Annotated in this window: 55 protein-coding genes and 4 pseudogenes (2 of these 59 running past the window's edge); 35 read left to right on the top strand and 24 right to left on the bottom strand. The window is 69.3% G+C overall.

The features are described from left to right. Nucleotides 1–134 carry the final stretch of a response regulator transcription factor gene (locus tag AB0L53_RS30255; protein WP_357959441.1) on the top strand. Its footprint begins 514 nt before the window's first position, so 134 of the gene's 648 nt are visible here — the last part of the coding sequence; the start codon falls outside the window, past its left edge; its stop codon occupies nucleotides 132–134. A gap of 172 nt (nucleotides 135–306) precedes the next feature. Here AB0L53_RS30255 and mihF read toward each other — a convergent pair whose 3' ends face one another. The 3 genes from mihF to AB0L53_RS30270 all read right to left on the bottom strand — a co-directional run bounded on the left by mihF (nucleotide 307) and on the right by AB0L53_RS30270 (nucleotide 2477). Then, nucleotides 307–612, bottom strand: a complete 306-nt coding sequence (gene mihF, locus AB0L53_RS30260; RefSeq protein WP_225301079.1) for an integration host factor, actinobacterial type — start codon at nucleotides 610–612, stop codon at nucleotides 307–309. A gap of 103 nt (nucleotides 613–715) precedes the next feature. After that, complete coding sequence (locus AB0L53_RS30265; RefSeq protein ID WP_364000805.1) at nucleotides 716–973, bottom strand: hypothetical protein; 258 nt, start codon at nucleotides 971–973, stop codon at nucleotides 716–718. 265 nt (nucleotides 974–1238) lie between these two features. Beyond that, a complete protein-coding gene (locus tag AB0L53_RS30270) occupies nucleotides 1239–2477 on the bottom strand; it encodes an ROK family protein (RefSeq protein WP_364000808.1) in 1239 nt (412 codons plus the stop codon). 41 nt (nucleotides 2478–2518) lie between these two features. On the opposite strand from AB0L53_RS30270, the gene AB0L53_RS30275 reads away from it, so the two are divergent. The 10 genes from AB0L53_RS30275 to rbsK all read left to right on the top strand — a co-directional run bounded on the left by AB0L53_RS30275 (nucleotide 2519) and on the right by rbsK (nucleotide 13345). Further along, on the top strand, nucleotides 2519–3724 hold the full coding sequence (locus AB0L53_RS30275; protein WP_364000811.1) for an MFS transporter: 1206 nt from the start codon (nucleotides 2519–2521) through the stop codon (nucleotides 3722–3724). A 223-nt stretch (nucleotides 3725–3947) separates the two neighbouring features. After that, entirely contained in the window at nucleotides 3948–4976 is a 1029-nt protein-coding gene (locus AB0L53_RS30280) for a LacI family DNA-binding transcriptional regulator (RefSeq protein ID WP_364000814.1), read from the top strand. Next, complete coding sequence (locus tag AB0L53_RS30285; protein WP_358435084.1) at nucleotides 4973–5881, top strand: sugar ABC transporter permease; 909 nt, start codon at nucleotides 4973–4975, stop codon at nucleotides 5879–5881. The genes AB0L53_RS30280 and AB0L53_RS30285 overlap by 4 nt, the downstream gene beginning before the upstream one ends. Continuing rightward, nucleotides 5878–6696, top strand: coding sequence for a carbohydrate ABC transporter permease (locus tag AB0L53_RS30290; protein ID WP_357656572.1), 819 nt, complete (start codon nucleotides 5878–5880; stop codon nucleotides 6694–6696). The genes AB0L53_RS30285 and AB0L53_RS30290 overlap by 4 nt, the downstream gene beginning before the upstream one ends. 9 nt (nucleotides 6697–6705) lie before the next feature. Then, complete coding sequence (locus AB0L53_RS30295; RefSeq protein WP_364000818.1) at nucleotides 6706–8019, top strand: sugar ABC transporter substrate-binding protein; 1314 nt, start codon at nucleotides 6706–6708, stop codon at nucleotides 8017–8019. Beyond that, complete coding sequence (locus AB0L53_RS30300) at nucleotides 8016–8978, top strand: ADP-ribosylglycohydrolase family protein (protein WP_364000821.1); 963 nt, start codon at nucleotides 8016–8018, stop codon at nucleotides 8976–8978. The genes AB0L53_RS30295 and AB0L53_RS30300 overlap by 4 nt, the downstream gene beginning before the upstream one ends. Nucleotides 8979–8984: 6 nt before the next feature. Continuing rightward, entirely contained in the window at nucleotides 8985–9953 is a 969-nt protein-coding gene (locus tag AB0L53_RS30305; RefSeq protein ID WP_364000824.1) for an ADP-ribosylglycohydrolase family protein, read from the top strand. Next, entirely contained in the window at nucleotides 9950–11089 is a 1140-nt protein-coding gene (locus AB0L53_RS30310; protein ID WP_364000827.1) for an ADP-ribosylglycohydrolase family protein, read from the top strand. Before AB0L53_RS30305 ends, AB0L53_RS30310 begins: the two co-directional genes overlap by 4 nt. 40 nt (nucleotides 11090–11129) lie before the next feature. After that, nucleotides 11130–12464, top strand: coding sequence for an ADP-ribosylglycohydrolase family protein (locus tag AB0L53_RS30315; protein WP_364000830.1), 1335 nt, complete (start codon nucleotides 11130–11132; stop codon nucleotides 12462–12464). Then, a complete protein-coding gene (gene rbsK / locus AB0L53_RS30320; RefSeq protein WP_364000833.1) occupies nucleotides 12461–13345 on the top strand; it encodes a ribokinase in 885 nt (294 codons plus the stop codon). The genes AB0L53_RS30315 and rbsK overlap by 4 nt, the downstream gene beginning before the upstream one ends. Nucleotides 13346–13401: 56 nt before the next feature. Here the strand turns inward: rbsK and AB0L53_RS30325 are convergent, their stop codons facing one another. The 3 genes from AB0L53_RS30325 to AB0L53_RS30335 all read right to left on the bottom strand — a co-directional run bounded on the left by AB0L53_RS30325 (nucleotide 13402) and on the right by AB0L53_RS30335 (nucleotide 14678). Then, a complete protein-coding gene (locus AB0L53_RS30325) occupies nucleotides 13402–13785 on the bottom strand; it encodes a hypothetical protein (RefSeq protein ID WP_364000836.1) in 384 nt (127 codons plus the stop codon). Between the two features lie 108 nt (nucleotides 13786–13893). Next, nucleotides 13894–14292: a helix-turn-helix transcriptional regulator gene (locus AB0L53_RS30330; protein ID WP_364000839.1), complete on the bottom strand. Its 399-nt coding sequence runs from the start codon at nucleotides 14290–14292 to the stop codon at nucleotides 13894–13896. A gap of 26 nt (nucleotides 14293–14318) precedes the next feature. Beyond that, a complete protein-coding gene (locus AB0L53_RS30335; protein ID WP_364000842.1) occupies nucleotides 14319–14678 on the bottom strand; it encodes a hypothetical protein in 360 nt (119 codons plus the stop codon). Between the two features lie 191 nt (nucleotides 14679–14869). Between AB0L53_RS30335 and AB0L53_RS30340 the strand changes: the two genes are divergently transcribed. Then, nucleotides 14870–15157: a hypothetical protein gene (locus tag AB0L53_RS30340; protein WP_364000845.1), complete on the top strand. Its 288-nt coding sequence runs from the start codon at nucleotides 14870–14872 to the stop codon at nucleotides 15155–15157. Between the two features lie 54 nt (nucleotides 15158–15211). Here the strand turns inward: AB0L53_RS30340 and AB0L53_RS30345 are convergent, their stop codons facing one another. Next, complete coding sequence (locus AB0L53_RS30345) at nucleotides 15212–15622, bottom strand: hypothetical protein (RefSeq protein ID WP_364000848.1); 411 nt, start codon at nucleotides 15620–15622, stop codon at nucleotides 15212–15214. A gap of 238 nt (nucleotides 15623–15860) precedes the next feature. On the opposite strand from AB0L53_RS30345, the gene AB0L53_RS30350 reads away from it, so the two are divergent. Next, nucleotides 15861–16682 carry a helix-turn-helix transcriptional regulator gene (locus AB0L53_RS30350; RefSeq protein WP_364000851.1) on the top strand — a complete coding sequence of 274 codons (822 nt, stop codon included), beginning with the start codon at nucleotides 15861–15863 and terminating at the stop codon, nucleotides 16680–16682. Continuing rightward, nucleotides 16669–16893 carry a DUF397 domain-containing protein gene (locus AB0L53_RS30355; RefSeq protein ID WP_357959485.1) on the top strand — a complete coding sequence of 75 codons (225 nt, stop codon included), beginning with the start codon at nucleotides 16669–16671 and terminating at the stop codon, nucleotides 16891–16893. Before AB0L53_RS30350 ends, AB0L53_RS30355 begins: the two co-directional genes overlap by 14 nt. 45 nt (nucleotides 16894–16938) lie before the next feature. Here AB0L53_RS30355 and AB0L53_RS30360 read toward each other — a convergent pair whose 3' ends face one another. Beyond that, the gene (locus tag AB0L53_RS30360; protein WP_364000855.1) at nucleotides 16939–18210 is read right to left on the bottom strand and encodes an esterase-like activity of phytase family protein; all 1272 of its coding nucleotides are present in this window, start codon (nucleotides 18208–18210) and stop codon (nucleotides 16939–16941) included. Nucleotides 18211–18379: 169 nt separating this feature from the next. Continuing rightward, nucleotides 18380–19075: an FCD domain-containing protein gene (locus AB0L53_RS30365; RefSeq protein WP_364000858.1), complete on the bottom strand. Its 696-nt coding sequence runs from the start codon at nucleotides 19073–19075 to the stop codon at nucleotides 18380–18382. 206 nt (nucleotides 19076–19281) lie between these two features. Between AB0L53_RS30365 and leuA the strand changes: the two are divergent. Beyond that, a pseudogene (gene leuA, locus AB0L53_RS30370) lies at nucleotides 19282–20940 on the top strand (2-isopropylmalate synthase); the annotation flags it as partial. Nucleotides 20941–20975: 35 nt separating this feature from the next. Here the strand turns inward: leuA and AB0L53_RS30375 are convergent. Continuing rightward, a pseudogene (locus AB0L53_RS30375) lies at nucleotides 20976–21026 on the bottom strand (hypothetical protein); the annotation flags it as partial. A 272-nt stretch (nucleotides 21027–21298) separates the two neighbouring features. Beyond that, nucleotides 21299–22105: an orotidine-5'-phosphate decarboxylase gene (pyrF, locus tag AB0L53_RS30380; protein WP_358546367.1), complete on the bottom strand. Its 807-nt coding sequence runs from the start codon at nucleotides 22103–22105 to the stop codon at nucleotides 21299–21301. A 136-nt stretch (nucleotides 22106–22241) separates the two neighbouring features. Between pyrF and AB0L53_RS30385 the strand changes: the two genes are divergently transcribed. Then, entirely contained in the window at nucleotides 22242–22718 is a 477-nt protein-coding gene (locus tag AB0L53_RS30385; RefSeq protein WP_364000860.1) for a DUF2283 domain-containing protein, read from the top strand. A 13-nt stretch (nucleotides 22719–22731) separates the two neighbouring features. Here AB0L53_RS30385 and AB0L53_RS30390 read toward each other — a convergent pair whose 3' ends face one another. After that, the gene (locus AB0L53_RS30390) at nucleotides 22732–23745 is read right to left on the bottom strand and encodes a substrate-binding domain-containing protein (RefSeq protein ID WP_364000862.1); all 1014 of its coding nucleotides are present in this window, start codon (nucleotides 23743–23745) and stop codon (nucleotides 22732–22734) included. 66 nt (nucleotides 23746–23811) lie between these two features. Between AB0L53_RS30390 and AB0L53_RS30395 the strand changes: the two genes are divergently transcribed. From AB0L53_RS30395 to AB0L53_RS30405, 3 genes are all read left to right on the top strand, one after another. Further along, nucleotides 23812–24609, top strand: a complete 798-nt coding sequence (locus AB0L53_RS30395; RefSeq protein ID WP_364000865.1) for an HAD-IIB family hydrolase — start codon at nucleotides 23812–23814, stop codon at nucleotides 24607–24609. A 92-nt stretch (nucleotides 24610–24701) separates the two neighbouring features. Beyond that, a complete protein-coding gene (locus AB0L53_RS30400; protein ID WP_364000868.1) occupies nucleotides 24702–25280 on the top strand; it encodes a hypothetical protein in 579 nt (192 codons plus the stop codon). Nucleotides 25281–25352: 72 nt separating this feature from the next. Continuing rightward, entirely contained in the window at nucleotides 25353–25724 is a 372-nt protein-coding gene (locus AB0L53_RS30405) for a hypothetical protein (protein WP_364000871.1), read from the top strand. 22 nt (nucleotides 25725–25746) lie between these two features. Here AB0L53_RS30405 and AB0L53_RS30410 read toward each other — a convergent pair whose 3' ends face one another. Both AB0L53_RS30410 and map read right to left on the bottom strand, forming a co-directional pair. Then, nucleotides 25747–26445, bottom strand: a complete 699-nt coding sequence (locus tag AB0L53_RS30410) for an endonuclease V (RefSeq protein ID WP_364000874.1) — start codon at nucleotides 26443–26445, stop codon at nucleotides 25747–25749. A 211-nt stretch (nucleotides 26446–26656) separates the two neighbouring features. Next, on the bottom strand, nucleotides 26657–27436 hold the full coding sequence (map, locus tag AB0L53_RS30415; protein ID WP_364000877.1) for a type I methionyl aminopeptidase: 780 nt from the start codon (nucleotides 27434–27436) through the stop codon (nucleotides 26657–26659). Between the two features lie 89 nt (nucleotides 27437–27525). Here map and AB0L53_RS30420 point away from each other — a divergent pair, with 89 nt between their 5' ends. Further along, a complete protein-coding gene (locus AB0L53_RS30420) occupies nucleotides 27526–27795 on the top strand; it encodes a helix-turn-helix transcriptional regulator (protein ID WP_364000880.1) in 270 nt (89 codons plus the stop codon). Between the two features lie 192 nt (nucleotides 27796–27987). After that, entirely contained in the window at nucleotides 27988–29073 is a 1086-nt protein-coding gene (locus tag AB0L53_RS30425) for an alpha/beta hydrolase (protein WP_364000883.1), read from the top strand. A gap of 8 nt (nucleotides 29074–29081) precedes the next feature. On the opposite strand, the gene AB0L53_RS30430 is transcribed toward AB0L53_RS30425, so the two are convergent. Beyond that, nucleotides 29082–30116, bottom strand: a complete 1035-nt coding sequence (locus tag AB0L53_RS30430; protein WP_364000886.1) for a hypothetical protein — start codon at nucleotides 30114–30116, stop codon at nucleotides 29082–29084. A gap of 241 nt (nucleotides 30117–30357) precedes the next feature. Here AB0L53_RS30430 and AB0L53_RS30435 point away from each other — a divergent pair, with 241 nt between their 5' ends. The 8 genes from AB0L53_RS30435 (at nucleotide 30358) to AB0L53_RS30470 (ending at nucleotide 45638) form a co-directional block, all read left to right on the top strand. After that, entirely contained in the window at nucleotides 30358–30768 is a 411-nt protein-coding gene (locus tag AB0L53_RS30435) for a hypothetical protein (protein ID WP_364000889.1), read from the top strand. Nucleotides 30769–30820: 52 nt separating this feature from the next. Then, entirely contained in the window at nucleotides 30821–31195 is a 375-nt protein-coding gene (locus tag AB0L53_RS30440; protein ID WP_364000892.1) for a hypothetical protein, read from the top strand. 119 nt (nucleotides 31196–31314) lie between these two features. After that, nucleotides 31315–32922: an AMP-binding protein gene (locus AB0L53_RS30445; RefSeq protein WP_364001052.1), complete on the top strand. Its 1608-nt coding sequence runs from the start codon at nucleotides 31315–31317 to the stop codon at nucleotides 32920–32922. A 57-nt stretch (nucleotides 32923–32979) separates the two neighbouring features. Continuing rightward, nucleotides 32980–33720: a sulfite exporter TauE/SafE family protein gene (locus tag AB0L53_RS30450; RefSeq protein ID WP_364000895.1), complete on the top strand. Its 741-nt coding sequence runs from the start codon at nucleotides 32980–32982 to the stop codon at nucleotides 33718–33720. Between the two features lie 642 nt (nucleotides 33721–34362). Further along, nucleotides 34363–38355: a LamG-like jellyroll fold domain-containing protein gene (locus tag AB0L53_RS30455; RefSeq protein WP_364000898.1), complete on the top strand. Its 3993-nt coding sequence runs from the start codon at nucleotides 34363–34365 to the stop codon at nucleotides 38353–38355. Between the two features lie 83 nt (nucleotides 38356–38438). Next, nucleotides 38439–44486 (top strand): RHS repeat-associated core domain-containing protein, encoded by a 6048-nt coding sequence (locus tag AB0L53_RS30460; RefSeq protein ID WP_364000901.1) that lies wholly within the window; start codon nucleotides 38439–38441, stop codon nucleotides 44484–44486. Further along, nucleotides 44479–44868, top strand: a complete 390-nt coding sequence (locus AB0L53_RS30465; RefSeq protein WP_364000904.1) for a hypothetical protein — start codon at nucleotides 44479–44481, stop codon at nucleotides 44866–44868. The genes AB0L53_RS30460 and AB0L53_RS30465 overlap by 8 nt, the downstream gene beginning before the upstream one ends. Nucleotides 44869–45488: 620 nt before the next feature. Continuing rightward, entirely contained in the window at nucleotides 45489–45638 is a 150-nt protein-coding gene (locus tag AB0L53_RS30470; protein ID WP_364000907.1) for a hypothetical protein, read from the top strand. Nucleotides 45639–45787: 149 nt separating this feature from the next. On the opposite strand, the gene AB0L53_RS30475 is transcribed toward AB0L53_RS30470, so the two are convergent. Then, on the bottom strand, nucleotides 45788–46084 hold the full coding sequence (locus AB0L53_RS30475) for a hypothetical protein (RefSeq protein ID WP_364000910.1): 297 nt from the start codon (nucleotides 46082–46084) through the stop codon (nucleotides 45788–45790). Nucleotides 46085–46311: 227 nt separating this feature from the next. Between AB0L53_RS30475 and AB0L53_RS30480 the strand changes: the two genes are divergently transcribed. Both AB0L53_RS30480 and AB0L53_RS30485 read left to right on the top strand, forming a co-directional pair. Next, nucleotides 46312–47289 carry a hypothetical protein gene (locus tag AB0L53_RS30480; RefSeq protein ID WP_364000913.1) on the top strand — a complete coding sequence of 326 codons (978 nt, stop codon included), beginning with the start codon at nucleotides 46312–46314 and terminating at the stop codon, nucleotides 47287–47289. A 113-nt stretch (nucleotides 47290–47402) separates the two neighbouring features. Further along, nucleotides 47403–47711, top strand: a complete 309-nt coding sequence (locus AB0L53_RS30485; protein WP_364000916.1) for a hypothetical protein — start codon at nucleotides 47403–47405, stop codon at nucleotides 47709–47711. 229 nt (nucleotides 47712–47940) lie between these two features. On the opposite strand, the gene AB0L53_RS30490 is transcribed toward AB0L53_RS30485, so the two are convergent. Further along, nucleotides 47941–49203: a hypothetical protein gene (locus tag AB0L53_RS30490; protein WP_364000919.1), complete on the bottom strand. Its 1263-nt coding sequence runs from the start codon at nucleotides 49201–49203 to the stop codon at nucleotides 47941–47943. A gap of 47 nt (nucleotides 49204–49250) precedes the next feature. On the opposite strand from AB0L53_RS30490, the gene AB0L53_RS30495 reads away from it, so the two are divergent. Further along, the gene (locus AB0L53_RS30495) at nucleotides 49251–49652 is read left to right on the top strand and encodes an ATP-binding protein (protein ID WP_364000922.1); all 402 of its coding nucleotides are present in this window, start codon (nucleotides 49251–49253) and stop codon (nucleotides 49650–49652) included. Between the two features lie 297 nt (nucleotides 49653–49949). On the opposite strand, the pseudogene AB0L53_RS30500 reads toward AB0L53_RS30495, so the two are convergent. The 7 genes and pseudogenes from AB0L53_RS30500 to AB0L53_RS30530 all read right to left on the bottom strand — a co-directional run. Next, a pseudogene (locus tag AB0L53_RS30500) lies at nucleotides 49950–50063 on the bottom strand (hypothetical protein); the annotation flags it as partial. A gap of 61 nt (nucleotides 50064–50124) precedes the next feature. Beyond that, complete coding sequence (locus tag AB0L53_RS30505; protein WP_364000925.1) at nucleotides 50125–50298, bottom strand: hypothetical protein; 174 nt, start codon at nucleotides 50296–50298, stop codon at nucleotides 50125–50127. Further along, the gene (locus AB0L53_RS30510) at nucleotides 50295–51026 is read right to left on the bottom strand and encodes a MerR family transcriptional regulator (RefSeq protein WP_364000927.1); all 732 of its coding nucleotides are present in this window, start codon (nucleotides 51024–51026) and stop codon (nucleotides 50295–50297) included. The genes AB0L53_RS30505 and AB0L53_RS30510 overlap by 4 nt, the downstream gene beginning before the upstream one ends. Before the next feature lie 31 nt (nucleotides 51027–51057). After that, nucleotides 51058–52017, bottom strand: coding sequence for a CPBP family intramembrane glutamic endopeptidase (locus AB0L53_RS30515; protein WP_364000930.1), 960 nt, complete (start codon nucleotides 52015–52017; stop codon nucleotides 51058–51060). A 146-nt stretch (nucleotides 52018–52163) separates the two neighbouring features. After that, nucleotides 52164–52376 (bottom strand): integrase core domain-containing protein, encoded by a 213-nt coding sequence (locus AB0L53_RS30520; protein WP_364000933.1) that lies wholly within the window; start codon nucleotides 52374–52376, stop codon nucleotides 52164–52166. 360 nt (nucleotides 52377–52736) lie between these two features. Continuing rightward, nucleotides 52737–53339, bottom strand: coding sequence for a response regulator transcription factor (locus tag AB0L53_RS30525; RefSeq protein ID WP_364000936.1), 603 nt, complete (start codon nucleotides 53337–53339; stop codon nucleotides 52737–52739). Between the two features lie 43 nt (nucleotides 53340–53382). After that, nucleotides 53383–53511, bottom strand: a pseudogene (locus AB0L53_RS30530) (sensor histidine kinase); the annotation flags it as partial. Between the two features lie 343 nt (nucleotides 53512–53854). On the opposite strand from AB0L53_RS30530, the gene AB0L53_RS30535 reads away from it, so the two are divergent. From AB0L53_RS30535 to AB0L53_RS30545, 3 genes are all read left to right on the top strand, one after another. After that, nucleotides 53855–54751 carry an ABC transporter ATP-binding protein gene (locus AB0L53_RS30535; RefSeq protein WP_364001054.1) on the top strand — a complete coding sequence of 299 codons (897 nt, stop codon included), beginning with the start codon at nucleotides 53855–53857 and terminating at the stop codon, nucleotides 54749–54751. 24 nt (nucleotides 54752–54775) lie between these two features. Beyond that, on the top strand, nucleotides 54776–55495 hold the full coding sequence (locus AB0L53_RS30540) for an ABC transporter permease (RefSeq protein ID WP_364000938.1): 720 nt from the start codon (nucleotides 54776–54778) through the stop codon (nucleotides 55493–55495). A gap of 135 nt (nucleotides 55496–55630) precedes the next feature. After that, nucleotides 55631–55873 carry the 5' end (the start) of an alpha/beta hydrolase gene (locus AB0L53_RS30545; protein ID WP_364001057.1) on the top strand. The gene runs 462 nt beyond the window's last position, so the window shows 243 of its 705 coding nt (coding positions 1–243); its start codon is at nucleotides 55631–55633; the stop codon falls past the right edge of the window.

The following is a 55873-nucleotide window of genomic DNA, read 5'->3' on the forward strand; positions in this document are numbered from 1 at the left end:
GCAGGCAGCTGGTCATCAGCGACGGGGCCGTGGAGAAGCACATCAGGAGCATCTTCAGCAAGCTCGGGCTTTACGCCGACGACAGCGATCAGCATCGGCGCGTGCTGGCCGTCCTCGCCTATCTGCGGTCCTGACACACGCTGTACGTCCAGGCGAGCCCTGACACACGCTGTACGTCCAGGCGAGCCCTGACACACGCTGTACGTCCAGGCGAGCCCTGACACACCCTGTACTTCTAGACGCCGGGTACCTCCAGGGCGCTGGCCGGTCCGCGCGGCGTTCCGCGCGGACCTGGCCGCCCGGTGGTCAGCCGAGCGCGTCGACCAGCTTCTTGCGCTGCTGGGCGCCCAGGCCGCCGAGGCGGCGCTTCTCGTCGACGCCGGCCTCCTCCATGAGCGCGGTGGCCTTGGCCGGGCCGACGCCCTTGACGGCGCGCAGGGCCTGCGACACCTTGATCTTCTTGGCGATGTCGTCGTCGCGCTCCAGCAGCTGCGCGAAGGTCAGCTCACCGGCCTTGACCTTGCCCAGCAGGGCGGTGCGGGCCGCGCGTGCCTCCGCGGCCTTCTCCAGAGCCGCCTTGCGCTGCTCGGGGGTGAGAGTCGGAAGTGCCATCTCGGTTCTCCTAGGGGAGTTTGGGGTCGGGGATTCCTGTAACCCGTAGTGCAGTGGCTAATCATGGCGGATACCAGCGGTTCGTGTTGCGAAAAGCGCCCGCTCAGCGTGTGCGCCACGCCGAAACGGCCGTCTCGGCGCCCGCCACCTCCCGCGCGAGCATGCCTCCGCTGACGCCCATGCCGCCGACCACGAGGTTCTCCTCACCGTAGCCCGCCCACTGGGCGGCATCGCCTTCGCGGCCCGCGAAATGGTCTCTGACCAGGTCATAGAGCTCTCCGGCGGGATTTCGCCGGGTCGGCGGAGCCGCAGGTCGGCGTGCGGTGTCGCCTCTCTCGGGATGCCTTCTCGGCAAGATCACGGCTCGGGTGGGTGGTTTCCGCCCTTGCGCGTGGTATCCGTCACATTCGGCGTTCGGGCGTGTCGCGAGGGCCTCGATCGGTCCGGCAACGCTCCGGTGGAGCCGGGTTGTTGCAGGTCAGGGGGCATGCACGCGTACCATGTCGGCATGGGGGTGCTCTTCGGGGGAAGGAGCAGGATGCTGGATCAAGGCTTCCCCGCGCTTCGCGGGGCCGTGCTTTGTTCGCCGGCGCTCTGCTCGCCGGCGCTCGATCAGCCGGTCTCTATCACGTGCTGCCGCGCCAGGATTCGACGCCGGAGACGGTGAGGAACATGTCGAACACCGACTCCATGGCGCCGACCAGCGGACCCTGCCAGCCCAGGGCCGAGGGGGCGATCACGGGCGGCCGTTCGTGGCGGATCGTCATCAGGCCGCGGCCGAATGACTCCATGAGGGTGGGCAGGGCTCGGTCGTACAGGTCGACGCCCAGACCGGACAGGGTCACGACCGCCGGGTCGTGCGCGTTCACCAGTGCCGCCAGTCCCCGGCCCAGCGCCTGCGCGTTCGTCCTGACCGCGCGCAGCGCCGCCCCGCCGCCCGTGTGGTCGTGCGGGCTCGGAACCTGGCCGCCGCCCGTACCGCCGCCTGCGTCGGCGGTGGCGAGGATGCGGCGGGCGTCGTCGCGGCCCTGGCCGCCGCCGTACGCCAGGCCCATGTGGCGCAGGAGCGCGTTCGCGCCCACCTCCAGCCCCCAGCAGCCGTGCGCGCCGCACATGCAAGGCGCGTCGCCGCCCGTGAGCGGCATGTGCCCGAACTCCGCGCCCATCCCGCCGGCCCCTTCCAGCGGGCGCCCATCCACCACGAGCACGCCGCCGAGGTCGAAGTCCACGTGGACGTGCAGCCCCACCCCGATCCCGCGCAAGCGTCCCCGCCGCGCCTCCGCCAAGGCCGCGAAGGCCGTGTCGTTGCCCACCCGCGGCCCACCGCCCGGCACCGCGGCGCCGAGGCCGAGCAGGGCGGGCACGTCCACCGAGCGCCAGCGCAGGTGGGCCACGTCCACCAGGCCGCCGTCACGCACCGGCCCCGCCACCGCGACGCCCACCCCGACCACCCGGGACCCGAGGCGTCCGAGCTGCCCGCGCAGCACCTCACCTAGCGGCCCCAGGGCTCCTTCTGGTGTGCCGTCGTGGCGCCGTACGTCCAGGACGGAGACGCGTCCGCCCAGCTCGCAGGCGGCGACCTCCCACGAGTCCTCCCGGAGGTCCACGGCCAGCGCCAGCGGTCCCTCGGGATGCGGGCCAGGCACCTGCGTGGGGCGTCCCCTGGCATGCTCCGCGGACGGCTCCTCGTGCAGCAGCCGGTCGTCGGCCAGGCCGCTGACCAGCACCGAGGCGGTGCCTCGGGCCAGCGCCAGGTCCTGGGTCAGACGGGAGCGCGTACGGGTCGCGCCGCAGTCGTGCACGGCCCGTAGCAGCCGCACCCGGTTGTACGCGCGCAGACCGGCACTTGTCGTTGCCCCATTCATCACCATTGTCGAAGCCTCATCCGGGTTATTATGCTCTAGCCGTGAACAAAAGTGACGCCAAGCGCGCCCGTATCGCAGTCTTCTCCTTCTTCTTTCTCAGTGGGTTCGTGATGGGCCTGTGGGCGGCGGGGTTGCCGTCGCTCAACGACCGCCTGGATCTCGGACCGGCCCGGCTCGGCAGCGTCCTGCTGCTGGTCTCGGGCGGCGCGCTGGTGTCGATGCTGGTGGCGGGGCCGCTGGTGGACAAGTGGTCGAGCAGGGTCGTCTGCTGGGTCGGCGGCCCGCTGTCGGCGGCCGTCCTGCTCGGCCCCGCCTTGGCCCCCTCCTACCCGGCGCTGGCCGTTCTCGCCGTGCTGCTCGGGATCGGCCTGGGGGTGGCCGAGGTGGCCATGAACTCTCACTCGGTCGAGGTCGAACGGGTCTACGGCCGGCCGATCATCTCGGCCTTCCACGGCACGTGGAGCCTGGGTGGCGCCGTCGGTGGCGCGCTGACCGCCGGGGCGCTGAAGGTCGGCGTGGACCCGCAGGCGCTGCTGGTCGGGGCGGCGATCGTGGTGCCGTTCCTGTACGTTCCGGCGGCGCGGATGCTGCTGCCGGACCCGCCCCAGCACGTCACCCGGGAGGAGAGCGCGACCGGGAGCAGCTCGCTGCGCTGGGGCCTGGTGGCCCTGCTGGGCCTGGCCGCGTTCGCCGGGCACCTGAGCGAGGGCGCCGCCATCGACTGGGCCGCCCTGCACGCCCGCTGGGTGCTGCACACCGACCCGGCCGCCGCGCCGATCGCGTACACGATCTTCGCGGTGGCCATGACGACGGTACGGCTGCTGGGCGACCCGATCCGGGCCCGTCTGGGCTCGGTGCGCACGATCCAGCTCGCCGGCGTGCTCGCCACCTGCGGCTACGTGCTCGTCCTCGTCGCTCCGCTCACCGCCGACGCGCTCCAGGTGGTGTGCGCGTGGTCCGGGTGGGCGCTCGTGGGCGTCGGGCTGGCCACCGTCGTACCGGTGATCTTCAGCGCGGTGGGCGCGGCGGGCAGCCGGGTCGGCCGCGCGCTGGCGCTGGTGACGGCGTTCGGCTACAGCGGGCTGCTGGTGGGGCCCGCGCTGCTCGGCTATCTCGCGGAGTCCTGGACATTGCGGTTCGCACTGATCGTCCCGGCCCTGCTGGCCGCCGCGGTCGCCCTCGCGGGCGCCCCGGCCATCCGTGCCCTGAGCCGCGTCCCCGTACCGGTCCCGGCCGACTCGCGCTGACCTGATCGGGTACGGGCTTCCGCGGCTGGAGTCCCGCCTCCGTCCCGGCCTCACCTCGCTACGAGCGCCGCCTGGCTCCGTCTGGAGCCAGGCGGCGCTCGTTGACCTCGCGTTATGTGATCGTGACTTGACCCCGTGCGTAACGTGCATGTTTCATGTCCCACACGCCGTAAACGTTTACAGCGATTTTACGGATTCGTTCGACGCGCATGGAGGGACAGCCTTGGCCGACGGACCCACGATCACCACGATCGCCGAGCGCGCGGGCGTCTCCATCGCCTCGGTCTCGCGGGTGCTGAACGGCCTGCCGACCAGGCAGGAGACCGTGCGCAAGGTGATGGCCGCCGCCGACGAGCTCGGTTACGTGCGCAACGCCGTGGCCAGGTCGCTCAAGTCACGCCGCACGCACCAGGTCGCCTTCGCCATGGCCGACATCGGCAACCCGGCCTACCTGGCCATGCTGCGCGAGATCCAGCCCGTGCTCAAGGCGGCGGGCTACCGGCTGGTCCTGCACTCGACCGACGCCGTCGCCGCCGACGAGATCGACGTGCTGCACAGCCTCGGCGAGCGCTACGTCGACGGGCTGATCATGAGCCCGCTGCGCGTCACCGAGGCGCACCTGCGGATGCTCGCCGCCGCTCGGGCGCCGGTCGTGATCATCGGCTCGGTGCCCGACGGGACGCCGGTCGACAACGTACGCGCGGACTCACGTACCGGCGTCAGGCTCGCCATCGACCACCTGCACATGCTCGGCCGCCGCCGGATCGGCATGGTCAACGGCCCGCTCGACACCGTTCCGGGTGCCGCCCGCGGCGCCGCGTACCGGGAGGCGCTGGCGGCGGTCGGCCTGTCGTACGAGGAGAAGCTGGTGGAGATCGGCGACTTCTACCGCGAGGAGGGCCGCCGCGCGGTGGCGACGCTGCTGCGGCGGGCGCCCGACATCGACGCGCTGATGTGCGCCAACGACCTGATCGCCCTGGGCGCGCTTGACGTGCTGCGCGCGGCGGGCAAGCGGGTGCCGCAGGACGTCGCGGTGGTCGGCATGGACGACACCGACCTGGCCGCCGCCTCCTGGCCGTCGCTCACCAGCGTCTCGCTGGGCTCGGCCGAACGCGGCAAGGCCGCCGCCGAGCTGCTGCTCGACCGGCTGCAGAACGGCGATCGCGAGCCCCGCCTGGTCACCGTCCTGCCCCGCCTGGCGGTCCGCGCGTCCACCGCAGGCGAGGCGTCCGAGGGAGGAAGGTCTTCATGACGGCGACCGCGACCAGGCCCCCGCAGACGCGGCGCAGGCGACCCAGCGGCGTCTCGCGGCAGACCCGCGAGATGTGGGTGCTCATGCTGCCCGCACTGGTGCCGGTGCTGCTGTTCAGCGTGGGCCCGCTGCTGTACGGCATCGGGCTGGCCTTCACCGACGCCGAGTCGGGCCGCAACCACGTCACCAGCTTCGTGGGCCTGGAGAACTTCGGCACGCTGCTGGCCGACGAGGACTTCTGGGCGTCGATCAGGATCGGCCTGATCTGGGCCGTGTCGGTGACCGTGCTGCAGTTCCTGGCCTCCCTGGGGCTGGCGCTGCTGCTCAACCAGAAGCTGTGGTTCAGGGGGCTGGCCCGGGTGCTGGCCGTGGTGCCGTGGGCGATGCCGCCGGTGGTCATAGGCCTGATGTGGCGGCTGGTCTACCACCCCGACGCCGGGATCGTGAACACCACGTTCGGCACCGACATCAACTGGCTCGCCGACTTCTCCTGGGCCCTGCCCGCCATCATCGTCATGGGCGTCTGGAGCGGCATGCCGCAGACCACGGTCGTCCTCCTGGCCGGTCTGCAGGGCATCCCCAAGGAGCTCTACGAGGCGGGCGAGGTCGACGGGGCGGCCACCTGGCGGAAGTTCTGGAGCATCACGCTGCCGCAGCTGCGGCCCGTGATCGTCACCATCACCTCGCTCGACTTCGTGTGGAACGTCAACCAGTTCACCCTCGTCTATGTGCTGACGCAGGGCGGGCCCGGCGGGCGGACCAGGCTGCCGATGCTGTTCGCCTACGAGGAGGCGTTCCGCTACGGCTTCTTCGGCTACGCGGCGACCATGGGCGTCACCATCGTGATCGTCGTGCTGGGCCTGCTCGGCTTCTATCTCTGGCGGCAGATGCGGGAGGCGTCATGAAGAAGATCCCGCAGTACGCGGCACTGCTGGCCTACATGGTCTTTCTGGCGTTCCCGCTGGTGTGGCTGCTGTCCACGGCGCTCAAGACGCCACAGGAGATGGCCAACCTGCACCCGACGTGGATCCCGGACCGGCCGACGCTGGCCAACTTCAGCGATGCCTTCGGTGAGCAGGACCTGGTGGGAGCCGGGCTGCGCAGCCTGATCGTGGCCCTGTCCAGCTCCGTGCTGACGGTCGCCGTCTCGCTGCCCGCCTCCTACGCCCTGGCCCGCTACAAAGGCGTGCTCAAGCGGGTGGCGCTCGGGTGGGTGCTGGTCAGCCAGGTGTTCCCGTTCATCCTGATCATCATCCCGCTGTTCATGGTGCTCAAGCAGCTCGACCTGGTGAACACGCTGTTCGGCCTGGTGGTCGTGCACGTGACGTTCACGCTGCCGTTCGCGCTGTGGATGCTCCAGGGGTACGTGCGCTCCGTGCCGCGCGAGCTGGAGGAGGCCGCGGCCATGGACGGCGCGACCCGCCTGCGCTCGATCGTCAGCATCGTCGCGCCGCTGCTCGCGCCGGGCGTGGTGGCGACGCTGCTGTTCTCGTTCATCTCCTCGTGGAACGAGTTCCTGTTCGCGCTCGTGGTCCTCAAGGACCCCGATGTGATGACGCTGCCGCTGACGCTGGTGAGGTTCACCGGCCCTGAGGGAGTGTCGAGGCTCGGCCCGCTGGCCGCGGCGTCGCTCATGGCGACGATCCCGAGCCTGATCTTTTTCGCAATCATCCAGCGACGGCTGAGGTCCGGCCTGATGGCCGGCGCTGTGAAGGGCTAGGAGGCTCTTATGCGTATCAAATCCGCGTTGGCGGCGGCGGCGATCGTCGCGCTGGCCGCCGGGTGCGGCGGGGGCGGTGGCGACGCCGGCTCCGGCGAGTCCGCCAAGCCCGGGGAGCCGGTCAAGCTCAACTTCCTCAGCCTCGCCTGGCAGAAGGAGTCGGTCGCGGCCAACAAGCAGCTCGTCGACGAGTGGAACAAGGCCAACCCGACCATCCAGGTCACCTACGTCCAGGGCAGCTGGGACAACGTCAACGACCAGCTCGTCACCTCCTTCGAGGGCGGCGACCCGCCGGACGTCATCCACGACGACTCCCCGGCCCTGTCGGGCTTCGCCTCCAAGGGCTACCTGCTCGACATCAAGGACAAGGTGCCCGCCGACCTCAAGAGCGACATCCCGCAGCCCGCCTGGGACACCGTCACCTTCGACGACGGCAAGGGCAACCAGGGCGTGTACGGCGTGCCGTTCCTGCAGGAGTCGCAGGTCATCATCGCCAACAAGAAGCTGCTCGACACCGTCGGCCACCGCGTTCCCACCTCCGACGACCCGTGGACGTGGGACGAGTTCGCCGAGGTCAGCAAGAAGCTCACCAAGAGCGGCTCCTTCGGCGTGGCCTGGCCCATGAAGTCGCCCGTCAACAAGACGCTGAACCTGGCGCTCAACTTCGGCGGCACCTTCTTCCAGACCACCGACGGCAAGACGACCGTCAAGGTGGGCCCGGAGGAGAAGCAGGTCCTCCAGCGCATCCACGACCAGCTCTACAAGGACAAGTCCGCCGACACCTCGGCGCTCGGCATGGGCACCGCCGACCCGCTGCCCGGCTTCTTCGCCGGCAAGTACGCGATGCTGCCGGTCGGCGTCTACCTGCGCCAGCAGGTCGTCGAGCAGGCCCCCAAGGGCTTCGACTGGGTCACCCTCCCGCCGCTGAAGGGCACCACCGGCGACCAGGGCGCGGTCTCGCAGACCCTGTCCGTCGCCGCCGACAGCAAGCACGCGGAGGAGTCGCTGAAGTTCATCTCCTTCTTCCTCAACGGCACCAACCAGGCCAAGCTCGCCAAGGGCGACTGGCTGCTGCCCACCTCCGCCAAGGCCGCCGCCGACCCGGCGATGACCACCAAGGAGAACGGCTGGGACGTGGCCACCGCCTCCGCCAAGAACCTCGTCGTGGCGCCGTTCCTCAAGGTCAACGGGTTCGACGAGTGGAAGAGCAAGGTCGCCACGCCGGTCCTGCAGCAGTACTTCGCCAACAAGATCTCGATCGACGACGCGGCGGCGAAGCTGGTGGCGGACGGCAACAAGGTGTTGGAGCGGTACCAGCGGTGACTTATCGCGACAGGGCCCGGGGGTGTCTGCTCGGCCTGGCGGCCGGCGACGCCCTCGGGGCGCCCGCGGAGAACCTCACGCCGGCGGAGATCCGCCGGCGGTGGGGCCGGCTCACCGAGATCGAAGGCGGGGGCACGGACGACACCGAGTACGCCATCTTCGCCTCCTCGCTGCTGGTACGGCACGGGCACGCGCTGACCTCGGCCGACGTGGCTCACGCCTACCGTACGGAGATCATCCCGCTGGTGACCGGGCCGATGCGCGGCGCCGGGTTCTCCGAGCTCGGCACCATCGAGGCGCTCAGGCGCGGGCTCGAACCGCCGCTGACCGGGCTCGTCCATCAGCACGGCTGGTCCGACGGGCTGGCAATGCGGGCAGCGCCGTACGGCGTGTTCTGCCCCGGCGATCCGGCGGAGGCCGCCCGGCTCGTCGAGGAGGACGGCCGGGTCAGCCAGTCGGGTGAAGGCGTGCTGGGCGGCCGGGCCGTCGCCGGGGCGGTGGCCGCGGCGATGACCGGGGCCGCGCCGCGTGATGTGGTGGCCGCCGCGCTGTCGGTGATCCCCGCGGACTCGTGGACGGCCCGTGACATCGTCCGGGCCCGCGACGTGATCACTTCGGACCAAGACGAGCCGCATATCGTCGAAGCGCTTCACCAAGCCGTGGTGGTCCAGCACTACCCGTGGACCGACGTGGCGCCCGAGGCCGTGGCGCTCGCCCTCGCCGCCTACCTCGCGGGCGGCGGCGACATCGAGGCGACCGTCACCTTCGGGGTGAGTCTCGGCCGCGACGCCGACACCATCGGCGCCATCGCCGGCGCCATCGCGGGTGCCGGACAGGGGCGGGACGGCGTACCGGAACGCTGGGCGAGCAGGATAGGCCCCGTAACGGGCAAATGCCTGCCCGTCGTGGCCGGCAGGCACGTGCTGGACGTCGCCGACGAACTGGCGGAAGGACTGTAGGAACTCATGTCGGGGGACAGGATCGCGGGAGCCTTCGTCGGGCTCGCCGTGGGAGACGCCGTGGGCTGGCCCGCCACCAGGCACCGGTCGGCGCTGCACGCGCCATGGAGCAGGCGGCTGCTGCGCGAGCTCGACACGTTCGCGGAGGAGCACCGGGTGACCACGCTGCCGGTGCCGTTCGCACTGAACCAGCCCGTGGCGCCGCTGGCCGTCGGCCCGTCCGACGACGCCGAGTGGCTCGCCTGGACGGTGCGTACCATCGACCGGCCACGTGCCGAGGCGTTCGGCGAGTTGGTGGGCCGCGAGGACATCCGGGCGCGCATCTCGGTGGCCACCGCGCTCGGCAACCTGGCCAAGGGCGTCGAGCCCCCGGCCAGCGGCCACGACAACCCACACCATTTCGACGACGCCGCCGCCATCAGGGCCGTCGCCTTCGGCGCGCTCGGCCGTGACCCGGCCGAGGACGCCCAGGTGACCAACGCCGGTGACGGGCTGCTCGGGGCCCTGGCCATGGCGGCCGCGGTGGCCGAGGCGGTGGCGACGGGCTCGGCCACCGCGGCGGCCGAGGCGGCGCTGGCCGTACTGCCGCCTGACACCGCCATCGGGCACAACGCCCGGCTGGCGCTGGACGTGGCGCGGAAGGCGGGCGACCCGTTCGCCGCCGTGCCCGCGCTCGACGCCGCGCTGCTCGACCACGTCTACAGCTACGGGGTGGGCGCCGCGCAGACGGTGCCCGTGGCGCTGGCGCTGGCCGAAGTGGCGGGCGGCGCCCTGAGCGCGGCCGTACCGGCCGCCGCGTGCCTGGCCACGCTGGCCGACTCGGCGCCCGCGCTCACCGGGGCGCTCACCGGAGCGTGCGGCGGGCTCGACGCGATCCCGGAGGGGTGGACCGCGTCGGCGCGCACACTGGCAGGCTGCTGTCTGCCGGAACTGGCAGGAAAAGATCTCATCGAACTCTTGGAGGAACTCGCATGACGCCGCTTGAGGACAGGGCGACCGGCTGCGTGGCGGGGGCGGCGGTCGGTGACGCGCTGGGCGGCGCCACCGAGGGCTGGACTCCCGAACAGATCACCACCAGGTACGGCGGGCACGTGGAGGGCATCGTGCCCCCGTACAACGAGGACTGGCGCAACGCCCGGCCCATCGCCCCCTATCACAAGGGCGACGGCCACATCACCGACGACACCCTCATGACGCACGCGCTCATCCGCGTCTACGAGAAGGTCGCGGGTCACCTCGGGGCGTACTCGATGGCCGAGCACTTCGTACCCGAGCTCATGGGCGAGCGCCGGTGGATCCCCGAGCTGGAGGCCGAGGCGCTGCCGCTCCAGCGGATCTTCCTGGCCGAGAAGTGGATCGTCGCCCGGCTGCACTACGGCCACGTGGACCCGCGCGAGGCCGGTGTCGGCAACATCGTCAACTGCGGCGCGGCCATGTACGTGGCGCCGGTCGGCATCGTCAACGCCGCCGACCCCGACGCCGCCTACGCCGAGGCCATCGACCTGACCGGCGCCCACCAGTCGAGCTACGGCCGGGAGGCCGCCGGCGTCATGGCGGCGGCCGTCGCCGAGGCCATGCGGCCCGGCGCGACCTTCGACTCCGTGGTGGCCACCTGCCTGCGGCTGGCCAAGGACGGCACCAGAGCGGCCATCGAGGCGGTCTGCGAGGCGGCCTCTGGGCTCGGCCACTGGGACGGGTCGTTCGAGACGCTGCGGGCGGCCATGCGGCCGTTCGACACGGTCGCCGACACCTACCGCGACCAGGGTCTCGGGGCGCGGCGGCCGAGCCGGGTGCACAGCATCGAGGAGCTGCCGCTGGCGCTGGGCTTCCTCGTGGTGGCCAAGGGCGACTACCGCGACACCGTGCTCGGCGGCGTCAACTACGGCCGCGACGCCGACTCGATCGCGTCCATGGGCGGTGCCATCGCCGGCGCTCTGGGCGGGCTCGGCTCGATTCCGGGCGAATGGGTCTCGCAGGTGGCCGAGGCGAGCCGTACCGACCTGGAGGCGCCCGGCCGGGTGATCGCCGAGGTCGCCCGCCGGGTGCACGCCGACGACGCGGCCCGCCGCCGCGCCGTCGAATCCGCCTTCGCCGCCCTCGACGGCCAATGATCCGCCTCAACCGAGCGCGGTCGGAAGGGCTGGTGGGCCGATGATCCGCCTGACCTGGGTGCAGCCCGAGGACCTGGTGGGCCATGAGCTGCGCCAGGCCGCCGAGGACGGCAGGGACGTGCGCGACATCGCTGAGCGGTGGCACGCGGCGGGCGGTCACGACGCCCCGCCGCGCGCCGGGGCCTCCGAGCCGGGCGCGCTCAGGCTGCGGCCGCTCGCCGAGGACCTGCTGGACGAGCTGGCCGCCATCTCGTCGCCGCTCGATTCCGACGAGCCGTCCGACCTGCCCGCCATCATCGCCGCCTGCCCGAACTGGCCCGCGCCCACTGCTCCCCGGCAGGTCGATGTGACCCGCGTGCTGGGGGCCTGGCAGGGCCGGGCGGCCGGTTGCGTGCTCGGCAAGCCGGTCGAGAAGATCCCCCGCGCGGGCATCAGGGAGATCGCCGAGGCCACCGGCAACTGGCCCATCACCGGCTGGTTCACCGCCAAGGGCCTGCCCGGCGACATCGCCGAACGCTGGCCGTGGAACCGGCGCAGCGCCGTCAACTCGCTGGCCGAGAACATCGACGGGGTCCCCGAGGACGACGACCTGAACTACCCGCTGCTCGCCCTGTCCGTCCTGGAACGGCACGGCCGCGGCTTCACCACCGACGACGTGGCCAAGCTGTGGCTCGACGAGCTGCCCGCCGGCCGTACGTTCACGGCCGAACGCGTCGCCTACCGCAACCTGCTGGCCGGGGTAGAGGTGCCGGAGACGGCGACGTACCGCAACCCGTTCCGCGAGTGGATCGGCGCGCTGATCAGGACCGACGTGTACGGGTGGGTCAATCCCGGCGATCCGGCCACTGCGGCCGAGTACGCCTGGCGCGACGCCCGCCTCACCCACACCGCGAACGGGATCTACGGCGCCATGTTCGCCGCCGCCATGTGCGCGAGCTCCCTGGTCGCCGCCTCCGCCGCCGAGGTGATCGAGGCCGGGCTGTCCGTCGTCCCGCCGCGATCACGGCTCCACCAGGCGGTACGGCAGGCGGCAGAGGACGCCTCGGCGGAGAGTGACTTCGAGCGGGTCGTCAACCGGCTGCACGAGCGGCACGGCGCCCTGCACTGGGTGCACACGATCAACAACGCCGCCCTGGTCGCCGCCACGCTGATCCACGGCCGGGGCGACTTCACCGCCACCATCGCCGGAGCGGTCGCCGGCGGCTGGGACACCGACTCGGCGGGCGCCACGGCCGGGTCGGTCGCGGGCGCGCTGAACGGCGGGGTCCCGGAGCGGTGGAGGATGCGCGACACCCTGGCCAGCAGCCTGACCGGCTTCGATGGGGTGGGGCTGGGCGATTTGGCGCGCCGTACACAGGAGATGATGAGGGCATGATCTCGGTCTTCGGCAGCGCGAACATGGACCTCGTCGCCTACGTGTCCCAGGCCCCCAAGCGGGGCGAGACGGTCACCGGGCGCGGATTCCGTACCATCCCCGGCGGCAAGGGCGCCAACCAGGCCATCGCGGCGGCCCGCGCGGGCGCCGTGGTGGCGTTCCTGGGGGCGGTGGGCGACGACGGCTTCGGCTCCGAGATGCGCACCACCCTGGCCGCGGCCGGAGTGGAGGTCGCCCAGCTGCGGCAGGTGCCCGGGCCGAGCGGCATCGCGCACATCGTGGTCGACGACGAAGGCGGCAACTCGATCATCGTGGTGCCCGGCGCCAACGGCACCGTCACCGGGCCCACCGAGGACGACGTCGCGGTGATCGCCGGTTCCCGGGCGCTGCTGCTCCAGCTGGAGCTGCCCATGGCCGCGGTGGTCGCCGCCGCGCAGGCCGGGCAGGTGTCGGATGTACCGGTGATCCTCACCCCCGCGCCCGCCCAGCCGCTGCCGGACGCGCTGCTCGACGCGGTCACGCTGATCGTGCCGAACGAACACGAGGCCGCCGACATCACCGGGACCGACTCGGCCGAGGCGGCGTTGGAGGCGCTGCTCGCGCGGGTCCCGGAGGCCGTCATCACACTCGGTTCCGAAGGGGCGCTGTACGGCTCACGGTCGGGCGAGCGGCTGCGCGTACCCGCCGTGAAGGTGAAGGCGGTGGACACCACGGCGGCGGGCGACACCTTCGTCGGCGCGCTCGCGGTGGCTCGCGCCGAGGGCCTCCCCGCCGCCCCCGCCCTCCGCTTCGCCTCGGTGGCGGCGGCGCTGTCGGTGCAGCGCGAGGGCGCGAGCACGTCGATGCCCACCCGCGCGGAGATCGACGACTCGCTCGCCTGATGCTGGGCAGGTGGGGGGTGGATGCCCTGCGGCAGGAATGCCAGCAGGGCCGTGCGTCACTTAATTCGGGAACCCGGCTTCCGTGCCGCTTCTGACGTCTCTGCCTGTGCACCATTCACCGGCAGTTCGGCTCTGACCGCGAATTGCACGGAAGCGACCCTGGTCTCGTCCGCTTCCATGACCCACTCATAGACACGACCCGCTACTAGAGGCAGGGGCGGAATCGGGATGGCGAAGCTGAGATTGAAGGGGACTCGGGTCGCCATCGGCTCCAACCGTTCAGCGTCCGGTGTGATCTCACCGGTGAAGGAGAGCGTTCCGTCACTGTCCGCGAATGGGCGGACAGGTTGCCCCTCCTCGTCCAGAAGATGCAGGGCGAAGCGGATCTTCTCCCCCAGATCCTCCCGCGGGACGCGCAAAAAACCTGCAACAGCGGACATTGAGACCATGGGCCCTGTCACAGACCAGCCCGCTCCGAGCAGGTTGATCTTTCCGGTGGCCCCATCGGTGCTGGCTGCGTCGCCTAGGACTAGGAAGCCCTGCATTTACTAGACAGCTCTCTTCAATTCGAGTGCCCCTGCGGAACGCGTAGGGGGTGGGGACACAGTGCCAGTGAGGCCCTCGATCACCACGCGCGCTGATGTCGATGTGGTGCCATAGGTAGTGCCGGGCGTCTTCACGACATGGAAGACATCAGCACCTATCGCGAGTGCGTAGCGACGGATGGTGGACAAGCGGGGATCTCCGCCAAGGCGCTCGAAGTCCGACACGGCGGGCTGGCTGCGATCCATCTTGTCGGCCACGTCAGCCTGTGTCAGCCCCAGTTGCTTGCGGACCCCGACCAGGGTCTCGATGAGACGCACGTCTCGCTCGATGGCTGCGTTCTCACGCTGAACCTCGGGATCATCCGGGTCGATACCGAGCAGTGCGGCGATGTCGCGGTCCACGCCTACCTCCCTTTATCGGTTCTACCTTATATCCTGCGCTGCCATTCGGCCAGCCGATCCCTCGCTCGTTCGATCGCTCGTTCCTGCGCCCCATTGCCGCCCTTCTTATGAAACTTGAGACCGAGTAGAAGGTGCTTCCCGTCTGTGAGCACCGCGTAGTACAGGCGATACTCGTCACCCCCGTAGCTCAGCCGGGCCTCGCTGAGCCCTCTGCCCAGAGGGCGCACATCTCGATCTAGGACGCTGTCGTGCTCAATCCGCCACATCAGGTGGCCCAGCTCGAGGAGGGGAGGCTTGCCCTGGAGGACATCGTGGATCTCTTTGCTGACGACTTCAGCCCCAGCGGGGGTGGTGTAGAACTGCCACCTAGTCTTGGACCGTTCCAATACAGGCACCCCTCTACCGCCAGTCGCAGCGCCATCGCTGGCATCCGAATGTACAGGCAAAGATCGACACAAGCGCGCGTATGGAAGAGGCAAAGATGTGCCTAAGCTCACCCCATATGGGCTTCAAAGCCGCGTACTGAAGATTGTCCCTGCGGACTGTTGGAGTGGAGTTCGGTGGGCAGGTGGGGGTGATGAATGAAGACCTGCCTGATGCGGTGAACCGGGATGGTGGCGAGAGCGACGTGGTGGCGGAGCGGTCAGGGGCCGGCACCCCGAAGGCGCCCCGCCCCGTACCCGCCGATTGGCCCGACACCGACACGAACCCCGCGATCCCCACGCCCGAGATAACCGCTCCCGAGCCTGAGGCCGAGGCCGCAGTTGACGCCGAAAGGCGTGCCGAAACCGGCGAAGAGGCTGGCGAGGAGGCTGGCGACGGCGGCGAAAAGGAGGTGCGGCCCGAAGCGGGTCCCACCGGCTGACGGCAGCCCTTGCCGCACCCCCGCCGTCAAAGAGGCCAGATCCGACGGCGGGGATTAGCCGGGGATCAAAGCGGCGGCTTTTGCCGGTTTTCCCGAGGGGACGATATAGCGAATGTCCGGCATCACGCCGTGATCTTCTCCTATTCGCGCCACTTCCACGATGTACGCCGCTGACCGGTCGGCGGCTATGCGGACCGTGGCGACCCGCCACCCCTGGGGAGCGAAGACCACGAGTTCCGGGGGATACCGATCCAGGCTGCTGAGCGCGTCGGCGGGAAAGGGCGCGGAGCGGAGCGTGAGCTTGAGCCACTCGACGACGTAACTGTGTATCCCGCGCCTGGTCAGCAGGACCCGCAGCTTGGCCAGGGCCTGGTCATGCTCGGCCGCGGCACTTTCGCTGATCGGCGAATGGCGTGGATGAGGTTCTGAGGGTTCGGTCGTTTTCCTCAGCGGTTCGCGAGTCATTCCCTGTCACCGTCCATGTTCTGTCCGGAATGCGGCTGGATTATCCGGTTTATTAACCAGACAGAATGCAGCGGACATGTCCGGACGGCCTGTCTGTGCTCCGAGAAACATCGCCAGAGTGCCGCTTCCCGGCTAGCTTTGTATTCAGCAACCAGCTGTTCGTATCCAGACAGTCGCGTTGAGTTTTTGTATGTGCGATGTCGGGAAGAGCGGTCCGGAGCATTTCGAGGAGCGTGGCATGTCCGTGGATGAACAGGCCCCATCTCCAGACGAGCAGAACTCCTACGGTGCGGTCCTCAAGGAAGCCCGAATGGCGGTCGGCCTCTCTCAGATGGCCATGGGGGCGCTGATCCCGTGCAGCGAGAGCTTGATCGGCCTGATCGAGCGCGGCAAGCGCAACCCGACCCGGCAATTCACCCTCGCGGCCGAGACGGCCCTGGACCTGAATGGGGAATTGCTTCGGCTGCTGCCCATCAGCAGGATGTCGGGGCCGAAGTGGTTCAGAGAGTGGCCAAAGGTAGAAGAAAACGCCCATACCATCCGAGCCTGGCAACCTCTTGTCGTTCCGGGCCTGCTGCAGACGGCCGCGTACGCGCGAGCGATCCTCTCCGCCGAGCCGGGAGTCACCCAGGACTGGATCGAGGAGGCCGTCGCGACCCGGCTTCAGCGTCAGGCGGTGTTCGACCGCGACGAGCCGCCGATGTACTGGGCCCTGCTCGACGAGTGCGCTCTGATCCGCCCCATCGGGGGTGCCGAGGTGATGCGGGAACAACTCGAACACCTGCTGAGAATGATGGCCACCCCCTTCATCTCAATCCAGATCGTCCCCCTCGGCGTGGGGGCGACGCCGGGTTTGCTTGGCGGCTTCGCCCTGGCTCAAGGCCAGGGCATGCCAGATCACATCTACCTCGACAGCGCTGAACAGGGCTCCGTATCCGATCGCGAGGAGATGGTCCGAAGGGTTAATGTCAGATACGACGCGATCCACAAATGGGCTCATCCCATACACGTGAGCGAGCGACTAGTACGTGAGGTGGCGGCAAAGTATGAAGATCAGTGACGAGCTGCGCGCCGAACTGGCGGCCGCTGAGTGGACGAAATCCACTCTCTCGGGTTCAAACGGAGGCGACTGCCTCTACGCGGCCAAACTGAGCGGCGACCGATACGCGATCAGAGACTCTGAGCAGCCCGACGTCGAGCCGCTGATCTTGCGAGGTGGCGTCTTCCGCGCCTTCGTGGGCGGCGCGAAACTGGGCGAGTTCGACATCTGACCTCCCAAGTGAAGGCCCCGGTAATCGCCGGGGCCCGCACATCCTTTAGCGAACCGGGCGCGGCAGGCGGATGGTGACGATCCGGCTGGGAACGCCGCTGTCCACCAGCCGCCCGTCCGCCCCGAACTCGCCGAGCCCGAAGTCGTTGTCATTGGCGACCACGAGCGTCCGCGGGTCGAGCAGGGCGATGCCCTCGACCTTGCCAGGCAGAGTGGGGGCGACCTCGGACAGGTCGGCGACGAGCGACTTGGCCGGAACCTTGACATCCCCCAGGTCGGCCAGCGCCTCCAGCGACGGCGCGGTGGCCGGGTCGTCATACCGCCCGCCCAGCAGGTTCGTGGCCTTGGCCAGGTCGATCTGGTAGATGCGGGCGACGTTGTCGGTCCGCTCGTCCACCAGCAGCCGGCGGCCGCCCACGTGCGCCAGGCCGGAGACCTTCATTTCGCTCTGGTCGCCGTTCACCTTGGGGTCGAAGGTCGTGACGTCCTCGAAGCGGTAGGCGTACTCGCCGGTCACCCGCGCCGCGCGGATGCTGAAGGTGAGGATCCGGCCGACGCGGGAGGATTTGCCGGTCTTCTTGTCCGGATTGGCCAGCGGGCTCTGCACCGCGAGGTACAAGGTGTCGCCGTCGATCGCCAGCCCTTCGAACCCGCGGTTCTGCTGGCGGGAGGCGAGGATGGCCGGCAGCGTCTCCTTGACCGGGTAGTCGGCGCCGGTGAGGTTGAGCCCCTTGGGGACGTAGCGCGCCAGCACTCGCCCCCGCTCGGAGACGTGCAGCAGCGACGGCCCGTACTCGTCGACCAGCCAGAAGTCGCCGCGCGGGGTCCGCACCAGGTCCTCGGTGTCCACCCCGCTCGGGTTGTACGGCAGCGCGGTCTGGCCGTCCCAGGTGTAGGGCACCTCGTCGTGGCCGGCCTGGTTGCTGAGCCCGGTGATCGGCTTGCCGGAGGTGCCGACCAGGGGGACGTACTTCTTGATCTCGACGCCGAACCGGGTGGCCACCTGCACGATCGCGGGGGCGAACTCCGGAATGGGGAACGTGCGGCGCTTGTCCGCGCCCACCTGCCCGTTGGGGCCACGGTCGGTGACCATCCAGTAGTCCCCGCGCCGCCCGGCCGGGAACAGCCCGCTGCCGACCCCGCCCAGCTTGACCCCGCGATCGTCGGCGATGGACCGCTGCAGGTCCTTGAGGGGTACGGGCGGGATGCTCACGTCCTTGACCACCACGGGCCGCGGCGCGGCCTCGGCCAAGGAGGGGGCGGCGGTGACCGCCGGGCCCACGACGAGCGCCAGACCCACGAGTACGGGACGGAACATGGCACGGCCTTTCACACCGGCGAATACGAGCGTCCTGACCCTAATGACGTCAAACGTCCAATTGTTGAAGCGCCGATGAACAGGCCCACCCGAAGTCGCGACGGCCCGCCGCACAGCGGCAGCACCGTTGGTCCTGTTGGTTGACGCTCCCGATGGACCGAGCCGATTGTCAGACGGCGTTGCGATGAAGCATGGCCAGCGTCTGTTCCAGCTCCGCCTGGAGGATGTCGCTCGCCGCCTGCCCGTCCCCCTCCCGGATGGCGTCCACCAGCGCGGCATGCGCGTCGTCGCCGGGATTGGGCTCGGTCTCCCGCAGGCCGAGCAGCTCCACCACGTCCACCAGCCGACCCCGCAGTGCCGGGGCGAACTCGGCGAACAGGTCGTCGAGCACTGGGTTGCGCGCCGCCGCCACGACCGCCGCGTGCAGCGCGATGTCCGCGTCCACGAACCCCGCGTCGTCGCCTCCGGCCGCCGTCCGCCGCGCCTGCAGGGCCGCCTCAAGTGAGGCGAGGTCCTCGTCGGTACGGCGGGCGGCGGCCAGGCGGGCGGCCTGGGTCTCGACCATCATCCGCACCTCGTAGACGTCGGTGATCGCGGCCCGGCGCAGGCGGGTGGGCCAGTCGGCGGCCGGTTCGGTGGCGATGACGAACACGCCGCTGCCCTGGCGGGCCTGCACCAGCCCGGCGCCCGCCAGCGCGCGCAGCGCCTCGCGGACGGTGGAGCGGCCCACGCCGAGGGTCTTGGCCAGGGCGTTCTCGCCGGGGAGCCGGGTGCCGACCGGCCAGTGGCCGCCGGTGATCTGCTCGCGCAGGTGCTCGGTGGCCTGTTCGACCAGAGGGCTGGGACGGAGGGTGCCGAGCGGCATCGCGAGTGAACCTCTCAGGTTGTCTGAGGACCTGTGTTGTGGTTAGTGTACCCGGCATGACGTCACGTGGTCTCCTTCTCGGCCGCCGCGGCGGGGCCTGAATCGACCGGCACCCCGCCGCGGTGGCTCCGCAGTGCCGGTCGAACCCCTGAGAACGACCGGAAGGAAACCCCGTGCACGACTGGAACCCGCAACGCCCCAGCGCCATGCCGTACCACCGCTACCAGCCCGCCCACCGGCGCGTCGAGGTGCCGCTGACCGAGCGCGGCTGGCCCGCGCGGCGCATCGAACAGGCGCCGCTCTGGGTGCCCGTGGACCTGCGCGATGGCAACCAGGCACTGGCCGAGCCGATGGACCCGGCCCGCAAGCGGCGGATGTTCGAGCTGCTGGTGGCCATGGGCTTCAAGGAGATCGAGGTCGGCTACCCGTCGGCCAGCCAGACGGACTTCGACTTCGTCCGCGACCTGGCCGTGCCGGGGGCGGTGCCGGAGGACGTGACGATCGTCGTGTTCACCGCGGCCAGGCGCGACCTGATCGAGCGGACCTTCGCCTCCGTCGAGGGGCTGCCGCGCGTCGTCGTTCACCTCTACACGGCGACCGCACCCGTCTGGCGTGACGTGGTGCTCGGTCACGACAGGCAGGCGTTGCGCGCCCTCATCAAGGACGCCGCCGGGCACGTCGCTCGCCTGGCCGACGCCCGTCCCGGGCCGCCGATCAGGTACGAGTTCTCGCCGGAGGTGTTCAACCTCACCGAGCCCGACTACGTCCTGGAGGTGTGCGACGACCTGACGGCCCTGTGGGAGGCGAGCCCGGACCGCCCGGTCATCCACAACCTGCCCGCCACGGTCGAGACCGCCACCCCGAACGTCTACGCCGACCAGATCGAGTACATGCACCGCCATCTGGCCCGCCGCGACTCGGTGATCCTCTCGGTGCACCCGCACAACGACCGCGGCACCGGCGTCGCCTGCGCGGAGCTGGCGCTGCTGGCCGGGGCGCAGCGGGTCGAGGGGTGCCTGTTCGGCAACGGCGAGCGCACTGGCAACGTCGACCTGGTCACGCTCGCGCTCAACCTGCACTCTCAGGGCGTGGACCCGATGCTGGACCTCTCCGACATCGACGCGATCCGCCGTACGGTCGAGCACTGCAACCGGCTGCCCGTACCCGACCGCCACCCGTACGCCGGAGACCTGGTCTACACCGCCTTCTCCGGCACCCACCAGGACGCCATCGGCAAGGGCCTGGCCCACCACGCCAAACGGGCCGCCGAGCTGGGCGTGCCCGTGGAGCAGGCGCCCTGGGAGGTGCCGTATCTGCCGATCGACCCCGCCGACGTGGGCCGCGACTACCAGGCTGTGATCCGCGTCAACAGCCAGTCGGGCAAGGGCGGCATCGCCTACCTGCTCAGCACCCACCAGGGGCTCGACCTGCCGCGACGGCTGCAGATCGACTTCTCGGCGGTCGTTCAGCGGGCCACGGACGGCAGCGGGGCGGAGATGACGGCCGAGGAGCTGTGGCGGCTCTTCCAGGCCGCATACCTGGATCCGGCGGACGACGGGCCGTACGCGCTCGCCGACTGGAGCACCGCCGAGTCCGGGCCGGGGGTTCACGAGTTCACCGGCACCCGGCGTGACGGCGGTGGCGAGCTGCGGGGGACCGGCAACGGCCCGCTGTCGGCGCTGGCCGGGGCGCTGGGCGGGGTCGACATCCTCCACTACGCGCAGCACGCCACCGGGCCGGGCCAGGACAGTCAGGCCGTCGCCTACGTGGAGGCGCGCGTGGGGGAGACGGTCCGGTGGGGAGCGGGCCGCGACACCTCCGTGCTGACCGCCTCCGTCCGCGCTCTGCTCGCCGCCGTCAACCGAGCCGCCGTCAACCGAGCCGCCGTCAACCGAGCCGCCGTCAACCGAGCCGCCGTCAACCGAGCCGCCGTCAACCGAGCCGCAGTCAACCGAGCGGCTTCAGTCGCTTAGGCCACGCGGCGCGGCTTGGGGACCAGGTTCAGGGTCGGGGAGAACCTCCCCGGCCATCGCGGCCAGCTCTTCGGCGAGATCGTCGGCGTATGGGAAAGCGGGCATGAAGGCTCCTCGACTCCGGCCGTTCTGATCAGCCCAGGACCGCGGGGCTGAGGTCACCGCGGCAGAACCTCAATGATCAGTACGCCGGAGCACGAGCCGCGTCAGGACGGAACCTAGGGATGTCCCTAGTCCGGGAGGGAGCCCGTCAGGAGGACAGGTGGCGGGCGCAGTCGTCGCGGTAGCGCTGCACCAGCTCGCGGATCCGCTCCGGGTCGGCGAGCACGGCCCGTGACACCGACGGCACGACCGCCTGCCGTACCGGACCGAACAGCCGGGCCAGGTCGGCCGGAGCGGCGCCCTGCGCGCCCAGGCCCGGCGCCAGGATGGGGCCGTTGAGCTGCTCCAGCGGATGCTCCAGCGACGGGAGGGTGGCGCCGATCACGACGCCGACCGGGCCCAGCGGGGCGCGGCCCGCGTTCGCCGCCGCGGCGCCCGCGAAGATCTCGCCCGCGACCGCCGTCTGCAGCGCCACGGCCTCCGGGTTGGAGGTGCGCGCCAGGACGAAGACGCCGGCGTCGTTGGCGATGGCCGACGTGATCGCGCCCTCCAGCGAACCGAACCCGAGGTAGGGGCTGAGCGTCACGGCGTCGACCGCGAGCGGGCTGCCCCGGTCGAGGTACGCCTCGGCGTAGGCGGCCATCGTGCTGCCGATGTCGCCCCGCTTGACGTCGAGGATCACCACCGTGCCCGCCTCACGCAGGTCGGCGATGACGCTCTCCAGCACGGCGATGCCCCGGCTGCCCCAGCGCTCGTAGAACGCGGACTGCGGCTTGACCACCGCCGCCACGTCGCCGATCGCGTCGACCACCGTACGGCTGAATCGCTCCAGCCCGGCCGGGGAGTCGTCGAGCCCCCACGCGTCGAGCAGCGCCGGGCTGGGGTCGATGCCTACGCAGAGTGGGCCGTACTTGTCGAGCCTGGACCGCAACCGTGTCCCGAACGACTCATTCACCACTGGACTCCCCTCGCGACGTACGCAGACTAACGGCGCCGGTCTGATGCGGGAAAGGTTTTCGACCATGGCGATATGGGCTGCCTCTTCTCGCCTCCAGTCTTCCAGAGTTCGCCTCCGGGGTAGATCAGCTGACATGTACGAGATCGCCCACCGCACGCTGACGCTGCGCACCGAGCCGCTACGCGAGGTCGTCGTCACGATCGGGCTGCCGATCGAGGAGCCGACGGGGGAGTGGTCGTGCCCTTACCGGATCGACGGGCTCGCCGGGTGGGAGCACGATCGCAAGGTCACCGGCGTCGACTCGCTCCAGGCGCTCGAACTCGCCATGACCATGGTGCGAGCCGCGTTGGCCGGCTCGCACGAGGCCAAGGAAGGGTTGCTGAGCTGGGACGAGGAGCCCCCCGACGGACGCGAGCACACGGTGTACGTCCGGTGGGAGAAGGAACACGACGTCGCCTATATCGCGATGAAGCACGAAATCGTGCCAGGAGAGGCGGTGCGGCAGACCCTGTCGGATGATGTCGTGCTCGACTACGCGGAGTCGGGAGAACTGCTCGGCGTGGAACTCCTCAACGCGGCCACGACGATGCCGTCAGAGATGCGCCTCTGAGCGTTCTGAGTGGTCAGGCGGCAAGGGTGGAGCCGCGTATGACGAGTTCGGTGGCGAGTTCGACGTGGCGGGAGTCGATTCTCTCGCCCGCGGCCAGGCGCAGGGCGGTGCGCAGGGCGACGGCGCCCATCTCGCGCAGCGGCTGGCGTACGGTGGTCAGCTGCGGCGAGGTCATGGTCGCGATCTCGGTGTCGTCGAAGCCGACGACGCTGAGGTCTTCGGGGACACGCAGGCCACGCGCCCTGGCGGCCTGGATGGCGCCGAGGGCGCTCTCGTCGCCGGCGGCGAAGATGGCGGTCGGCGCGGGGCGCAGGTCGAGCACGGCGGCTCCTTCTTGCACCCCGTGGGGATAGCAGAAGCCCGCAGTACGGACATATTCGGGAGGTACGGGCACGCCCGCGGCTTCCATGGCGGCGCGGAAGCCGTGCATGCGTGCCTGGTTGACGGCCGCGGTCGCGGGTCCGCCGAGGTAGGCGATGCGGCGGTGGCCGAGGGCGAGCAGATGCTGTGTGGCGGACAGGCCGCCGGCGAAGTTGGTGCAGCCGACGCTGGTCACGGGGGCGTCCGGCAGGTTCAGGGGGTCGATGACGACCACGGGTAAGCGTACTCGCGACAGTGCGGCGAGCTGGGCCTTGGTCGGCCCGTTGGTAAGAGTGATCATCGCCCGCCGCCCGGCGGCGACCAGGTCGCGAGCCCAGGAGGTGCCGCCGCCGGCCATGCCTTTCGTGCCGCTGACGACGACCGCCACGCCCGACTCGGCGCCGGCGTCGATCGTGCCCTTGATGATCTCGGTGGAGTAGGCGCACATCTCGTCCACCCACATCTCGACCGTGGCCGACCCATCGGCCCGGTCCCGGGGTGACGAGCGCGGGACGTAGCCGTGTTCCAGCAGCAGGGACTGCACCAGCGTACGGGTGTCAGGCGCGACTTCGCGGCGGCCGTTGAGCACCTTGGACACGGTGGCCACGGACACGCCGGCCGAAGCGGCGACGGTGGCCAGCGTGGTACGCCTGGGACTGCTCGGCATGAATTCCTCCCTAACGCCGACATATACCCAAAAGGGTTGCTCAGCCGCACCGGATTTAATGGTGAGGTGATCGCACCCCGTATCGTGGCAACAGATCTTGACGGAACCCTCCTCGACTCCACCGGCTCAGTGTCCCCGCGCACCCGCCGAGCCCTGGGACGCGCCCGCGACGCCGGCGCCGACATCGTCTTCGTCACCGCCCGGCCGCCACGCGGCGTGGACCCGATCGCCGCGATGGCGGACGTCACCGGCACCGCGGTCTGCAGCAACGGCGGCATCGTCTACGACCTGGACAGCCGCGAGATCACCAGCACGTACGCACTCGACCTCGCCGCCGCGAGGAAGCTGATGGAGACGCTCCGCGAGGTCCTGCCCGGTGTCGCCTTCGCGGTGGAGACCGGCCGGCACGTCCTGGTCGAGCCCGCCTACACCAGGCGCATCCTCCCGGACCTGCCCTTCACCCGCGAGGTCACGGACGCCTGCGAGGAGGGTGAACCGGTCGTCAAGCTGCTGGCCTGGTCGGCGACGCACGCGGTGGACGAGATGTTCACCGCCGCCGTCGCGGCCGTCGAGGGCCAGGCCGAGGTGACGCACTCGGGCGGCAGCGGGCTGCTGGAGATCAGCGCTCCCGGGGTGACGAAGGCCGGCACGCTGGCCCGGCTGTGCGAGGAGCGGGGGGTGGACGCGGCCGAGGTGGTGGCCTTCGGCGACATGCCCAACGACCTCGCCGTCCTCGCCTTCGCCGGGGCGGGGTACGCGATGGCCAACGCCCACCACATGGTGATGGCGGCCGTCGAGCGGCGCACCCTGTCCAACGACGACCACGGGGTGGCCGCGGTCCTGGAGGGCCTGTACGGCTTGTGACCCGGTTGTTACTCCGCAGGTTGTATCACTGCGGCGGGCAGTGGCTCCTCTTCTCCATACGCTTCATGCGCGGTTGAGACGGAGGCCACCGGATGCTGACCATCGACTACCCGAGCGAACGGTACGCCCCACGGGGGGAGGGGCGCGGTGCCGAAGGGCGGCATCGGTCCCACGTGTGGCCGCTGCCCGGCCAAGCTGCGCCGCCTGCCGGCCGAGGACCGTGGCTGGAGCGTGTCCTGATCCCTCCCGATGACCTGGACCCGACAGACGAGTCCATTCTCGACGAGATCAGGAAGATGTTCTCGGTGCTCGACCCCGTGCCCGAGACGCTGGTCGAACGGGTCCAGTTCGCCCTGGATGTGGAGACGGCCGACGCCGAGGTTCTGCGGCTGCGCGAGGAGGCCGGGCTGCGGGCGGCCGCCCGCGGCGGCGAGGAGAGCCGGACGATCACCTTCGAGGGCGACGACCTCACGATCATGATCAGCGTCAGAGTCCAGACCCAGCGCCTGAGCGGCCTGTGCGTGCCGCGGATGAGGGCGCCGCTGAGAATCCGAAGAAGATCCACGACCGGGCGGCCCGGTTGCATCCGCATGGGCTGGGTGTGCCTGCCTACGGGAGATCAGCGAAGGTACGGGCCTCGCCGTGTACGCCTCCCGGCGTACAGAGGATGACGGCGGGAGTCGGATGCCGCGGTGTCGTGGCGGCAAGATCCTGGAGACCTCACGAGGTCAAAGGAGAAGCGAGTGGTAACTCAGGCCGCCAAGGGGACCGGATATCTGACCGCGTTCAAGATTATCGTCGCGCTGAACACGCTGGCGGTGCTGTTCCAGGCCGTGACGGCCGGCCAGTTGCTCAGCGGGGCGTCGGCGGGGTCCCATGACGTGGGGGCGGGGGCCGTACACGTGCTGGGGCTGGCGCAGCTCGTCGCGGCCGTGCTGATGTGGCGGCCGGGGCGTGGGGCGGGATGGCCCGCGCTGGTCGGGCTGGCGATTCTGCTTCTCGGGTTCGTGCAGTCGGCGGTGGGCGGGGCGGGTGTGCTGACCGTGCACGTGCCGCTCGGGATGGCGGTCTTCGGGTTGAGCGTGTGGCTCCTGGTCTGGGCTTGGCGCCGCTGAGTCGGTCACAGGTGATCGACGGTTACAGGTCGCCGTGTCTGGCCAGGTGGTCGGCCTTGCGGATGGGCTCCGGCAGGCGGTGGTACGGCGAGAGCCGCAGGACCTCGGCGCAGGCCGTGTCGAGGGTGACGCGGTGGCCCTGGGACACGTACACCGGCTTGACGGTCGACTGCGTACGCAGGACCCGGCCCACGGTCGAGCCGTCCAGCTCGATCGGCGTCCATGCGCCCCGAGCGGGGTCCGGGGCGTCGTGGGTGCCGACGAAGTGGGTCTTGCCCACGCCGATCGCAGGGAGTCCGGTGAGCACGCCCAGGTGGCAGGCCAGGCCGAACCCGCGCGGGTGCGCCAGGCCGTACCCGTCGCAGACCAGCAGGTCAGGGGTGACGGTGAGCCGTTCGAGCGCCTCCACCAGCGCGGGCAACTCGCGAAAGGCGAAGAGCCCCGGCACGTACGGAAACCGCGCCTTGCCACGAACCACCACTTGCTCGACCACCACGAGATCGCCCGCCATGCCCTGTGCGTGGTCGTCCGTGGCGGCGGTTGTGGAGAGCACCACCACGGCGGCGGCCACCTCGTCCTCGCCGTGGTAGTGCACGTCAAGTCCCGCCACCAACGTGAACGAGGTCGGGCCGGTCAGCTCGAGGTGAAGCCGGAGGCGCTCCTGGATCGCCTCCGCCTCCGCGGTACTCGTCGGCCAGGGGTGAAGCTGGTTTACCCGCACAAGGTTCAACCTATGCCCGTCGGCTCCCGGGGCGTCACTGTCACCGACAACGGCGTGGAACTACGCCTCGGCGAGGAGCCGATCACCGTTCCTACGGCTTTCGGGGACCTGCACGAAGAGCTTCTCAAGCCGTCCTTCGGCGGGGACATGACACCGCACGCACATCCGACCACAACGAGTGCCGCGGCCACGACCATCAGGCTCTGCGCGTCTACCCGCACTCAGCTATGCGGCGGGTGAGCACCAAGGGGGCGTCCTCGGTGATGGCTACCGTGTGCTCGGAGTGGGCCGTGCGCGAGCCGTCCGCCGACCGAATGGTCCAGCCGTCGGCGTCGTAGACGATCCGGTCGGTCGTGCGGGCGAACCAGGGTTCGAGCGCGAGGGTCAGGCCCGGCCGGAGCGTAAGGCCGCGCCCTGCCCGGCCCTTGTTCGAAACGTGGGGCCCCTCGTGCATGGTGCGGCCAATGCCGTGGCCGCCGAACTCGGTGTTGACCGGGTAGCCGTAGTCGTGGGCTACCGCCCAGATGGCCGCCGAGATGTCACCCAGGCGATTGCCCGGACGCGCCACCTCGATCGCCGCCTCCAACGCTTCCTCGGTGGCGCGGATAATTCGCAGGTCCTCCTCGGCGGCGGTCCCGACGACGACCGTGCGCGCCGAGTCGGCCACCCAGCCGTCGACGCCGACCGCGAGGTCCGCGCTGAGTACGTCGCCGTCACGCAGCGTGTAGTCGTGGGGTTTTCCGTGCAGGACGGCGTCGTTGACCGACAGGCAGATGACGTTGCGGAACGGGCCGCGTCCGAAGGACGGCGCGTAGTCCCAGTAGCACGACTCCGCCCCGGACCGTTTGATCATGCCGCGCACGTGGTGCTCCAGGTCCAGGAGGTTGACGCCCACGTCGGCGAGCCGGCCGACCTCGGAGAGCACCTCGGCGACGAAGCGCCCGGCCACGTGCATGCGTTGGATCTCCGCAGGCGTCTTCAGTTCAATCATGATTACCTCGCGTCACAGGATGCTGGTATTACTATACCGGCAACCTTAACAGCTTGCCGGTATAGTAATACCAGCCCTATCTTGGGAGCATGGTCCGTCAACCGCTCACACCTGAGCAGATCGAAGCCGGCAGGCGTCTGGGCGCCCTGCTGCGTCACGCGCGAGCGGGACGCGACCTGGCGGAAGTCGCGCACGCGGCCGGCATCTCGCCGGAGACCCTGCGCAAGATCGAGACCGGACGACTGCCCTCTCCCGGATTCGGCACGATCGTCTGCCTCGGCGAGGCACTCAACGTGCCGGTTCAGGTGTTGGCAGCTATCTGGCGCGGCAACGACCTACCGCTGGAAGCCGTCTCGTAGCCGCTGTCGCGCCCGCCCACGGAGTCCCGGTGGACACCGGCCGTTGGGTTACCGGCACCGAGGCTCCCGATGCTGGGTGCCGTTGTCGATGGCCTCCGCCTGGAATCGGGACGTATCGCCCTGCATCCTCATCCCGACGATGCGAGGTCGAATAGCGGACCAGTGGCGGCAGGTTCTGTAGTGTCGGGAATCGTGAGGGATGTCCTGGTGGTCGTCGGCCCAGGGCTGGTCGCCGACGCCGCGTTGCTCAGCGAGATCGCCGAACGCGAGTTCGCCGCCCTCGGGGTCTCTGGCGCGCTCGTGCACGCTCGTGACGCGGCCGAAGTCATGGTGCTTATGGCGGGCGGCGACGGTGAGTTGTCCGCCGCGGCCGTCGTAGTGGTTCCGGGGCCGGTGGATGAGGTGCGACGGCTCATGGGGCAGTGCCTTGGGCCTCTGGTGTGGCTGGATCTCGCCCGGGTGGACGGGGCTGAGGTGGGGGAGGGGGCCACGCACGTTCACGGGCGTGGCGTCGAGGGGTTGATCTGGGCGATTCGGCATGCCGTACACCGTCTGCGGCATCCGCGGATGCGGATCGCGTACGGGGCGCATCGCGATCAGTGGGGTGAGCTGTACCTTCCCGAGGGGGCGGTGGACAGGCCGGCTGTCGTGGTGCTCGTTCATGGCGGGAACTGGCGGTCGAACTGGGCGGCCGATCTCATGGACGCGCTCTGCCTCGACCTCGTCGGCCGGGGGCTCGCCGTGTGGAACCTCGAATACCGGCGTCCCGACCTGCACGGGTGGCGGGCGACCACCGCGGATGCGGCCGCTGGGCTGGCCGCGTTGTCGACCGTGGCCGCGCCGATCGACCTCGGCCGGGTCGCCGTCGTCGGTCACTCCGCCGGGGCGCAGCTGGCCTTCCGCGCGGTGGCCGACGGGGCGCGGGTTTCGCTGGTCGTGTCGCTGGCGGGGATGCTCGACCTCGTCGAGGGCGACAGGCGCTGGCTCGGCTCCGGCGCGGTCGCCGCCGCCCTCGGCACAGCCTCCAGTACCGGCCTCGAGGTCGGTACGGCGAGTCCGCTGCTCAGGTTGCCGTTGCGGGTCCGCCAGCTGATCGTCCAAGGGTCCGGGGACGAGCTGGACCTGGTGGACTTCGCGCGCCGCTACGCCAGGGCCGCCCAGGAGGCCGGAGATAACGTGACGTATCTGGAAATGTCCGGCGACCACTTCGCGGTGATCGACCCGCATGCCCCGATCTGGCGCACCACCGCCCTCGCCATCACCGATGCCCTCCGATAACCCGAACTTCACTCGACTCGCCGATCCTCCTCGCGCGGTGGATAGGTGAATGTCTGGGTATCAGCCCAGCCTTCGGCGACGATGTGATAGTCGTGCGCGGCTTCACTGGCGGTGTGGTCGGGGCCGATGTCGACCGTGTCGGCGGTCGCCCAGGCCCCGTTGATCTTCTGCTCGATGACGTAGAGGAACTCGTTGTAGCCCAGGGATGAGGACACGAACGTGTTGACGATGGTGAGAGAGCGGCGACCCGCGGTCAGGGTTCGCGGGATTTCCACGATCTGCTCCCGCCATTTGTAGGTGCTGTCGCCGGGCAGCTGCCGCCACGCCCCGGCCGGATTCCCGTTGACGGTGATGGTGGCGTATTGCCGGGCGACGCCCGCGTCCAGGCGGCGGATCAGCCGCACTCCGCTGTTGGCGGGATCGACGGTCGCGGTGAACCGGCTCGACCCGCCGGCGCTGAACGCACGGCCGTCATCGCTGACGATGCGGCCGGTAGCCACAGGGCCGCCGAAACCGTCGGACACGATGCCTTGTGACGCACCCCGCTGATCGAAGATGACGCTCAGGGCGCCCGCGGTCGCCAGCGTGGCCAACACGGCCGACACGGCGGCTTGGCGCCAGCCTCGGCGGGGGACAGGAGCCGGCCCTGTCTCGTCCGGCCCGGTTGTCCGGCGGGCGAGCATCGCGCCGCCGGGGTTGCGATCCGGCTCCGTCCCGGCGGGCAGCCGGGCGATTCGTACCCGCTCCCATGCCCTTTCCCACGCCGGGAGCTGATGCTCGGGCACCCGGCACGCTCGCAGGAAAGCCATCATCAACGCCTTCTTGGGGAAGCGCCGGCCGGCCAACATGTCCGCACAGGTCGCCCGTGGCAGCCGGGTGCCGCCCGCCTTGTCCGCCCGCAGCTGCAGCTCCCGCAGTGACGTATCGGCCCGCGCGAACTGCTCGGCCAGCAACCTCACCAGATCCTCGTGGCAGGTCGCCGACTCCACCCCGGATCGGGACACCTGCCTGACGACCTGGGACTCCTCGCCACCCTCGCTCATCGCCTCGAACCCCCGCCCTCCGGCCTTCGACTCCTCCCTGCCGCAAAGTGTACGAGCGATTACCCAACGTGTCCGAGGGATGGCGGCAGCGGCGGCCTGCCGTCCGGGCCTGGCCATCGGGTGGCTCGATTCCGTCCGAGTCCGTCCGAGCTCCTGTTGGACACCTGGGCTGTGCCGCTTCGCTGGCTCTCAACGCGGCGAACCCGCCGCACCTGACGGAGCAGAAAGGCAGACCACCATCATGATGATCCGCAATGTCACGGCCATCGCCCTCCTGACCGCGGCCCTGTTCGGTGCCCTCCCGGGGGCCGCCGCCACCCCGGCCCTGGCGGCGGCCGCGGAGTGCGGGGTCCGGAGCGACGGCAAGCTCTACTGCGGAAACACCCCGAACGTCACCCTGTCCTACGACGCCTCCTACCAGACCGCGGAGACCGGCGTACTGACGAGCAGTTTCAGCTGGTTCCAGTGCTGGGTCGAGGGCGGCCCGCATGCCGGCGGCAACAGCATCTGGTACCTCGCCGCGGGCGACAAGGCGGTGCCGCCCTATCGCGGCTGGGGCTTCCTGCCCGCCGTTCATGTGGCCACCGCCCATGACCCCGCGCCGGGCCTGCGCGAGTGCACCTTGGCCGACTACGACCTCATCGGCCCGTGACGCGGCCGAGGTCCGGACCCTCCAAGAGAACAACGCTGAAGGAGACACAAAGATGAACAAGCGTCAGGTCATCGCCACGGCCATTGCCGCCACCGCATTCGCGCTGTTCGGGCTGGCCTCGCCCGCCGCCTCCGCGGAAGCCTGCGGGGTCGACCCGCACGACGGCAGGTTGCACTGCACCAACGACGAGGGCGGACTCCCCGTGTTCCACGAGCCCCGGCCCGTCGACGCCGTGGACTTCCTCGACACCACGCAGAGCTGGTTCACCTGCTGGACGCAGGGAGAGCTCCATCCAGGGGGCAACACCACCTGGTACGGAACCGTCGGCGACAGGTTCGGTGCCTTCGGGTATGTGCCGGCCTCCGTGGTGCACACACCGAGCGCCTTCGACGCCGACCCCAGCAAGTACGGCCTGCGCAGGTGCTGAACCCGCTCCACCTGAACCGGTAAGCGCCGCACCACCACGGCGACGGCGACGTAACCGCCGCCGTGGTGGTGCGCGGGTGGGTCTGGTGCGTACGACGGGAGGAGACCGACACTGTGGACATGCAGTCGTACTCCAGCGCCACCGCGCCGACCCCCCTCCTGGGCGAGACGATCGGCGAGAACCTCGAACGGACCGTCGCGGCCTTCGGCGACCGGGAGGCCCTGGTCGATGTCCCCACCGGACGCCGATGGACCTACACCGAGCTCGACGCCGACGTGAACCGCCTCGCGCTCGCCCTGCTGGCCAAGGGCATCGCGAAGGGCGACCGGGTGGGCATCTGGGCGCCCAACCGCGCGGAGTGGGTGCTCGTGCAGTACGCCACGGCGAAGATCGGCGCGATACTGGTCAACGTCAACCCGGCCTACCGGAGCCATGAGCTGGAGTACGTCGTCAAGCAGTCGGGCATGCGGCTGCTGATCAGCGCCCAGACGCACAAGACCAGCGACTATCGCGCGATGGTCGAGGAGATCGGCTTCGCGAACACCGTCTACCTGGACGATCCGGGCTGGGGCGCGCTCCTGGCCGAGACCGTCGCGGAGGACCGGTTGCGGGCCCGCATGTCGGAGTTGTCGTGCGACGACCCGATCAACATCCAGTACACCTCCGGCACCACAGGCTTCCCCAAGGGCGCGACCCTGTCGCACCACAACATCCTCAACAACGGCTACTTCGTCGGTGAGCTGATCCACTACACCGAGGCCGACCGGGTCTGCCTGCCGGTGCCGTTCTACCACTGCTTCGGCATGGTCATGGGCAACCTCGGCGCCACCTCGCACGGGGCCTGCGTGGTGATCCCCGCGCCGAGCTTCGAGCCCGAGGCGACGCTGCGGGCCGTACAGGACGAGAGATGCACGTCGTTGTACGGCGTGCCGACCATGTTCATCGCCGAGCTGGGGGTGGCGCAGGGGTACGACCTGAGCACGCTCCGGACCGGCATCATGGCCGGGTCACCCTGCCCGGTCGAGGTGATGAAGCGCGTCGTCAGCGAGATGAACATGCGCGAGGTCGCCATCTGCTACGGCATGACCGAGACGTCCCCGGTGTCCACGATGACCAGGTCCGACGACGACCTGGCCCGCAGGACCGAGACCGTCGGCCGGGTGCTGCCGCACGTCGAGGTGAAGATCGTGCATCCGGAGACCGGGCTGACCGTGGCGCGCGGCGAGCCCGGCGAGCTGTGTACGCGCGGGTATTCGGTCATGCTCGGATACTGGGACGAGCCGGACAAGACCGCCGAGGCCATCGACGCCGCCCGCTGGATGCACACCGGTGACCTGGCCACCATGGACGACGACGGCTACGTCAACGTGGTCGGGCGGATCAAGGACATGGTCATCCGCGGCGGGGAGAACGTCTATCCGCGCGAGGTCGAGGAGTTTTTGTACCGGCATCCGGACGTCGCGGACGTACAGGTGATCGGGGTGCCCGACGAGAAGTACGGCGAGGAGCTGATGGCCTGGGTCATCATGCGGGAGGGCGCCGAGCCGCTGACGGCCGGGGCGGTCAGGGAGTTCTGCGCGGGGCGGCTGTCGCACTTCAAGATCCCGCGGTACGTCCACGTCGCGGACGCCTTCCCGATGACCGTCACCGGGAAGATCCGCAAGGTGGAGATGCGCAGGCACTCGGTCGACCTGCTCGGGCTGGGCGACGGCGAAACGGCGTCCTGACGGTCCCGTGCATACCCGGCTCGTCATGACAAAACGGGCACGGCCTAGCATGGTCGGGTGATCGTCGGTGAGGTGCTCGGCCTGCTCGGGGTAGGTGTAGCCGCCGGCGTGGTCAGTACCGTGGTGAGCCTGGCGTCGATCGTCTCCTACCCGGCTCTGCTCGCGTTCGGCCTGCCACCGCTGACCGCGAACGTCACGAACACCGTCGCGCTGATGTTCACCAGTGTGGGCGCGGCGGTCGGGTCGCGGCCGGAGCTGGTGGGGCAGGGCGCCCGGGTGCTGCGACTGGGCTGGGTGACCGCGCTCGGCGGGGCGACGGGCGCGTTGCTGCTGCTGGTGACCCCGGCGCGGGCGTTCGAGCTGATCGCTCCGTGGTTGATCGCGGGCGCCTCGCTGCTGCTGGTCCGGCGGCCGACCGTCAAGCCGGGCGGTGAGCACGGGGTGTTGCTGCGGGTGGCGCTGTTCGTCGTGTCGATCTACGTCGGGTACTTCGGGGCGGCGGGCGGGATCCTGATGCTCGCGGTGCTGGCGGGCTTCCTCGACCTGTCTCCGGCCCGGCTGAACGCGGCGAAGAACATGCTGTCCGGGCTGGCGAACGCCGTGGCCGGGCTGGGGTTCGCGTTGTTCGGGCCGGTGGACTGGGGGGCGGCGGTGCCGCTGGCGGCCGGGTTCCTGCTGGGCGGGTGGCTCGGGCCGAAGATCGTCCGCCGGATGCCCGGCCAGAGCCTGCGGTATGTGGCCGCGGCGTGCGGGGTGGCGGTCGCCATCAAACTCGGCTACGACTCGTACGTGGGCTGACGATCGCAAGCGCGCGGCATGCTGCCGACCCCACCAGAAGCCATACAGCTCGGCGATCTCGTCGGTGCTGAAGTCGCCCAGGCGCAGCGACTCGGCGACGATGTTGAACGGGCCGGCCGCGTTCGACCGGCCGGGTTCGCCGCCCGAGGCGACCTTGTAGTCACGCATCGGCTGGCATTTCGGGAGACTACGGATTCGCCAGAGAAAGAGCATTCCCGAACGCTCAACTAGGGCAGCCCTCGATATTCACTACTATAAAAGCACCCAGATTCACTACTATAAAAGCACCCAGCTCGCCTCTCCAGTGTGGCTCTGCGTGACCATTACGCCGTTCTCCGTACGCACGGCTTCGGCTCGTCCCTGCTCGCCGGCCTGCCCAGTTTCGAGGGTGGCTTTTCGCGTCACCTGGTGACTTAACAAATAAGCGTAAATTCCGCATAAACAGATATTGACTAGGGCCGTCAGCTGGCTGATGATCAAGCCGATTGATCAGATGTGCGGGACGGATGGTTCCGCCCTATCCAAGTGAGGCCCATGTCCGGGTTACGGAGCCGGGCAGCGTTGTGTGCTGTCTGGTCACTTTCGGTTGCCTTGTTAGTCGTCATCGATGCTCCAAGGGAGGCGCCCCCGGCACACGCTTCGGTGGCGGACCCTGTCGCGGAATCCGACAAGTCGGCTCGGGCGTTGGCCCGGGAGTCGGGCAAGCAGGTGGAGGTGCTGTCCAAACGGGGGGAGAGCAGGGAGGTCTTCGCCAATCCGGACGGCAGCTTCACCGCGGTCGAGCATCTGCGGCCGGTCCGGGTCCGGCAGGACAGCGGTTGGGCGGCGCCGGACACCACGATGGTGAAGCGTTCCGACGGGTCCATCGGGCCGAAGGCGGCGACCATCGGCCTGGCCGTCTCCGGAGGCGGTGACGTGCCGCTGGCGCGGATGTCGTACGCGGGCAGGGAGATGGCGCTGACCTGGCCGGGCAAGCTGCCAGAGCCGGAGTTGCAGGGCGACTCGGCGCTCTACCGCGAGGTGTTGCCGGGCGTCGATCTCGTGGTGCGGGCGGATGTGGACGGGTTCGCGCACACCCTGGTCGTCAAGGACCGGCAGGCGGCCGCCAACCCCGCGCTGGCCAAGCTGACATTGGGGCTGGCGGGCAAGGGCATGGACCTCAGGAGCGCGGCGGGCGGTCTGCTCACCGCCGTCGACAAGGGCAGCGGCGGCGCGGTCTTCGAGGCACCTGGCGCGATCATGTGGGACTCGCGCCGGCCCGAGGCCGCCGCGAAGGAGGATCTGGCCCGCGGGCCGTCCACGTCGTCGCGGGTGGCCGAGCTGGGCACGGCCGTCGGGGACGAGAAGCTGACGCTGACTCCCGACACAGCGCTGCTGAACGACCCGAGCACGCAGTTTCCGGTCTACATCGACCCGGTGTGGAAGACGGTCAAAACGTCCGCGTGGGCGTACGTGTCGAAGACGTACCCGAGCGAGTCGTACTACAAGTTCGGCGGCAAGTCAGACGCGGGGCTGGGTCTGTGCGAGGGCGACTCGAAATGTGCGCCCCGCGACGTCAAGCGGATCTTCTACCGCATGCCGACCAGCGCGTACGCGGGCAAGCACATCATCTCGGCCGAGTTCGTGGCCAGGGAGACCTGGTCGTACTCGTGCGACGGCAGGACCGTGCAGCTCTGGCTGACCAAGGCGTTCGGGGAAGGCTCGACCTGGAACTCCACCGACGACAACTGGCAGGACCAGCTCGACACGCGCGACGTGGCCAAGGGCTGGTCCTCCAGTTGCCCGGCCGGTGACGTGGAGTTCGACGCGACCGCGGCGGTGAAGAAGGCCGCGTCGGGCAAGTGGTCGACGACGACGTTCGGGCTGCGCGCCGGGTACGAGAGCGACGCGTACGGCTGGAAGCGCTTCGCCGACGACGCCTGGCTGCGGGTCAACTACAACACCCCGCCGCCGCAGCCGAAGCAGTCGAACCTGACGATGAATCCGGGCGGCAAGTGCGTGTACTCTCCCGCCCCGGCCGTGCGGGTTCCGCCGACCCTGTACGCGGTGCTGTACGACGCCGACTCCGCGGACGCCAAGAAGGTCTACGCCGAGTTCGTGGCCTCGTGGGACGGCGCGGTGAAGTGGCAGTCGGGCAAGATCGGCCCCAAGACCACCGGCTCGACGTTCCAGGTGAAGCTGCCGGCGACGATCCCGGAGAAGAAGACGATCTCGTGGGCGGTACGCACCTGGGACGGCGACCAGTACAGCCCGTGGAGCTACACGGGTGATGCCACGGCCTGCTACTTCATCTACGACAAGAGCGCGCCCGCGGCCCCGGTCGTGAGTTCGACGGCTTACCCGGAGTCAGACCCGGACAACGAGGCGGACCCGTGGTACGGCGGCGTGGGCCAGTACGGCGCGTTCACCGCCGACTCGCCCTCGGCGGACGTGACGAAGTACTGGTTCGGTATCAACGTCAACCCCACGCAGGCGATCGAGCGCAAGCCCGCCGTCGCGGGCGGCCCGGTGACGCTGGACCTCGCCCCCGACCACGCCGGGGTCAACGTCATCATGGTGCAGGCGTTCGACGCGGCGGGCAACAGCGAGATCGGCCGCTACGCCTTCAGGGTTAAGGCCGGATCGCCCGCCAAGGCCGAGTGGCAGTTGGACGAGCCCGACGGATCCACGCAGGTCGCGGACTCGACTGGCGCCTTCCCCGCGACGCTCAACGGTGGGGTGACGCTCGGCGTGGACGGCATCTCCAAGACGGCGATGCAGACCAACGGCAGCACCGGCTACGCGTTGACCGCGGCTCCCGTGCTCGACACTACCAAGAGCTTCGCCGTGTCTGCCTGGGCCAAGCTGCCCGAGACCAAGCCCGGCACCGGTGTCCTGGTCACCCAGCCCGGCGCGGCCCGCCCGGCGTTCGAGCTGTACTACTCCGCGTCGTACGACCGGTGGATCTTCAACCGGCTCAGCGCGGACAACACGAGCGCCACCACCACCCGCGCTGTCGGCGCCGCCTCTCCCCAGGGCGGCGAGTGGGCGCACCTGGTCGGCGTGTACGACTCGGTCGCCAAGAACATCAAGCTGTACGTCAACGGCAGGCTGGAGGCCACCACCGCGTTCACCACCCCGTGGGCGGCCAATCGTCCGGTGCACCTCGGCGTCACCTCCTACGACGGCGGGCTCGGCAACTTCTTCTCCGGCGAGATGGACGACGTCCGGCTCTTCGACCGAATCATCACCTCCGAGGAGATCGGCGACCTGTTCACCCAGCACCCGGTGGTCAAGGCCAGGTGGAAGCTGAACGACTCGGCCTCCGCGGTCCGGGATAGCAAGGCGTACTGGAAGCTGGACGAGGCGGCGGGCGCGACCCGGGCCGAGGAGAGCAACGGCCTGTACCCGGCGGCCAAGGTCGGCACGGTCACCTTCGGAACCGCGGGGCGGCAGGGCTTCGCCGCGCGCCCCGACGGGAGCACCGGCTATCTCAAGACCGCCGGGTCCGTGCTCGACACCACCAAGAGCTTCACGGTCACCGCCTGGGCCAAACTCCCGGTCACCAAGCCGAAACAGGCCGCGATCATCGCCACCCAGGCGGGCACGGCGCGCAACGGCTTCGAGATCTACTACTCCGCCAGCTACGACCGCTGGATCTTCAACAGGTACAGCACCGACACCACCTCGGCGACGATCGTCAGGGCGCAGTCGACGGCCGTCCCTCAGGGCGGCGTGTGGACGCACCTGGCGGGCGTCTACGACGCCACGGCCAAGCAGATCAAGTTGTACGTCAACGGCAAGCTCAACTCCACGACCGCCTTCACCGCGGGCTGGAACGCCACCGGCCCCGTCATGGTCGGCGCCGGCTGGTACGGCTCGGCGAGCTCGTTCTTCCCCGGCGACATCGACGAGGTGCGGCTGTTCGACCAGATCGTCACCGATTCGGAGATCGCTACGCTGGCCAGCGGGTCCCCGCTTACCATCGCGGCGGATGACAGCCCGCTGGGCAGGCACGTCACGCTGTACGGCAACGCGCGCATCGACCAGAGCGCCGGCTGGGTCGGCACCCCGCCTGGTGGCCTGGTGCTGGACGGGGACGGCGACTACGCCGCAACCTCCGTGCCCGCCATCCGCACCGACGACAGCTTCACCGTCGTCGGCTGGGTGACCACCGCGGGACGTCCGACCGGCCCGGCGGCGATCCTCAGCGAAGAGGGCGCGGTGAACAGCGCGTTCACCCTGCGCTACCGGCCTGACGCGGCCGACCCGGCCAACGCGGGCGGCTACCAGATCGAGATCCCCGACAAGGACGAGACCGGGGCCACAAGACCGACCGCCGAACATTCGGCCTTCCAGTCCGGCTTCTCCTGGGACCACGTCGCGCTGGTCTACGACGCCTTCCAGGACCAGATGCGGCTCTACGTCAACGGCGAGCTCGAGCAGGCCGAGGACCAGGTCTCCTGGCGCTTCAACGTCCGCGGCTTCAACGCGGGCAAGGGCCTGCAACTCGGCCGGAGCAAGTCGGATGGCGTCTGGGGCGAGTACTGGCCCGGCGTGATCGACGACGTGTGGGCCTTCCAGGGCATCGCCTCCGAGGAGCAGATCCAGATGCTGGCCGGCGGCGCCGAGCTGGACACCGAGACCGGCCCCTGACCTCTCAACTGAGCCCGGCCGCCCACAGGGGGCGGCCGGGCGGAAGGACGTCCATGTACCGCGTTGCGCAGCGTAGGTTATCCATGTTCACGGCGCTGGTGGTGTTCGCGGGGTCGCTGGTGGTTCCGCGGACGGTCCAGGCCGAAGTCAAGATCAGCAACCGGCCAGAGGTGCACAGCAAGGAACGCGTGGTCCCGGGCAAGCCGGTCACTGCGAAACCCCGGTTACCCGATCCCGCGGGGAAACCCACGACCGCCCCTGCGCAGGAGCAGCCGGTCGTGAAGGCGCTGGAGGGCACCAAGGTACGGCAACTGCCGGGTGACGGCCTGCTGTTCGAGGTGACCGCACCGGACGGCACCGCCGAGGTGAAACTGGACAGGAAAGCGGCCGCCGCCCGGTTCGGCGGATCGTACGCCAGCAGGTTGCACCTGGTCCGGCTGCCCGCCTGCGCCGTGACGACGCCTGACGCCCCCGGCTGCCGCACCGGGACCGAGCTCGGCGGCGCGCAGGCTCAGACGTTCGTGGCGACGGGAAAGACCGTCGTGGCCGCGGTCGCGGGTGAATCCAGCGACAAGGGCGACTACAAGGCGACCACGCTGGCGCCGTCGGCGAGCTGGGACGTGTCGGAGCAATCGGGTGACTTCTCCTGGACGTACCCGATGCGCGTGCCGCCGGTGCCCGGCGAGCTGGCGCCCAAGGTGGAGCTGTCGTACTCGTCCGGCTCCATGGACGGCCGCACTTCCAACACCAACAACCAGCCGTCCTGGGTGGGGGAGGGCTTCGACTTCTGGCCGGGTTACATCCAGCGCCAGTACAAGCCGTGCGCCGACGACGGCGCGCCGAAGGACGAGTGGGGCACCCCGCCGGGCGACCTGTGCTGGGGGTACGACAATGCGGTGATCAGCTGGAACGGCAAGGGCGGCGAGCTCGTCCAGGCCGGCGACGGCACCTGGCGGATGAAGTCCGACGACGGCACGAAGGTCGAGCGGCTCAAGGACACCGGCAAGGGCAACGGCGATGACGACGGCGAGTACTGGAAGGTCACCACGCCTGACGGCGTGCAGTACTTCTTCGGCCTGAACCGCCTGCCAGGCTGGTCCAGCGGCAAGGCCGAGACCAGGTCGGCATGGACGCATCCGGTGTTCGGCGACGACTCCGGCGAGCCCTGCCACGGCGACTCCTTCGCCTCTTCGTGGTGCCAGCAGGCCTATCGGTGGAACCTCGACTACGTCGTGGACCCGCACGGCAACGCCATCAGCTACTGGTACACCCAGGAGACGAACCACTACGGCCGCAACCTCAAGCCCGCCGACGACACCCCGTACGACCGGGGCGGCTGGCTCGACAGGATCGAGTACGGCCAGCGCTCCGACACGCTGTTCACCGCGAAGGCCCCGGCCAAGGTGCTGTTCACCGTCTCCGAGCGCTGCCTGCCGACTTCCACCTTCGACTGCGCCACGGACAAGATCGACGACCGGCCCACCATGTGGCCCGATGTCCCGTACGACCTCAACTGCGCCGCCGGGACCGAGTGCAAGGGCACGAAGGGCACGCTGGCGCCCACGTTCTGGTCCCGCAAGCGGCTGACCAAGGTCACCACGCAGGTGATCAAGCCGGACAGCGCCTATCGTGACGTCGACTCCTGGGCCATCGACCACCTGTGGGGCGACGCCGACATCGACAAGGCGCTGCTGGTCAAGTCGATCCAGCACACCGGGCACGCGGCCACCCCGCCCGTCACGCTGCCGCCGGTCACCTTCAACCACGTCCAGCTGCCCAACCGGGTGGACAAGCTGGGCGACGACATCGCCCCGTACATCAAGTACCGCCTCGGCGCGATCTACGACGAGTCCGGCGGCCAGATCGACGTCAACTACTCCGAGCCCGACTGCACGCTGGACTCGCTGCCCAAGCCGGAGACCAACACGAGGCGTTGCTTCCCGGTCAAGTGGACGCCCGCCGGCCATGAGGACCCGATCACCGACTGGTTCCACAAGTACGTGGTCACGCAGGTCGTGCGGAGCGATCGGACGGCCAAGTCGCCCGACATGCTGACCACTTACGACTACCTCGACGGCGGGGCCTGGCACTTCGACAACGACGACGGCATGACGAAGGAGAAGTACAAGACCTGGTCGCAGTGGCGTGGCTACGGCCACGTCCGGGTCAAGACCGGCGGGCAGGGCGACCTGCGCTCGCAGACCGATACCTGGTACCTGCGCGGCATGGACGGCGACCGCCTCGACGCCTCCGGCGGCGAGAAACGGGTCACCGTCTCCGACGGCGAGGGTGGCAGCCATGTCGACCGCGACGCCCTGCAGGGCTTCGAGCTGAAGAACGTCGAATACACCAAGCCCGGCGGGACCGCCGAGGTGAAGACGGTCAACACGCCGTGGCAGCACCAGACCGCCAGCCGCACCAGGAGCTGGGGCACGGTCACCGCCAACCTCGTCGGCACCGGCAAGACCCACACCTGGACCGCGCTCGGCTCGGACAAATGGCGCGAGACCGAGACGAACACCACGTACGAGACGACGGCCGGGCTGGCCACCACGCTCAGCGACCTGGGAGACCTGGCGACCGCGGACGACGACCGCTGCGCCCGCACCACGTACGCCCGCAACCAGAACGCCTGGATCCTGAACCTGGTCGCCCGCATGGAGACGGTCTCCGTCGCCTGCTCGGTCACCCCCGACCCCGCCAAGCACCTCATCGAGGACAACCGCACCTACTACGACGGCGGCGCGCTCGCCGCCGCGCCGGCCAAGGGCGACATCACCACGAGCGAGAAGCTCGCGGGATTCGACGCGGGCAAGCCGACGTACGTGGCCACGGAGATCTCCACGTTCGACGGCTACGGGCGCGAGCTGACCTCCAAGGACACGCTGGGCAACCTCACCACCACGGCCTATACCGATGCCGGCGGGGTGACCACGGCGGTGATGGTGACCGGCCCGCCTCTGCCCACGGGCGCGCACATCACCTCCGAGGAGCGCGACCCGGCCTTCGGCGTGGAGACCGCGCGCGTCGACGCCAATGGGCGGCGGGTCGACCAGCAGTACGACGCGCTCGGCAGGCTGCTCAAGGTCTGGATGGCCGACCGCTCCGAGGCCGCCGACCAGACCCCGAACCTGGAGTTCAGCTACCGCATCGCCGACGGCGAGATCATCGCCATCGGCACCCGCCGGCTGACCGCCGATGGGGGGCAGACGGCACCCACGTACGAGTTGTACGACGGCTGGCAGCGGCTGCGCCAGACGCAGGAGCCCGGCCCCGACGGCGGCCGGCTGATCAGCGACAAGTTCTACGACTCGCGGGGCAGCGTCGCCCGCGAGTATGGCCAGTACTACTCCACGGGCGCTCCGTCCACCACGCTGTTCGGCGCGTTCGAGGGCAACGTCGAGTCGCAGAAGGCCTTCGAGTACGACGGCCGGAACCGGCGCACGCTCGAGCGATTCCTCGTCGGTAATGGCGAGACCCAGGAGCGGTGGCGCACCACAACCACGTACGGCGGCAACTGGATCACCGTGGACCCGCCGACCGGCGACACCGCCACCACCAGCTACACCGACGCCCGCGACCAGCTCGTCGAGGTGCGCCAGTACCGCGGCTCCGACCCCGGCGGGGACTACGACAAGACGACCTACACCTACACGCCACTGGGCAAGCTCGCCACGGTCAAGGACGCCGCGGGCAACGTCTGGACCCACACCTACGATGCCCGCGGCCGGGAGATCCGGGTGGACGACCCCGACAAGGGGACGAGCCGTCTCACGTACGACGACCTGGACCGGTTGATCACCACCGAGGACGCGCGCGGTCAGAAGGTGTTCACCTCCTACGACGCGCTCGGCCGCAAGCTGGAGACCAGGAAGGACGGCCCGACCGGGCCGCTGCTGACCTCGCGCACCTACGACACGGTGCACAAGGGCCAGCTGTCCAGCACCACCAGGTACGACGGCGGCCAGGCGTACACGATCACCGTCAACGCCTACGACAACATGGAGCGGGCCATCCGCACGACGGTCAGCATCCCGTCCTCCGAGGGTTCGCTGGCCGGCTCGTACGTGTTCGACACTCGCTACAAGTTCGACGGCACCGTGCAGTCCAACAGCTTCCCGGCCGCCGGCGGCCTGGCCGCGGAGACCGTCGTGTACTCCTACGACGACCTGCGCAGGCCCACCACGACGAGCGGGCTGACCAGTTACGTGACCGGGTCCATCCACAGCCTCACCGGCAAGCCGGAGCAGTACGAGCTGAGCACCGGCGGCAAGAAGGCCTGGATCACCAACAGCTACGAGTACGGCACCCAACGTCTGGCCTCCGCCAGGACCGACCGCGAGGACGTGGCCGGCGTGGACAGGAACGTCAGCTACACCTATGACAACGCCGGCAACGTGCTGCGCGCGTCCGACACCTCCAGGAACGGCACCGATACCCAGTGCTTCACCTACGACTACCTACGCCGCCTCACCGAAGCGTGGACCCAGGGCACGCAGACGTGCTCGCAGACCCCCGCCATGGGCGGAACCCAGCCCTACTGGCAGTCCTTCTCCTACGACCTGACCGGCAACCGCACCAAGGAGGTCGAACACGGCACGACCGACACCGTCCGCACGTACCGCTACCCGGTGCCCGGCTCGCCACAGCCGCACACGCTGACCTCGGTGGAGCAGACCGGCGCGGCCGGAGCACGGACCGACACCTTCACCTACGACGCCATCGGCAATACCACGAGCCGCAACACCCAGAAGCTCGAATGGGACGCCGAAGGCAGGCTGAGCAAGGTCACCGAGGGCGGCAAGGTCAGCACCTACGTCTATGACGTCGAGGGCAACCGGCTCCTGCGCCGGGACCCCGGCAGCACCACCCTCTACCTGCCCGGCATGGAGCTGCGCCTCGACCAGGGCACCGACAAGGTGGAGGGCACCCGCTTCTACGTCCACGACACCGTCCAGGTCGCGGTCAGGACGGTCAAGGGCGTCAGCTTCGTGGCCAACGACCACCACGGCACGGGCGAGCTCGCCATCGACGCGGCCACGCAGTCCGTGACCCAGCGCAGATACAAGCCGTTCGGTCAGCTCAGAGGCGAGCTCCAGGGCGGAACATGGCCGAGCGAACGCGGCTTCGTCGGCGGTACCGACGATTCCGCCACAGGCCTGGTGCATCTGGGCGCCCGCGAGTACGACCCCGCCATCGGCCGCTTCATCAGCGTGGACCCGGTCATCGACCACCAGGACCCGCAGCAGATGAACGGCTACTCCTACGCCAACAACAACCCCGTCACCTTCACCGACCCCGACGGCAAGTGGTGGTGGGCGTGGTGGGTCCTCTTCCTGCTCGGCCCCCTGACGGTGCTCGGCGGCGGCGGCCACCACGGCGGTGGTGGAGGCGGCGGCGGTGGAGGCGGCGGTGGCGGCGCCCCGCACCGCTCCAACCCCAGTGGGGGCGTGTTCACCCCGCTCGTGAAGACCACGCAGGACACGCTGTGGTCCTCGGTCAACCCGGCCAAGGTCACCGCACTCGGCTGGCTCGCCTACGGCCTCGGCGCCGGATCCGAGTACTTCAACCAGGGCAGCATGAGCGTCTTCCTCAAGGGCATGGCCAAGGCCGACGCGCTCAGGAACACCGCCCGCAACGTGCCCAAGGGCTGGGTCGGCTTCCGCTGGCTCTTCAGCGCCGTCGGCAAGTGGTACGACGCCAAGGCCCTGCGGACAGAGGCCCGCGCCATCAAGTGGGCCGGCCGCCTGGGCAAGGCCGGGGGCATCCTGAACAGATTCGGCTTCGTGGCCACCGCGGCCGACGGCGGATTCACCCAATGGGACAGAGACGCCGACCGCGAGGACCTCAACACCGGCGAGAAAGTCACCCGCGCGGGCATCCGCGGCGGCTTCGCCGCCGGCGGCTCCTACATTGGGACCACCGTGGCTGGGGGGGCGTGTGGCGTGGTCAGCGGCGGTACGCTTGTGGTCGCCTGCGGTATCGGCGGCGCGGTCGTCGGCGGCGTGCTCGGCGGCTGGACTGGCGACGGGGTCATCTGGGCCTACGACAAGGCCCGAAAGCCCGTGATCAACGCCGCCAAATCCATCGGCTCCGGAATCAAGAAGGGATGGAACAAGCTCTTTGGCTGACGCCTTCCCCCAGGCGCCCGTGTGGGCGGTGCTCGTCACCGCCCTCGCGGCCGTCACCGCGCTCGTCAACCACGCCCGCTTCCACCGGGCGGGCGCGGCCAGCGGCTGGTCGCGCCGCTACTTCGACCCCGACCTGCCCAGGGAGTTCCGCAACCTCGGCTTCGCGCAGCGCCCAGCCGCGATCACCCTGGTGATGTGGACCGTGGTGCTGGCCTACGGATGGTTTCCCCAGCGGGACATCCTCGACGTGGTGGTGGTCCTGCTCATCCTCGCCTCGCTCGTGCCGATGGCGATCACCGTCAAACGGTTGTACCGGCCGCCGCAGAAGGCCAAGCCGCCATGGCTGGTGGTGGAGGAGGAGAAGAAGAGAAGGACCGCGTGATCCGCATTCGCCCGTCGGCCGGCCGCCCCACGATCAGGGGCGTGCCGGCCGTTCTCGTTCCTGGCGCTGGAGCCGGACGGCTACGGATCCATACGTCTTCTTGAGGCCCGACCAGGCCAATCGCCCTCCCGGCCCAGGTAGTGCGCGATGCGTCTTTGCGGCGCCGCAGGATCAGCCTGACCAGCGGCCACGTTCCGGTCATCGGACCGCTCGCTCTGGTGGTGCCGCAGGAACAGCTCCAGCGTGGGCGTCCGGCCGGACGCCTTTGTCAGGCCGGACACGAGATGACAACGTTCATGGGGTCGCCTCGCTTCAAAGGGAGACCGTTACCGATACTCGTTGAGCCGCGGCCTGACGCCCATCAGGGTCAGGGCGGCCACCAGCAGCGCGCCCGCACCCGGGATGACGGCCCAGTCACCGAGCGCTGTCTCGCCGTCGCGGATCGACTCCTCGAAATGGTGATGGTCTGCTCGGCCAGTTCTCGCTCGCCGGGGAAGGTGATCAAGCCTCTCGTCAACGCGTTCTCCAGGTACCTCACCGGCGACCAGGCGGCCGACTGGAACGGCATCCGGCGCGAGCCGCTGTGAGACCCGGCGGTCAAGACCGCGTGGCCGCCACTGGTGCGCTTCCGGGAGGGTCTGATCGGGCTGCCGCTGGTGCCCGCCGCCGCCTGGCTCCTCGACGAGATGGTCAAGAAGTGGACCACGTACTACCTCACCAAGGGGGCACAAACCAAGATCGTGATTCCGACGGGCAACCGGCCCAGCTGATCACGCTCCAGGGGTGCCGCTCGCACCGACCAGGCAGCCGCCACCGGCCGGAGGTCGTCGCCGAGATCGAGCGCGGCGACGAGGTGCTGGACGCCGCCCTATCGATGGGTGCCGGCCATCGAACGCCACCCTGGGCGGCCCTGGCCCTGTCAGCAGTAGGCGACCGCCGGCCCGAGGAAGGAGTAGTTGTGGTAGGGGGTGTACTCCGAGCGCTGCCCGGGGTACACGCAGGGGCCGTACTCGGGCCAGGAGCCGGTCGGGGGGTTGATGACGTAGATGCTCACGCGGTATTGGCCGTAGCCGCCGCTGCAGTAAACCCAGACGGTCTTGCCGTCCCGGCCGGTGGTGCAGTCGGTGGGCGCGGCGTGAGCGGGGGTGGCGATGCCGACGAGGGCGGCGGTGAGGAGGGCTGTGGCGGCCAGAGCCGCAGGCTTTCTCGTGCGCATTCGCTGTCCTCCAGCAGGTGGGCAGTGCACTTTTAGGAAAGCTTCTTACAGAAAGATGCCTGGCCTTCCCCGCGTCGTCAAGACCGCGAACGGGCCCAATGGGCGAAACGCGAGCGTGCTGTCAAGAGTGGATCTTCTTGAGGTAATTCGTATTAGCGTCTTGACGCAGCATTCCGCTGGGAGCGAGCGTGTGAATCCGCACCAGGACGCAGCGTGAAGGAGCCGAAGTGGACACCCCCCACCACTTGACCCGACGGCGGACCGTGTTGCTGGGCGCGGCGGCGGGCGTGGCCGCGGGCCTGGGTCTCGGACCGGCCGCGAGCGCGGCGGCGGGCCCGGCCGGGATGCCGACCTACCGGTACCTGCGCGACGCGCTGGCCCTGCCGCTCAGCCACAACCCGACGGGGGAGTTCATCTTCCCCTGCATCAGAGGGGTATACGACAAGCTCAGCAATCCCCGAGCGCGCTACTACCTCTACTACGCCCCTCACGAGAATCCGGGCGGCATCTGCGTGGCCTTCGCCAATTCCCTGGCAGGCCCCTTCGACGACTACTCGGGCAACCCGCTCATCGACAACCGCCTGCCGACCACCACGGTCTCACACGTGTCCTCACCTCACGTGACCTGGGACGCCGCCACCCGGCAGTTCTTCTGCTACTTCCACGGCGAGAACTTCACCACCCGCGTGGCCCGCTCCACCGACGGCGTCACCTTCACCAGCGAGACCCCGATCCTGAGCACCCGCCTGGTGCCCGGTACCTCCGAGACCTCCTACGCGCGGGTCTTCGAGCATCAGCTGCCCGGCCGGAACAACAAGTATGTGATGATCTTCATGGGGCTGCGCAACGGCCGTCGCATCTTCTACGGCTGGTCGCCCAACGGCTGGGACGGCTGGCAGTTCAGCGCGACCCCGCTGGTGAACCCCGAGCCCGACGGCGTGACCGACATCTCCGGCGCCACCCTCGTCAAGCGCAACGGAACCACCTACGTGGCCTATCACGGCAACGACGGCAGGATGCGGATCACCGAGGTCGGCAACGCCTTCGACAGGGAGACGCACCTCGGCGTCTTCCACTCCCCGATCCCCTCGGACAACGGCAGGGTGGCGGCGCCGTCGTTCGGCACCCAGGACGGTGTGGAGTACATGTTCTACGAGGCGGGACCACGACTGAACGCACGCATCTGCATCGCCCGGGCGGTCTGACGGCCGTTGGCCCTGAGCAAGAGCGCGTTGTCGGTCTCGGCATCGACTGATCCAGGCTTGATCTTCATGGCAGATCCAACGCGTACGAGGAACCATCGGTTGGCGTGGCGTCTATGAGCTGGGTGAACCTGATGACACCGGTCACCCTCATTTTGGGGATGACCTCAAAAGGCGAGGGCGTTGCCGCCAAACGCAAACAGTTGGGCCAGAACGGGCTGGTGATGAACCAGGAGATCGCCGCCTGCGAGCGCTGGGGGAAGGCCGAGATCCTGGCCCGTGCCGATCGCCTGGCGGACCGGGCGATCGCCATCTGCCGCCGGCGAGGAGTCCCTTTCGCCGCAAGGGTTGACGGCACTGGAACACCGTTTCTCAGGCGTCAGGAGGTGACATTTGCCGATCCTCCTTGGGATCCGGCTCCATGAAGAGTCCTGCTGCCACGGTCGGATCCAGGGCGCCATCACCCGCTGGGATCACCTCGGCATCTGCGGATGCGGACCCTCGGAAGCGGAAGCCTCGTCCTCGACCTCTTCCGCGAGCGTCGGCAGGACGTATTCCTGGCCACGCTTGCGACGGAGTAATCCAAGCCTGTGGCCGGAAACCATCGCATCGTCCAAGCGACAGAATCGGTGCCGATCGAAACTCAGACTTCCGTCAAACTCGCAGGACGGTGACCTGGCGGCCGGATGGGGTGGTGGCCTGGTCGAAGCCGCCGCGTTCCTTCCAGGATGGGGCTTCGGGGCGGCGGTCGAAGATGACCAGGACGCCGGTGGTGAGGGTGAGTCGGTCGAGGTAGCGGTCGAGCTGGGCCAGACCCTCGGGTTTGGGGTCGTCTGCGCCGGGTCGCCACACCTTCAGTTCCATGGCCTCGCGTTGCATCAGCCCCTCGCCGTTGGGGCCCCTGTACGGCCAGCGAACGAAGACGTCGAGGCGTTTGGTTCCGGCGGCGTATTCGCGGTCGAGGTAGCCGCCGCCGTTGACGAGGCGGTGCAGGAAGGCCATGAGGATGATCTGGCAGGCGGCCTCGTGGTATCCCTCCTGCTGGATGAGGACTTCGCCGTGTTCGCGCCAGAACACGACGAACTCCTGCAGCAGGCGTGGCAGGTCGAACCAGCCGTCGGGCAGCACGAAGCTGTGCGGGTCGGCGCGCACGTACTGTTCCGACACATCGCCGAGCACGCGCAGGATGACTTCCCGGTAGATCGGGTTCGCCACCTCCATCGGAGGCTTCTGCTTGACCAGGCCCAGATCGCGGACGTAGGACAGGTCGTCGGAGAAGGTGAGCTCGGCATGGGGGAAGTCTCCGCTCACGATCGGTTCCATCACCCGTTTGACCCGGGGCTCGTGCAGCCGGGCCGCCAGGGAGTCCAGGTGGGTGGCGCGGGCCCGGATCAGCCGCTCCTTGGCGTCCTCCACCTGCCCGTCACTGATTGTCCCGCTCACCCCCATCTCGAAAGTGATCTCGTGGGCGAGGGCGTTGACCAGCCAGGGTTGTCCCTGGGTGAGCTCGAAGACCCGGTCCACCGCGTCCTTGGTGAACTCCTGGCTGGTCGCCTGGGTGCGCTGGTCGTACAGCTCGGCGATCTGGTCGGCGGTGAAGTCGCCCAGGCGCAGTGAGTCAGCGAGGATGTTGAACGGGCTGGCCGCGTTGCACCGCTCAGGGGCACCGCCGGAGGCGACCTTGTATTCACGCAGGTCGCGCAACCCGCACAGCACCACCGACGCGGGGAACGGATAGCCCTTCGATCGCTTGTTGTGCCCGTCGCGGAGCTGGCCGAGGACACTGACAAGGCTGTTGCCCTGCAGGGCGTCGATCTCGTCGAGGAACAGCACGACCCGGCGCGGGCAGCGTCGGCACCACTCCCGCAGCGCCGCACCGAACCGGCTACCCGGCGTGACCTGTGGCCAGGATGACATCCGTGACGGCTGCGGTGGCGGATCGGTCAGGCTCTCTCGGGCGGAGCATGATCTGGCGGCTTCGCGATGACGCTCGGGCGGTCGATGATGCTCGCGACCTCGTACGGCGCGTACTTCTGATGGTCGGTCTGCGGCGGAATCTGGTTGACGACGCCGTGCTGATGGTGAGTGAGCTGGTCACCGACGCGGTTTTGTACGGTGATGCGCCGTACGAGCTGGTGATACGGGTCGATTCGGTCGAAGTGGTCTGCATGGTGGTCGACGCCGGAGCCGTTCGCCCGATGCTGCGGGGTATGGACACGCAAGCCGAGAACGGCCGGGGGCTGCTGATCGTGGCGGAGCTGTCGGCCGGGCTGTATGGCTGTATCCCGCACGGGTTCGCCACGTGCCCTGGCCTGGTGGGCAAGGCGATCTGGTTCGCGCTGCCTCGTATGGAGGGTCGGCGATGAGCGGGGCTCAGGATCCGCTGGAGGAGTATCACGGCCTCCACGCGGCCCCTCTCCGGAGGGGTCACGAGCAGCTCGCATGGATGAGCCCGGCCGCTCGGTGTGGGTGGGTTCGGGTGCGCCGGTACACGTGTAGTCGTTGCGTGCCCTGCTACGAGTTCTGCGTCGCGGGCGGGCTGGCGTTCGTCCGGCGTTCCACCGATGGGGTGATCCACGAGACGGCGTGGACGACGGCGGCAGGCGGCGAACCATGACGCCGACCAGCTGGTCGCCCCGGACCAAGCCGAAGGCCCGGGAATCCCAGCTGGCGTCGGGATTGTCGCCCAGCACGACGAGAGCACGCGGGGGCACGACGGTCTCCGGGACGTCGCGCAGCGCCGGGAAGCGCTCTCTCGGCACGGGGGCACCGGGCACTGCGGCCGCCCGCTTGATGAGCAGCCGCCAGCCGGGATGATCCCGCTTCGGTACTTCCGCCTCAGTGCCCGGTTCGAGGCCCGGCGGCGGCTCGTACAACGTGGGAGGTGTCGTACCCGCGCGGAAGCTCGAAGAGCGTCTCGTGCACGCCGGCGCGGACGGCCGCCTCCTTGAGGCGGGCCGCGTCGCCCAGAGCCGGTAGGTCCCCGAGTCCGATGTTCTCGGCGGCGGTCATGTCGTATCGTCGTCGGCCTCGTGGAGCAGGTGCGCTCGACGGAGCACGTCGACCTGCGCGGGGTTGTAGAGCGCCCTGAGGGCATGACCGACGGCGCGCCGCGCCGCCTCGGCCTGGCCTGGCGTGCTGGCCCGCGGCTCCAGCGTCACGCCGTGCTCGGTGGCGTCCGGGACGATGAAGGGCGCGAGCTGCTCGGCGAGGGCCTGCCGGGTGGCATTGTCGGCGTCTTCGGGCAGGTCGCGGAACGCCTCGTCGAGATCGTCGTTCGGGTGTGCCTCGAGCGTGCGGCGCAGCACCTCCATCGACTCGTCCGAGAAAAGCTGGGCGTAGATCGTCAGCAGGGCGCGGTCGTTGTCGCGCAGGTCCTGGACGAGGCCGCTGAAGCTGGTCGGCACCTCCGGTGACGCACCCGGCTGCGCCAGGATGGCCAGCTCTCGCCTGATGCTCTCCAGCCGCCGGACCGTCGCCTCGAGCTCGGCGTCGACGGTCCGGAAGACGGAGGCCTGCCCTTCGCCGCTCGTACCCATCTCGGCCACCTGCGCGAGCGGCACACCGAGCCCGGTCAGGCGCTTGATCTGCAGGAGCCGCGTCAGGTGATGCACCTCGTAGCGCTTGTAGCCGTTGGGCTCGCGGTCGGGCTCGTCGAGCAGCCCGACCTGGTGGTAGTAGCGCACCGTCTTCACCGTGATGCCCGCCAGGTCGGCGATCTCGCGTGTGCTCCAGGCCATGGGATCCTCACCTCATCGTCCGGCGCCGGTTCTAGGTCGTGATCCGTGTACGTCGCTCGCGCACCCAAACGAGGACGACCATGGCGATGTTGACGGCGGCGAGGATCAGGAGGGCCGCGTCACCGGTGTCGGTGGACCGGTTGATGGTGTAGCCCTCGCCGTCTGCCATCAGCGTGTTCACGCTTGAGAATAGGACGTTGTTGGCGATGTGGAACGCGGCCGGCGCCTCGATGCCGCGGCTGATGATCGCCATCAGTCCCGTGGCAACGCCGATGAAGGTGTAGTAGCCGAACAGCCAGGGGTCGCTGGAGCCGTGAACGACCGCGAAGGCCAGGCTGGAGACCACCAGACCGACGGCGAGGGCCGGGCGAACCGCGCGCACCCAGGACGCGGCGGCGGGCAGCACGGCGCTGCGGAACATCAGCTCCTCGCCGACGGACTGGAGCGGGGTGCTCAGCACGGTGATCACCAGCATGAGGATCGTCGTCCCGGAGACACCGAACGCGACCCAGCCTGGGGACTCGGGGGCGACCAGCGCCACCACGCCGATGCCGGCGCCCACCAGCAGGGCCGCGCCGAGCAGGTACTGCGCCAGGCGTCGACCGTCGAACGCCCGTGGCGAGCTGATCAGGCTGCGCCACGGCACCTTCGCCAGCCGTGCCAGCAGCAGGATCGCCACCACGCCCGAGATGCCCACGCTCAGGTTGACGGCCAGGAGCTTCAGCGGGGTGAAGGTGGCGGACATCGGGTCGTCGCTGCCCTCGATGACGCCCACGACCTGGTACAGCAGGATCTGCAGGAGCACCATCACGACCGGCGGCACGACGAGGACGACCAGCGGCCTCCACCAGCTCATGCGGACGTGGGCACCGAACGGCCGGGAGCCGTCGACACCCGGCTCACGGCGTCCGGATGCCGGGTCGTCGGCCTGGTGCGGTGAGCTCGGGCGCGCTGCCGTGTTTGGGGTCTGGCCGGGTCCTGACACGGACATCGGGCGGTCCTCCTGGGTCGAGATGGTCGTTCCACGCACCAGCGAACACCATGCCCTGGGGGCACACTCAAGCGTGTGCGGTGCCAGAACGCGGATACTGCTGCTGAACTGGGCGTTTGCCGGGTGATCAGGCTGCTCTGTGGCACTCATTGATCAGTCCTGTGACGGTCCTTCGGCGGTGGATCCGGGAGGGTCATGTCGATCATCTGGCTGGGGTTGTGCAAGGGAAGGCGGAGGGAACGGCCCTGATGCGGGCGATGATGGTTGAAATGGTGCTCGTACTTGGTCAGGACCTTGCGCAGGTGCCGCCCGCCATGGATGAGCAGGTGATCGAGGCACTCACGGCGTAGTGTTCCCACGAACCGTTCGGCTCATTTCGTGAGCCGCGCCGGCGGAGTCGCGCAGTCGTTCCTCGTGCTCTATCTGACGCAGGAGCAAGGGTTGACGCCGACAACCGCGGGCGCGGTGGTGGCGGCGACGGATCGAGGTTAAAAGGAGCGAGCATGGGGCGGGTGACATCCCTTTGGCCATTCTCACTTTGCATTAAATTGGCCAGTCCTATTACCGATTCAGAGCGAGGCCATGTGTCTATGAGACAGGCCCAACGAAGTCATCAACGGGTATTAGCGTGCGGCTTGACCTGCGTGGACGGAGTTTTCGGCAGGCGCAGAGGAAATTACTAGAACATAAGCCGAAATCTACTCAAATCAAACGCCCTTTTACAGCCAGTCGTGTTCGCGTGCGTACCGCGCCGCCTCGTGCCGGGTCCGAGTCTGGGTTTTCTGCATCGCGTTCGAGAGATAGTTGCGCACTGTGCCCTCCGCCAGATGGAGTTGGGCCGCGATGTCGGCGACCGAGTAGCCTTCGCCGGTCGCCCGCAGTACGTCGGTCTCCCGGTCGGTGAGCGGGCAGTCGTCGACGACGGCGAGGGCGGAGACATCCGGGTCGATCCATCGCTTGCCCTCGTGCAGGGTCTTGATGACCGAAACGATGTGCGCCGGTTCCGCGGACTTGCTGACGAAGCCCTGGACGCCGAGCTTGAGCGCCTTGCGGAGCACACCGGGCCTGGCATGGCGGGTCAGCATGAGGATTCTTTGGTCCGGCCGCGCCTGACGGATCTCCGCGACGGCGCCGAGCCCGTCCACCCCGGGCATCTCCAGATCGATGACGAGCACGTCGGGCCGGTGCAGCAGTGTGGCCCGCACGGCCGCCTCGCCGTCTCCCGCTTCGGCGAGCACGGTGATCTCGCCCTCGAGCGGGAGCAGTGACGCCAGCGCCTTGCGGAGGAGGGCTTCGTCGTCGGCGAGTACCACGGTGGTCATCGGTTCTCCTGTGCTTCGGAACGTCGGCGCCGGGCCAGCGCGGTCTCAGCTTCACCACGTACAGCGTGTGGCCCTGGATGTCGTGGAGATCGCTGGCGAACCGCATGCGCTCGCGGACGAGGGCCGGTTCCCCATCCCGTTTGCGTGGTTCCTCCAGCTCCGCGATGAGGTTGTAGCACTTGTGGTTGCCGAACATGAGGCCGGTCGCAGCCCCTGTCATGCCGGTAGCGCGCTCATGCATCACGGGCGGCTCTCCGCCGGACGGGCTCACCGGTCCCTCAGCTGGGTGTTGTGTGTCGGGGCTGTGCGGTCATGTCGGCCTCCGGCAGAATGCGCAGGGGTCTGGTGTCCATGTGTGGGCTCTCCGGGATCCAACAGCAGAGTCCGCCAGTATTCTTCCCGTCCCGTGGCGGCACCAGTGACACCACGTCATGCGTTCACGCAAAGGATGTCATGGCGTGGTCATGACGTGGCCGCACTGGCAGATACGCGCGGCGACGGCTGAGATCGACGGTATGTCCTCGACACCAGTCATCGACGTCGACCGTCTGAACCTCACCTACGGCGACTTCCGCGCCGTGCAGGACCTGTCCTTCCAGGTGCGGCGCGGGGAGTTCTACGCTCTGCTCGGCACGAACGGTGCGGGGAAGACCTCGACCCTGGAGACCATCGAAGGCCACCGCACCCCCACCTCGGGCACCGTACGGGTCTTCGGGCAGAGCCCGCGCGACCGGCGGGCGGTGCGGCCCCGGATGGGCATCATGCTGCAGGAGAGCGGATTCTCGCCGGACCTGACGGTGCGCGAATCGCTCCGCCTGATCGGAAACCTCACCCAGCGCATCGACACGGTCGAACGCGTGCTCGGCATCGTCGACCTCACCCGCAAGGCCGGCACCAAGGTGTCCCAGCTCTCCGGCGGCGAGAAGCGACGTCTGGACTTCGCCACCGCCGTGTACGGAGCGCCTGAGCTGATCTTCCTGGACGAGCCCACTACCGGCCTGGACATCCAGTCCCGGGACGATCTGTGGCACGCGGTGGACCGGCTTCGTGAAGACGGATCCACCATTGTTCTCACCACGCACTACCTGGAAGAGGCTCAGCAGCGCGCCGACCGCATCGGGCTCATGCACAAAGGCACCTTCCACCGGGAAGGGACCGTCTCCGAACTGACGCGCACCCTGCCCGCCACCATCCGCTTCTCCCTGCCGGTCCCCGCACCCGCGCTACCGCTGCAGGCCAGGCGCGAGGGTGACGGGAAGTACCTCATCGAGACCTTCGGCCTGCAGAAGGACCTGCACACCCTGCTCCGCTGGGCCCAGGACCACGCGGTGGAACTGCGGGACCTCCAAGCCGGACCGACCCGGCTCGACGACGTCTTCCGCGCGCTCGGCAGCGACCAGCTCACTCTCTGAACTTCAAAGAAAGGGACCTTCGCCATGCTCTCGATCGCTCTCAGCGAGCTGGTGCAGATCTTCCGGAACCGGCTGGTTCTGGTCACCTGCCTCGTCATGCCCGCGGCGGTCAGCGCGTTCTTCATCTATCGGCACGAGGTGTTCGCGGCTCTGGGCAGTCTCGGATACATCGCGGCGGTGGTGCTGTTCACGGTGGCGGCCTTCACGCTCTACACCACCACGGTGACCACGCTGGCCGCGCGCCGGCAGAACCTCTTCCTCAAGCGGCTGCGCTCCACCGCGGCGGGCGACACCGGCATCTTCTTCGGGCTGCTGCTCCCGGTCACCGTCATCTCGCTGGTCCAGGCCGCCGTGATCATGACCGTGCTGGCCGTGGTCACCGGTGCGCCGGACAATGTACTTCTCCTGGCAGCGGCTGTCGTCGCGACGATGGTCATGATGCTGGGGCTGGCACTGGCCACCGCGGGAGTGACGAACTCCCCGGAGCACGCCCAGGTGACCACGCTGCCCATCGCCATCGGCACCATCGTTGTGGCCAGTTGGGTGGGGATCGCCGGCACCGAGGACCTCACGCTGCTCAAGCGGCTGCTTCCTGGCGGCTCGGCCGCCGAACTGGTCGTCAACGCCTGGAACGGCGGCGTACCGATCGCTGACTCGCTGATTCTGCTGGCACCCACGCTGAGCTGGGTCGTCGTCGCCGTCGCGCTGGCTTCCCGGATCTTCCGTTGGGAGCCGCGCCGATGACGTCCGGGTTCGTCCCCAACCAGCGCCGTTCGTCATCTTCTGAGGAGAACAGGATGCGGAAATCCATCGTGACCGTTCTCGCCGCCGCGGTGATGACGGCGTTGACCCCGGCGGGACGGCGCGGCCGGGGCCAACATCACGCCGTGCGCGTTCTGGCCTTCCGAGCCGTACGAGCCGCCGGTGCAGATCACCGGTCGGGGGCCGGCGAACGTGCTCATCCTGCAGAACCTCCGCGACCCGGCGACGCCGCTGGCCGGTGCCCGGCAACTGCGGAAGGCCTTTGGCGACCGGGCCCGGATGGTGACAGCCGACCCGGGCGGGCACCTGCGGTCCGGCCAGCACCGCCAGGAACGACAGCGCATGAGCGCCGAGCGCGTT

The sequence above is a fragment of the Nonomuraea sp. NPDC052129 genome (assembly GCF_040680095.1).
In the GTDB taxonomy this organism is placed as follows: domain Bacteria; phylum Actinomycetota; class Actinomycetes; order Streptosporangiales; family Streptosporangiaceae; genus Nonomuraea.

Excerpts from the sequence above, each read along its gene's own strand:
- AB0L53_RS30460 (WP_364000901.1), top strand. The coding sequence starts at position 38,439 with ATGTTCACGGCGCTGGTGGTGTTCGCGGGGTCGCTGGTGGTTCCGCGG.
- AB0L53_RS30325 (WP_364000836.1), bottom strand. The coding sequence starts at position 13,785 with ATGTCCGCTGTTGCAGGTTTTTTGCGCGTCCCGCGGGAGGATCTGGGG.
- AB0L53_RS30525 (WP_364000936.1), bottom strand. The coding sequence starts at position 53,339 with ATGACCACCGTGGTACTCGCCGACGACGAAGCCCTCCTCCGCAAGGCG.
- AB0L53_RS30485 (WP_364000916.1), top strand. The coding sequence starts at position 47,403 with ATGAGCTGGGTGAACCTGATGACACCGGTCACCCTCATTTTGGGGATG.
- AB0L53_RS30535 (WP_364001054.1), top strand. The coding sequence starts at position 53,855 with ATGTCCTCGACACCAGTCATCGACGTCGACCGTCTGAACCTCACCTAC.
- AB0L53_RS30475 (WP_364000910.1), bottom strand. The coding sequence starts at position 46,084 with ATGCGCACGAGAAAGCCTGCGGCTCTGGCCGCCACAGCCCTCCTCACC.
- AB0L53_RS30270 (WP_364000808.1), bottom strand. The coding sequence starts at position 2,477 with ATGAATGGGGCAACGACAAGTGCCGGTCTGCGCGCGTACAACCGGGTG.
- AB0L53_RS30315 (WP_364000830.1), top strand. The coding sequence starts at position 11,130 with ATGATCCGCCTGACCTGGGTGCAGCCCGAGGACCTGGTGGGCCATGAG.
- AB0L53_RS30510 (WP_364000927.1), bottom strand. The coding sequence starts at position 51,026 with ATGGCCTGGAGCACACGCGAGATCGCCGACCTGGCGGGCATCACGGTG.
- AB0L53_RS30285 (WP_358435084.1), top strand. The coding sequence starts at position 4,973 with ATGACGGCGACCGCGACCAGGCCCCCGCAGACGCGGCGCAGGCGACCC.
- AB0L53_RS30350 (WP_364000851.1), top strand. The coding sequence starts at position 15,861 with ATGTCCGTGGATGAACAGGCCCCATCTCCAGACGAGCAGAACTCCTAC.
- AB0L53_RS30385 (WP_364000860.1), top strand. The coding sequence starts at position 22,242 with ATGTACGAGATCGCCCACCGCACGCTGACGCTGCGCACCGAGCCGCTA.
- AB0L53_RS30505 (WP_364000925.1), bottom strand. The coding sequence starts at position 50,298 with ATGACCGCCGCCGAGAACATCGGACTCGGGGACCTACCGGCTCTGGGC.
- mihF (WP_225301079.1), bottom strand. The coding sequence starts at position 612 with ATGGCACTTCCGACTCTCACCCCCGAGCAGCGCAAGGCGGCTCTGGAG.
- AB0L53_RS30390 (WP_364000862.1), bottom strand. The coding sequence starts at position 23,745 with ATGCCGAGCAGTCCCAGGCGTACCACGCTGGCCACCGTCGCCGCTTCG.
- AB0L53_RS30540 (WP_364000938.1), top strand. The coding sequence starts at position 54,776 with ATGCTCTCGATCGCTCTCAGCGAGCTGGTGCAGATCTTCCGGAACCGG.
- rbsK (WP_364000833.1), top strand. The coding sequence starts at position 12,461 with ATGATCTCGGTCTTCGGCAGCGCGAACATGGACCTCGTCGCCTACGTG.
- AB0L53_RS30495 (WP_364000922.1), top strand. The coding sequence starts at position 49,251 with ATGATCTGGCGGCTTCGCGATGACGCTCGGGCGGTCGATGATGCTCGC.
- AB0L53_RS30365 (WP_364000858.1), bottom strand. The coding sequence starts at position 19,075 with ATGCCGCTCGGCACCCTCCGTCCCAGCCCTCTGGTCGAACAGGCCACC.
- AB0L53_RS30295 (WP_364000818.1), top strand. The coding sequence starts at position 6,706 with ATGCGTATCAAATCCGCGTTGGCGGCGGCGGCGATCGTCGCGCTGGCC.
- AB0L53_RS30420 (WP_364000880.1), top strand. The coding sequence starts at position 27,526 with ATGGTCCGTCAACCGCTCACACCTGAGCAGATCGAAGCCGGCAGGCGT.
- AB0L53_RS30435 (WP_364000889.1), top strand. The coding sequence starts at position 30,358 with ATGATGATCCGCAATGTCACGGCCATCGCCCTCCTGACCGCGGCCCTG.
- AB0L53_RS30340 (WP_364000845.1), top strand. The coding sequence starts at position 14,870 with ATGAATGAAGACCTGCCTGATGCGGTGAACCGGGATGGTGGCGAGAGC.
- AB0L53_RS30305 (WP_364000824.1), top strand. The coding sequence starts at position 8,985 with ATGTCGGGGGACAGGATCGCGGGAGCCTTCGTCGGGCTCGCCGTGGGA.
- AB0L53_RS30445 (WP_364001052.1), top strand. The coding sequence starts at position 31,315 with ATGCAGTCGTACTCCAGCGCCACCGCGCCGACCCCCCTCCTGGGCGAG.
- AB0L53_RS30360 (WP_364000855.1), bottom strand. The coding sequence starts at position 18,210 with ATGTTCCGTCCCGTACTCGTGGGTCTGGCGCTCGTCGTGGGCCCGGCG.
- AB0L53_RS30430 (WP_364000886.1), bottom strand. The coding sequence starts at position 30,116 with ATGAGCGAGGGTGGCGAGGAGTCCCAGGTCGTCAGGCAGGTGTCCCGA.
- AB0L53_RS30490 (WP_364000919.1), bottom strand. The coding sequence starts at position 49,203 with ATGTCATCCTGGCCACAGGTCACGCCGGGTAGCCGGTTCGGTGCGGCG.
- AB0L53_RS30355 (WP_357959485.1), top strand. The coding sequence starts at position 16,669 with ATGAAGATCAGTGACGAGCTGCGCGCCGAACTGGCGGCCGCTGAGTGG.
- AB0L53_RS30290 (WP_357656572.1), top strand. The coding sequence starts at position 5,878 with ATGAAGAAGATCCCGCAGTACGCGGCACTGCTGGCCTACATGGTCTTT.
- AB0L53_RS30400 (WP_364000868.1), top strand. The coding sequence starts at position 24,702 with ATGCTGACCATCGACTACCCGAGCGAACGGTACGCCCCACGGGGGGAG.
- map (WP_364000877.1), bottom strand. The coding sequence starts at position 27,436 with ATGATTGAACTGAAGACGCCTGCGGAGATCCAACGCATGCACGTGGCC.
- AB0L53_RS30440 (WP_364000892.1), top strand. The coding sequence starts at position 30,821 with ATGAACAAGCGTCAGGTCATCGCCACGGCCATTGCCGCCACCGCATTC.
- AB0L53_RS30345 (WP_364000848.1), bottom strand. The coding sequence starts at position 15,622 with ATGACTCGCGAACCGCTGAGGAAAACGACCGAACCCTCAGAACCTCAT.
- AB0L53_RS30310 (WP_364000827.1), top strand. The coding sequence starts at position 9,950 with ATGACGCCGCTTGAGGACAGGGCGACCGGCTGCGTGGCGGGGGCGGCG.
- AB0L53_RS30515 (WP_364000930.1), bottom strand. The coding sequence starts at position 52,017 with ATGTCCGTGTCAGGACCCGGCCAGACCCCAAACACGGCAGCGCGCCCG.